Source organism: Halomonas sp. CnH100-B (assembly GCF_024124605.1).
Lineage (GTDB): Bacteria > Pseudomonadota > Gammaproteobacteria > Pseudomonadales > Halomonadaceae > Vreelandella.
In genome coordinates, this window is sequence record NZ_JAMXRX010000004.1 from 514220 (window position 1) to 563372 (window position 49153).

Annotated in this window: 45 protein-coding genes and 1 other RNA gene (1 of these 46 only partly in view); 27 read left to right on the forward strand and 19 right to left on the reverse strand. The window is 59.1% G+C overall.

Translation table 11 applies throughout. From position 1 onward, the window contains the following. Positions 1-370, reverse strand: partial view of a LuxR C-terminal-related transcriptional regulator gene (locus NH398_RS12060; RefSeq protein ID WP_253018751.1) — the 5' portion only. 323 nt of this gene lie to the left of the window's left edge; 370 of the gene's 693 nt are visible here — the first part of the coding sequence; it begins with the start codon at positions 368-370; the stop codon falls past the left edge of the window. A 283-nt stretch (positions 371-653) separates the two neighbouring features. Here NH398_RS12060 and rdgB point away from each other — a divergent pair, with 283 nt between their 5' ends. The 4 genes from rdgB to rlmJ all read left to right on the forward strand — a co-directional run bounded on the left by rdgB (position 654) and on the right by rlmJ (position 4076). Beyond that, positions 654-1262, forward strand: a complete 609-nt coding sequence (gene rdgB, locus NH398_RS12065; RefSeq protein WP_253018752.1) for an RdgB/HAM1 family non-canonical purine NTP pyrophosphatase — start codon at positions 654-656, stop codon at positions 1260-1262. Then, positions 1255-2424, forward strand: a complete 1170-nt coding sequence (hemW, locus tag NH398_RS12070; RefSeq protein WP_159343658.1) for a radical SAM family heme chaperone HemW — start codon at positions 1255-1257, stop codon at positions 2422-2424. Before rdgB ends, hemW begins: the two co-directional genes overlap by 8 nt. Positions 2425-2471: 47 nt before the next feature. Beyond that, complete coding sequence (locus NH398_RS12075) at positions 2472-3143, forward strand: OmpA family protein (RefSeq protein WP_159343659.1); 672 nt, start codon at positions 2472-2474, stop codon at positions 3141-3143. Positions 3144-3230: 87 nt separating this feature from the next. Beyond that, entirely contained in the window at positions 3231-4076 is an 846-nt protein-coding gene (gene rlmJ, locus NH398_RS12080; protein ID WP_253018753.1) for a 23S rRNA (adenine(2030)-N(6))-methyltransferase RlmJ, read from the forward strand. Between the two features lie 19 nt (positions 4077-4095). On the opposite strand, the gene mnmE is transcribed toward rlmJ, so the two are convergent. The 4 genes from mnmE to rpmH all read right to left on the reverse strand — a co-directional run bounded on the left by mnmE (position 4096) and on the right by rpmH (position 7934). Continuing rightward, complete coding sequence (gene mnmE, locus NH398_RS12085) at positions 4096-5466, reverse strand: tRNA uridine-5-carboxymethylaminomethyl(34) synthesis GTPase MnmE (RefSeq protein ID WP_253018754.1); 1371 nt, start codon at positions 5464-5466, stop codon at positions 4096-4098. A 120-nt stretch (positions 5467-5586) separates the two neighbouring features. Next, positions 5587-7269 (reverse strand): membrane protein insertase YidC, encoded by a 1683-nt coding sequence (gene yidC / locus NH398_RS12090; protein ID WP_159343662.1) that lies wholly within the window; start codon positions 7267-7269, stop codon positions 5587-5589. Between the two features lie 115 nt (positions 7270-7384). Continuing rightward, positions 7385-7786 carry a ribonuclease P protein component gene (rnpA, locus tag NH398_RS12095; protein ID WP_159343663.1) on the reverse strand — a complete coding sequence of 134 codons (402 nt, stop codon included), beginning with the start codon at positions 7784-7786 and terminating at the stop codon, positions 7385-7387. A 13-nt stretch (positions 7787-7799) separates the two neighbouring features. After that, positions 7800-7934, reverse strand: a complete 135-nt coding sequence (gene rpmH, locus NH398_RS12100) for a 50S ribosomal protein L34 (RefSeq protein ID WP_009723348.1) — start codon at positions 7932-7934, stop codon at positions 7800-7802. A 534-nt stretch (positions 7935-8468) separates the two neighbouring features. On the opposite strand from rpmH, the gene dnaA reads away from it, so the two are divergent. The 4 genes from dnaA to gyrB all read left to right on the forward strand — a co-directional run bounded on the left by dnaA (position 8469) and on the right by gyrB (position 14768). After that, a complete protein-coding gene (gene dnaA / locus NH398_RS12105) occupies positions 8469-9938 on the forward strand; it encodes a chromosomal replication initiator protein DnaA (RefSeq protein WP_159340518.1) in 1470 nt (489 codons plus the stop codon). A gap of 59 nt (positions 9939-9997) precedes the next feature. After that, the gene (gene dnaN / locus NH398_RS12110) at positions 9998-11101 is read left to right on the forward strand and encodes a DNA polymerase III subunit beta (protein WP_253018755.1); all 1104 of its coding nucleotides are present in this window, start codon (positions 9998-10000) and stop codon (positions 11099-11101) included. Between the two features lie 103 nt (positions 11102-11204). Continuing rightward, positions 11205-12308, forward strand: coding sequence for a DNA replication/repair protein RecF (recF, locus tag NH398_RS12115; RefSeq protein ID WP_253018756.1), 1104 nt, complete (start codon positions 11205-11207; stop codon positions 12306-12308). Positions 12309-12347: 39 nt separating this feature from the next. Next, positions 12348-14768 (forward strand): DNA topoisomerase (ATP-hydrolyzing) subunit B, encoded by a 2421-nt coding sequence (gene gyrB / locus NH398_RS12120; RefSeq protein ID WP_159340521.1) that lies wholly within the window; start codon positions 12348-12350, stop codon positions 14766-14768. A gap of 112 nt (positions 14769-14880) precedes the next feature. On the opposite strand, the gene gmhB is transcribed toward gyrB, so the two are convergent. From gmhB to glyQ, 3 genes are all read right to left on the reverse strand, one after another. Then, positions 14881-15441, reverse strand: coding sequence for a D-glycero-beta-D-manno-heptose 1,7-bisphosphate 7-phosphatase (gene gmhB / locus NH398_RS12125; protein WP_253018757.1), 561 nt, complete (start codon positions 15439-15441; stop codon positions 14881-14883). Between the two features lie 167 nt (positions 15442-15608). Further along, on the reverse strand, positions 15609-17675 hold the full coding sequence (gene glyS, locus NH398_RS12130; RefSeq protein ID WP_253018758.1) for a glycine--tRNA ligase subunit beta: 2067 nt from the start codon (positions 17673-17675) through the stop codon (positions 15609-15611). After that, positions 17675-18646: a glycine--tRNA ligase subunit alpha gene (gene glyQ / locus NH398_RS12135; RefSeq protein WP_159340524.1), complete on the reverse strand. Its 972-nt coding sequence runs from the start codon at positions 18644-18646 to the stop codon at positions 17675-17677. Before glyQ ends, glyS begins: the two co-directional genes overlap by 1 nt. Positions 18647-18755: 109 nt before the next feature. Between glyQ and rfaD the strand changes: the two genes are divergently transcribed. After that, positions 18756-19712, forward strand: coding sequence for an ADP-glyceromanno-heptose 6-epimerase (rfaD, locus tag NH398_RS12140; RefSeq protein ID WP_159340525.1), 957 nt, complete (start codon positions 18756-18758; stop codon positions 19710-19712). Next, on the forward strand, positions 19705-20751 hold the full coding sequence (gene waaF, locus NH398_RS12145) for a lipopolysaccharide heptosyltransferase II (RefSeq protein ID WP_253018759.1): 1047 nt from the start codon (positions 19705-19707) through the stop codon (positions 20749-20751). The genes rfaD and waaF overlap by 8 nt, the downstream gene beginning before the upstream one ends. Here waaF and NH398_RS12150 read toward each other — a convergent pair. Beyond that, positions 20741-22393 (reverse strand): sulfatase-like hydrolase/transferase, encoded by a 1653-nt coding sequence (locus tag NH398_RS12150; RefSeq protein ID WP_159340527.1) that lies wholly within the window; start codon positions 22391-22393, stop codon positions 20741-20743. The genes waaF and NH398_RS12150 overlap by 11 nt on opposite strands. Before the next feature lie 143 nt (positions 22394-22536). Here NH398_RS12150 and NH398_RS12155 point away from each other — a divergent pair, with 143 nt between their 5' ends. Continuing rightward, complete coding sequence (locus tag NH398_RS12155) at positions 22537-23298, forward strand: glycosyltransferase family 2 protein (protein ID WP_253018760.1); 762 nt, start codon at positions 22537-22539, stop codon at positions 23296-23298. On the opposite strand, the gene NH398_RS12160 is transcribed toward NH398_RS12155, so the two are convergent. Continuing rightward, the gene (locus tag NH398_RS12160; protein WP_253018761.1) at positions 23236-24303 is read right to left on the reverse strand and encodes a glycosyltransferase family 9 protein; all 1068 of its coding nucleotides are present in this window, start codon (positions 24301-24303) and stop codon (positions 23236-23238) included. The two genes, NH398_RS12155 and NH398_RS12160, sit on opposite strands and share 63 nt — an antisense overlap. 84 nt (positions 24304-24387) lie before the next feature. On the opposite strand from NH398_RS12160, the gene NH398_RS12165 reads away from it, so the two are divergent. Next, entirely contained in the window at positions 24388-25506 is a 1119-nt protein-coding gene (locus NH398_RS12165) for a glycosyltransferase family 4 protein (RefSeq protein WP_253018762.1), read from the forward strand. Here NH398_RS12165 and NH398_RS12170 read toward each other — a convergent pair. Then, positions 25488-26231 (reverse strand): 3-deoxy-D-manno-octulosonic acid kinase, encoded by a 744-nt coding sequence (locus tag NH398_RS12170; RefSeq protein ID WP_253018763.1) that lies wholly within the window; start codon positions 26229-26231, stop codon positions 25488-25490. The genes NH398_RS12165 and NH398_RS12170 overlap by 19 nt on opposite strands. Between NH398_RS12170 and NH398_RS12175 the strand changes: the two genes are divergently transcribed. From NH398_RS12175 to waaA, 3 genes are read left to right on the forward strand one after another with little or no spacing between them, the layout of a single operon-like run. Continuing rightward, positions 26230-27327: a glycosyltransferase family 9 protein gene (locus NH398_RS12175; protein ID WP_253018764.1), complete on the forward strand. Its 1098-nt coding sequence runs from the start codon at positions 26230-26232 to the stop codon at positions 27325-27327. The two genes, NH398_RS12170 and NH398_RS12175, sit on opposite strands and share 2 nt — an antisense overlap. Further along, complete coding sequence (gene hldE, locus NH398_RS12180; protein ID WP_253018765.1) at positions 27317-28747, forward strand: bifunctional D-glycero-beta-D-manno-heptose-7-phosphate kinase/D-glycero-beta-D-manno-heptose 1-phosphate adenylyltransferase HldE; 1431 nt, start codon at positions 27317-27319, stop codon at positions 28745-28747. The genes NH398_RS12175 and hldE overlap by 11 nt, the downstream gene beginning before the upstream one ends. Beyond that, the gene (gene waaA, locus NH398_RS12185) at positions 28747-30033 is read left to right on the forward strand and encodes a lipid IV(A) 3-deoxy-D-manno-octulosonic acid transferase (RefSeq protein ID WP_253018766.1); all 1287 of its coding nucleotides are present in this window, start codon (positions 28747-28749) and stop codon (positions 30031-30033) included. Before hldE ends, waaA begins: the two co-directional genes overlap by 1 nt. Here waaA and rpiA read toward each other — a convergent pair. Continuing rightward, positions 30028-30699, reverse strand: a complete 672-nt coding sequence (gene rpiA / locus NH398_RS12190) for a ribose-5-phosphate isomerase RpiA (protein WP_159340535.1) — start codon at positions 30697-30699, stop codon at positions 30028-30030. The two genes, waaA and rpiA, sit on opposite strands and share 6 nt — an antisense overlap. A gap of 157 nt (positions 30700-30856) precedes the next feature. Here rpiA and ilvA point away from each other — a divergent pair, with 157 nt between their 5' ends. Then, complete coding sequence (gene ilvA / locus NH398_RS12195; protein WP_253018767.1) at positions 30857-32371, forward strand: threonine ammonia-lyase, biosynthetic; 1515 nt, start codon at positions 30857-30859, stop codon at positions 32369-32371. Between the two features lie 408 nt (positions 32372-32779). Here the strand turns inward: ilvA and NH398_RS12200 are convergent, their stop codons facing one another. From NH398_RS12200 to NH398_RS12210, 3 genes are all read right to left on the reverse strand, one after another. Continuing rightward, positions 32780-33415 (reverse strand): 5-formyltetrahydrofolate cyclo-ligase, encoded by a 636-nt coding sequence (locus NH398_RS12200; protein ID WP_253018768.1) that lies wholly within the window; start codon positions 33413-33415, stop codon positions 32780-32782. Positions 33416-33421: 6 nt separating this feature from the next. Next, positions 33422-33604, reverse strand: a non-coding RNA gene (ssrS, locus tag NH398_RS12205) — 6S RNA. A gap of 59 nt (positions 33605-33663) precedes the next feature. Continuing rightward, positions 33664-33972 (reverse strand): cell division protein ZapA, encoded by a 309-nt coding sequence (locus NH398_RS12210; RefSeq protein ID WP_159340538.1) that lies wholly within the window; start codon positions 33970-33972, stop codon positions 33664-33666. 167 nt (positions 33973-34139) lie between these two features. Between NH398_RS12210 and NH398_RS12215 the strand changes: the two genes are divergently transcribed. From NH398_RS12215 to NH398_RS12230, 4 genes are all read left to right on the forward strand, one after another. Beyond that, positions 34140-34718: a YecA family protein gene (locus NH398_RS12215; RefSeq protein WP_159340539.1), complete on the forward strand. Its 579-nt coding sequence runs from the start codon at positions 34140-34142 to the stop codon at positions 34716-34718. 24 nt (positions 34719-34742) lie between these two features. Continuing rightward, entirely contained in the window at positions 34743-36080 is a 1338-nt protein-coding gene (gene pepP / locus NH398_RS12220; protein WP_253018769.1) for a Xaa-Pro aminopeptidase, read from the forward strand. Positions 36081-36170: 90 nt separating this feature from the next. Beyond that, positions 36171-37409 carry a 2-octaprenyl-6-methoxyphenyl hydroxylase gene (gene ubiH, locus NH398_RS12225; RefSeq protein WP_253018770.1) on the forward strand — a complete coding sequence of 413 codons (1239 nt, stop codon included), beginning with the start codon at positions 36171-36173 and terminating at the stop codon, positions 37407-37409. 43 nt (positions 37410-37452) lie between these two features. After that, positions 37453-38709, forward strand: a complete 1257-nt coding sequence (locus NH398_RS12230) for a UbiH/UbiF/VisC/COQ6 family ubiquinone biosynthesis hydroxylase (protein WP_253018771.1) — start codon at positions 37453-37455, stop codon at positions 38707-38709. Here the strand turns inward: NH398_RS12230 and NH398_RS12235 are convergent, their stop codons facing one another. From NH398_RS12235 to gpmI, 3 genes are all read right to left on the reverse strand, one after another. After that, on the reverse strand, positions 38710-40011 hold the full coding sequence (locus NH398_RS12235; protein ID WP_253018772.1) for a S41 family peptidase: 1302 nt from the start codon (positions 40009-40011) through the stop codon (positions 38710-38712). A gap of 102 nt (positions 40012-40113) precedes the next feature. Beyond that, positions 40114-41250: a peptidoglycan DD-metalloendopeptidase family protein gene (locus NH398_RS12240; protein WP_253018773.1), complete on the reverse strand. Its 1137-nt coding sequence runs from the start codon at positions 41248-41250 to the stop codon at positions 40114-40116. Positions 41251-41255: 5 nt separating this feature from the next. Next, on the reverse strand, positions 41256-42818 hold the full coding sequence (gene gpmI, locus NH398_RS12245; RefSeq protein WP_253018774.1) for a 2,3-bisphosphoglycerate-independent phosphoglycerate mutase: 1563 nt from the start codon (positions 42816-42818) through the stop codon (positions 41256-41258). A 254-nt stretch (positions 42819-43072) separates the two neighbouring features. Here gpmI and NH398_RS12250 point away from each other — a divergent pair, with 254 nt between their 5' ends. The 7 genes from NH398_RS12250 (at position 43073) to ruvX (ending at position 47809) form a co-directional block, all read left to right on the forward strand. Beyond that, complete coding sequence (locus tag NH398_RS12250; protein WP_253018775.1) at positions 43073-43495, forward strand: rhodanese-like domain-containing protein; 423 nt, start codon at positions 43073-43075, stop codon at positions 43493-43495. 64 nt (positions 43496-43559) lie between these two features. Continuing rightward, positions 43560-44069: a protein-export chaperone SecB gene (gene secB / locus NH398_RS12255; protein WP_044628537.1), complete on the forward strand. Its 510-nt coding sequence runs from the start codon at positions 43560-43562 to the stop codon at positions 44067-44069. A gap of 3 nt (positions 44070-44072) precedes the next feature. Beyond that, positions 44073-44840, forward strand: a complete 768-nt coding sequence (locus NH398_RS12260; RefSeq protein ID WP_253018776.1) for a 16S rRNA (uracil(1498)-N(3))-methyltransferase — start codon at positions 44073-44075, stop codon at positions 44838-44840. Between the two features lie 137 nt (positions 44841-44977). Then, positions 44978-45682 carry a S1-like domain-containing RNA-binding protein gene (locus NH398_RS12265; RefSeq protein WP_159340548.1) on the forward strand — a complete coding sequence of 235 codons (705 nt, stop codon included), beginning with the start codon at positions 44978-44980 and terminating at the stop codon, positions 45680-45682. Between the two features lie 69 nt (positions 45683-45751). After that, positions 45752-46708 (forward strand): glutathione synthase, encoded by a 957-nt coding sequence (gshB, locus tag NH398_RS12270; protein ID WP_253018777.1) that lies wholly within the window; start codon positions 45752-45754, stop codon positions 46706-46708. Between the two features lie 66 nt (positions 46709-46774). Beyond that, the gene (locus NH398_RS12275) at positions 46775-47332 is read left to right on the forward strand and encodes a YqgE/AlgH family protein (protein ID WP_253018778.1); all 558 of its coding nucleotides are present in this window, start codon (positions 46775-46777) and stop codon (positions 47330-47332) included. 21 nt (positions 47333-47353) lie between these two features. Further along, complete coding sequence (ruvX, locus tag NH398_RS12280; RefSeq protein ID WP_159340551.1) at positions 47354-47809, forward strand: Holliday junction resolvase RuvX; 456 nt, start codon at positions 47354-47356, stop codon at positions 47807-47809. A 12-nt stretch (positions 47810-47821) separates the two neighbouring features. Here the strand turns inward: ruvX and NH398_RS12285 are convergent, their stop codons facing one another. Further along, positions 47822-48847 carry an aspartate carbamoyltransferase gene (locus NH398_RS12285; RefSeq protein WP_253018796.1) on the reverse strand — a complete coding sequence of 342 codons (1026 nt, stop codon included), beginning with the start codon at positions 48845-48847 and terminating at the stop codon, positions 47822-47824. Positions 48848-49153 lie beyond the last annotated feature (306 nt).

Here is a 49153-nt window from a genome sequence, read left to right on the forward strand (position 1 = left end):
CCAGCAGGGCATGAATGCCTTTGCAAATGACCTCCAAGCTTTCGTTGCGATAAAAGACGCCCTTGAGCTGTGCGCAGGACAAAGCTTCCAGAGCATGATCCATATCGCGGATGTTGAAGGCGGCCAGTGAGGTTTTAGCCAAACTATCGGGAAGTTTGTCTTGCCATTCGGGCAAGGCGTCCACACCAATATGGTCGCTATCGATGAGGATCAGCAGCTTACTTGGGATGGCAGCAGGCAGTTGGTTTCTTGGTGAGTGGATGCTCACCGTACAACCCGTGTGGTCGTGTAAATAGTCGGCAAAGAGCTGCGACTGAGGGCTTTTTTCGGTGACGATGTACACCAAGCCGTGCGTTTTTTCTTGTGACATTGGGGAGGCCTCATGGGAGTAAAGCGTGAGCAGGTGACCACTAGAGTGTTGCTCATAAGCTACATTTCGTAAAGATTTGTTATTATATTAATGGTAAAAGTAATTGTTATTTTTATATTCTAATTTTGAATATGTTATTAACCTATTGTTTATTTTTGAAAATATCGATTATGCAGGGTGTTGCTCACCATGAAGCGAAAGATACATTGAGTAACAATGTGTCGCCTTTAGCTGCGTTCTTGTTAGGCGTAAACTGATCGCCTCATGTGAGGAGGTCGCCCCTATGAATGCAGCCAAAACGCTCGTTTTAGCCAGTGGAAATTCTGGAAAATTAAAAGAATTCAGTCAGTTGCTATCGCCCCTTGGGCTGGATGTACGCCCCCAGGCGGAGTTTGGTGTGCACGATGTCGAAGAGACAGGACTAACGTTCGTTGAAAATGCGCTGTTAAAAGCCCGTGAAGCGAGTCGTGTAAGCGGGTTACCGGCGCTCGCCGACGACTCAGGTCTGGAGGTCGATGCGTTGCATGGGGCACCTGGCATTTACTCCGCCCGCTATGCCGGTGAGCCGAAAAGCGACGAGCGTAACAATGAGAAACTGCTGGCAGCACTCAGTGAGTGCGCGGAAGGCCAGCGTACGGGCCGCTATTGGTGTGTCTTGGTTTATTTACGCCATGCAGAAGACCCGGTACCGGTCATCGTTCAGCGTAGCTGGGAAGGTGAGGTGCTGGCCCATCCGCGGGGTGAGGGGGGCTTTGGCTACGATCCTCTCTTTTGGCTACCTGACCAGGGCATGAGCGCGGCAGAGCTCCCCAGCGAAACGAAGAATCGCTTGAGTCATCGGGGGCGTGCACTGCATGCCTTGGTCGACATTTTGAAGGTGGCGCATGGCTGAACAGTTGCCGCCACTATCGCTTTACATTCATACGCCTTGGTGTGTGCGCAAGTGCCCCTATTGCGACTTCAATTCTCACGAACCTGGCACCAACGCACTACCCGAAGCGGCCTACTTGGCCGCGTTGCTGAGTGATTTGGACGGCGATTTGGCGCTGGCGTCTGGACGCCCCCTTCAAACCATTTTTATTGGGGGCGGTACGCCTAGTTTGCTATCGCCAACGTTTTATCGACAGTTATTCGATGGCATTCGTGAACGCCTCTCCTTTTCGCCTACGATTGAAATCACCCTGGAAGCCAATCCAGGCACGACCGAGCAGCAGCGGTTCATCGGCTATCGGGACGCTGGTATCAATCGCTTGTCGCTGGGCGTACAGAGTTTCCGGCCCACTCAACTGAGTGCATTGGGGCGAATTCATACCGGCAACGAAGCGGTGACCGCCATCGCTGAAGCCAGAGCGGCGGGATTCGATAACCTCAATATCGATCTCATGCACGGGCTTCCTCAGCAAACGCCCGAGCAAGCCATGGAAGACATCGACCAGGCACTTGCCCTCAATCCAGAGCATCTTTCCTGGTATCAGTTAACCCTGGAGCCCAATACGGCGTTTTTCTCGCATCCGCCCCCCCTGCCAGAGGAGGAGGCGCTTTGGGACATTCAGGAGGCAGGACATCAGCGACTGGAACAAGCCGGGCTAAGTCGATACGAGATATCGGCCTATGCCCGCCCAGGATGTCAGAGCCGCCATAACCTGAACTACTGGCGATTTGGCGACTACCTGGGAATCGGTGCAGGTGCTCATGGAAAGCTCTCCTACATAGACTCCCAAGGGAAATGGCAGATCGAACGGCGTTGGAAAACGCGTCAGCCCGATGCGTACTTGCGCCGTGCCAATGATCCGCGTGGCTTCGTAGCAGGCCAGCAGCTCATTGAGCCAAACGAGTTACCGCTGGAGTTTGCCATGAACGCGCTGCGCCTGACCGAGGGCGTCCCCCTAGCGGATTGGACGGCCCACACTGGCCAGCCACAGGCACGGTTACTTGCGCGTTTACAAAGTGCTCAAGAAAAAGGACTTTTAATGGAAATGCCTGAAAAGCTGCGTGCATCGCCCCAAGGTCTATTATTCTTGAACGAGTTGCTGGCCTTGATGAGCGAAGAGTGACCAGCGATGGATTTGGTACTATCTCAATCATAAACAAGGAGTGAGTGATGCGTATTTCTCGACTACTGACCCCACTGGCAGCGGCGATGTTACTGGCTGGCTGCGCGACGTCCGATCCTTACGGCGGTCAAACGCAGCGCTCTAGCACTGCCATGGGCACCGGTATTGGTGCGGCGATTGGCGCGGCGGCGGGCGCTTTATCCGGTGACGGCAGCACGAGTCGTCGCGACCGCGCGCTGATCGGTGCCGCTGTTGGCGCGGCCGCCGGTGCGGGTGTGGGTGCCTACATGGACCGTCAAGAGCAGCAGCTTCGCGATAACCTGCAAGGATCGCGTATCGAGATCGACCGCCGTGGCGACGATATCGTGCTCAACATGCCTAGCAGTGTCACGTTTGGCTTCGATTCCGCCGAACTCACCTCGGATGCGCGCAGCGCCCTGAACGAAGTGGCGAATGTCCTCACTCAGTACACCGATACCCGTGTAAACATTGCCGGCCACACGGACAGTACCGGTGATGCCAGCTACAACCAGCGCCTTTCAGAGCGCCGTGCCCAGTCGGTTGGTAGCTACCTGAGTCAGAACGGCGTGTCCTCCATGCGGTTGAACACCATGGGCTATGGTGCTAACCAGCCGGTGGCAAGCAACGATACCGAGCAGGGGCGTGCGCAAAACCGTCGCGTCGAAATCACCCTGACGCCTACCGGCAACGGCCAGTAACCTCATGCGTTAATCTCGGCATTGCCGTCCAACGCCCGCTATGCTCACATAGCGGGCTTTTTTTCGTTCAACTGCTAGCGAGCTGCCATGCTGTCGTATCAACACGCCTACCACGCCGGTAACTTTGCCGATGTTCATAAGCATTTAACGCTTTACGCAGTGAGGGATTATTTATTACGTAAAAAATCAGCGATTACATATATTGATACCCATGCAGGTAGAGGGCTCTATCCGCTGGTCACGAAAGAGACCCAGCGGCTTAAGGAGTATCGAGAAGGCGTCGCACCGCTCTGGCAGGCTCGGCAGCAGTTGAGCGATCCCTTACTTGAAAAATGGGTGGCGTCGCTGGAAAGCGTACAGCCACAGTCCACAGAGCTTTCGCACTACCCTGGTTCACCCTGGTGGCTGGCTCAGGGGCTGCGTGAGCAGGACTCACTGCGCCTATTTGAGCTGCACCCTGGTGAGCACGAACATTTGAGCGGGCAAGCGCTGCCCAAACAGGCCCGACGTATTTATGGCGATGGGTTGCTTGGCTTGAAGCAGCTGTTACCGGTGGCGACGCCACGGCTGTGCGTGTTGATAGATCCGAGTTACGAGCGCAAAGTGGAGTATCAAGAGGTCGTCGATGCGGTGGCCTACAGCCTCGAAAAAGCGCGCCACGCCGTGGTGATGATTTGGTACCCGCTGCTGCCCGCCGGGCATCATGACACGTTGCTCAGCGGCCTTGAAGCGAGCGGCATTCGCAAGATTTGGCACAGCGAGCTGCTGTTACGGGCCGCGGCGGAGAGCACGCACGGCATGTATGGAAGCGGCATGGTGGTCATCAATCCGCCCTGGGGGCTGGATGAGCAGCTAGCTGCAGCGATGTCCCAGGTGACACCGCTGCTGGGGAGCGACAGCCGCTACCGCGCCAAATGGCGAGTGGGCGAGTAGTGGTAGTGAGTGGCAGCGGCTATTTGCCGATACAGAAGCTACCAAAAATTTCGCCAAGCAGATCATCGGCGCTAAATTCACCGGTGATCTCTCCCAGCGCTTGCTGTGCGTCTCGCAGGTCTTCGGCGAGAAGCTCGCCAGCGCCGTAGCCATCCAACTGGGCGCGGCCGGTATCGAGGGCAGCCATGGCGCGGTCCAGGGCATCCAGGTGGCGGCGGCGGGCGGAGAAGCGGCCCTCCGTCGTTGCAGAGAACCCCATGACGTCTTTTAAATGCGTTTTCAAACTGTCCACACCCTCTCCGGTTTTCGCAGACAGCCGGACAATGGGCGTGGCTGTGGATAAGTCAATGCCCGGCGCTTCGGCACTGGCATCAATTTTATTACGCACCAGGGTAAGCCTGCTTTGATCGGGGAGGCGCTCCACAAACTCAGGCCAGATGCTCATTGGGTCGGTAGCCGCTGTGGTGGATGCATCCACCATGAGCAGTACTCGGTCGGCCTTTTCGATCTCTTCCCATGCCCGGGCAACACCGATTTTCTCTACCGCATCGGGCGTATCACGCAACCCGGCAGTATCGATGATATGCAGCGGCATGCCGTCTAGGTGAATGTACTCCCTCAGTACGTCACGAGTGGTGCCCGCGATATCCGTCACAATAGCCGTATCCTGCTCGGTCAGCGCGTTCAACAGGCTCGATTTGCCCGCATTGGGGCGCCCTGCGATCACCACGCTCATGCCTTCACGCAGCAGAGCGCCCTGCCCAGCGGCTTTGCGAACGCCAACCAGCGCTTGCTGAACACTCTCCAGATGCGTGGCGACATGGCCATCGGCGAGAAAGTCGATTTCCTCTTCAGGAAAATCGATGGCGGCTTCCACGTAAACGCGCAGTTCGATCAGCCGCTCCACCAGGGCGGAAACCCGCTGTGAGAACTCGCCCTGTAACGAGCGCACGGCATTTTCAGCGGCAGAGCGGGAGGTGGCATCGATCAGGTCGGCAATCGCTTCTGCCTGGGCCAGATCCAGCTTGTCGTTGAGAAAGGCACGTTCTGAGAACTCCCCAGGCCGGGCCAGGCGAGCGCCTAGCTGTAGGCAGCGCTCAAGCAGCATATCCATAATGATGGGGCCGCCGTGGCCTTGAAGCTCCAGCACGTCTTCACCGGTGAAGGAGTGGGGGCCGTTAAACAGGAGCGCGATGCCCTCGTCGATAGTGCCCTCAGCGCCGTGAAACGGACCGTAGTGGGCGTAACGGGGAGCAGGGCAATCACCCAGTATCTCAGCGGCTATCGAGCGGCAGGCGGGGCCTGACACGCGAATGATGCCCACACCGCCACGGCCAGGTGGGGTTGCCAAGGCGGTAATGGTGTCTTGGGTATAGAGTCGGTCGGCCATGACGCTTCCTAAAGACGAAAAAGGGAGAGTGTATCGCGATGGCGCTCATGATGAGCACGTTCGCCCTAAAACGCCAGACCCCCGCAAAGGCGGGGGTCTGGGTGTAGCAGAGGAGAGCGATTACTTGGTTCGCATCCCTTTGCCGACGCTTGGGTCATTCTCGATGCTGCGCGTAATGAAGTACTGCTGCGCCACCGAGATGATGTTGTTGACCACCCAGTAGATGACCAGACCTGCCGGGAACCACAGGAAGAAGAAGGTGAAGATGATCGGCAGCATCTTCATGATCTTCGCCTGCATGGGGTCTGGCGGTGTCGGGTTCAGCATTTGCTGAACGAACATCGAAATACCCATCAGAATCGGCAGGATGAAGTAGGGGTCTTTCACCGAGAGATCCTGGATCCAGAACATGAACGGCGCGTGGCGCAGCTCGACGGATTCCAGCAACATCCAGTACAGGGCGATAAATACCGGCATCTGTACCAGAATCGGCAAACAGCCACCCAGCGGGTTGATCTTCTCTTTCTGGTAGAACTTCATCATCTCTTGAGACATTTTCTGGCGGTCGTCGCCATACATCTCTTTGAGACGCTGCATCTCTGGGCCCAGTTTTCGCATACGCGCCATGGACTTGTAGGCCTTGGCAGACAGCGGGAAGAGCACCAGTTTTACCAGCACGGTCAGCAGAACGATCGACCAGCCCCAGTTACCGACGATGTCGTGGATCTTGTCCAGCAGCCAGAACAGCGGGTTGGCAATGAACCACAGCCAGCCGTAATCCACGGTGAGCTTAAGGTTCGGTGCGACTTGCTCAAGGTAGTCTTGAACCTTCGGACCCATGTAGAGCGTAGCGCTCAGCGTAGCTTCACCCTCGGCGGCGACGCTGCTGGTAGGGCCAGCAAAGGCCACTACGTTACGATCACGAGAATCGGTCGTCACGTAGTAGAGGTTCTGCTGGTTTTGAGCCGGTGCCCAAGCCGATACGAAGTAGTGCTGGATCATCGCGATCCAGCCCCCTTGGGCCTCGCGATTGTCGAAGTTACGGCTTTGAATGGTATCGAAGTCGATCTTTTCGTAGCGTGCTTCCGGCGTAGAGTAGGCCGCCCCTAGATAGGAGTTCATGCCCATGGCCACACCGCTGGACGGATCCGGGCTGTTATCGCGAGCCAATTGGCCAATGAAGCGAGCGGTAACCGGGGCTTCGGTGTTGTTGGCCAAGTAGTAGCTCACGTTCACGGCATAGCTGCCACGATCAAACGTGAGGCGCTTGATGACATCGACGCCATTCACGTCGGCCGTCAAGTCAACGCTGAGCTGCTCTTCGTCATCGCCGAGGCGATATTCGTTACGCTCGGGCGTGAAAGCGATGCGGCTTGCTTGGCCATCCAGCTGCAGGCCAGAGCGGGCGACGTAGCTGCGCGTGGCGTTGTCCGACAGCAGCACGTAGTTGCGGTCGGAATCCAGCGTCAGCTTATGCTGCGGTAAGGCCGCGTAGACGATATCGCCACCGAAGGGGTCGATACGGACATCCAGGACATCCGTGGTGACCGCAATGAAGTCACGGCTAGCGGTGTCGCTCTGCTCGTCGCCAACGCCTTCACTGATGGCGTTATCCGGTGCGGAGGTACTGGGGACGGAAAGATCGTTACTAGCGTTCTCGCTCGCAGGAGTCCCATTGCTGCTTTGGGTGATCTCTGGCGTCGAGTCGTAGGTGGTCTGCCCGTAATCCTGATTCCACTGTACAACCAAAAGGTAGGCAAGCACTGCCAGTGGAATCAGTAATAAAAGTCGTTTTACGTCCATGAGGGTTCTGCCCGATGGGTGGTGAACATGCTAATGGCGCAGTGTCATTTACTCGACCCATGACACACGAAAGCCTGCCAAGCGGCAGGCCGAGGTCGAGCGGCGAGGTGTGTCGTCAAGCGTCACGTGTTACGCCATGAGGCGGGGGAGGTGCAGACACCGCCTGTGCGTCGCGCTGAAGCCGTTTCCACATGCCGTGTAGCTGGCGGGTGAGCGTTTCGTTATCGACATCCTGTACGCCCCGTTTTGCCAATATCACGATATCCACAGAGGGTAGGTGATCCTGACGTAGGCGAACGGATTCCCGAACGAGTCGCTTGAAGCGGTTACGATCCACAGCGAGCTTCACATTTTTCTTGCTGACCACTAGTCCAACGCGGGGGTATCCCCGAGTACTCATGCGCGCTAGCGCCATCATACCTTTGCCATGAACTTTGAGGTCGGCTTGTTCAAACACGTGACTAAAGTCCCCGGCAGTTAGCAAACGTAAGCACCGGGGAAAGCCTTGAGGCGACACACGCAATCCGAGATCAGGCGCTCAGACGCTTGCGGCCTTTGGCACGGCGGCGTGCGATCACGGCGCGACCGTTTTTGGTTGCCATACGAGCACGGAAGCCATGCGCGCGCTTGCGCTTGAGAACGCTGGGTTGAAAAGTGCGTTTCATAACTCGTTATTCCCACGTGGTTTAGGACGGAAAGTGAATTCCAAAAGACCCGGTCCAGTGAGGAACTAGCCGGGGAGTTTCAATTCAAGACCGGAAATTGTAGAGACTTCCCGCGCCGGGTGCAATTTTTCCTTGCATAAAAAGCGTGAAAAAGGCAATAGCGGCGCGGCTTGACGCCCACCACTCGTTTTCATGCATCACACTACTATTACTAATGAAGTTATTTAAAACCTACTGTTATTAATAGTGGGGATACTATTTGTGGATAAGTCATTTTAATATATTTTTATCAACAGTTTGAAGGGATAAAAAATCTGTGCATAAGCATCGAATAACGCGCGAATAAACTGTGAATTTGGTGTGGCCAAGCAGAGACATCTTGCCCAAAAAGAGGCTTGTACCCATGACGTCACCGGGTTTTCCTAAGAGCTTATGGTAAGTTGTCCACAGGCGAAAAAGAGCCGCTAGCCCGTGTGGATAACCGTCTCGTTGGGCGCTACAATGGTCGGCCGTTTTCAACCGATGGTGAGATGAGTGTCACTCGCGCTTTGGCAACAGTGCCTGGACTACCTGCAGGACGAACTGAATTCACAGCAGTTCAATACCTGGATACGTCCGCTGCAGGCAGAAGAAGGAGAGACCAATGAGCTGCGCTTGTTGGCGCCGAATCGTTTTGTGCGCGACTGGGTGAGTGATAAGTACGCCAAGCGTATTAGTGAACTGATGCGCGAGCTGGCGCCCTCCAAGCCTCCCAAAGTCAGCTTGACGGTGGGTAGCCGCCGGGCCGCAGCCCCCGCCCCTCAGCCTCGCGATCTAGGCCATCCGGTGTCAGCTGCACCGGCGCAGCCAGCGTCGCCTGCAGTGCATACGCCGCCCCGGGGAGACATCGCCGACGAGCGTGAAATCGATCAACTGCGTGAAGAGAGCGCCGCCAATCGACGCGGTAATGAGCGTCAGGTTCAAGTCGAAGGCAGCTTGAAGCACAATAGCGGCCTGAATCCCAATTTCACGTTTGATACTTTCGTGGAAGGTAAATCTAACCAGCTGGCCCGTGCGGCGTCCCGCCAGGTGTCGGAAAATCCTGGCGGTGCCTATAACCCGCTGTTTTTATACGGTGGCGTCGGCTTGGGTAAAACGCACTTGATGCACGCTGTGGGCAATGCGCTGGCAGGTCGCCGGGAGAATGCTCGCGTGGTTTATCTCCACTCTGAGCGCTTCGTGGCCGACATGGTGAAGGCGCTACAGCTCAATGCGATCAACGATTTCAAGCGTTTCTACCGCAGCGTCGATGCCCTCCTGATCGATGACATTCAGTTTTTTGCCGGTAAAGAGCGCTCCCAGGAAGAGTTCTTTCATACGTTCAATGCGCTGTTAGAGGGCGGTCAGCAGATGATCCTGACCTCTGACCGCTACCCAAAAGAGATCAGCGGCGTCGAAGAGCGTCTGAAGTCGCGCTTTGGTTGGGGGCTCACCGTCGCCATCGAGCCGCCGGAGCTCGAGACCCGGGTAGCGATTTTGATGAAGAAGGCCGATCAGGCCAAAGTGGACCTGCCTCACGATGCTGCCTTCTTCATTGCCCAGAAGATTCGGTCTAACGTGCGTGAATTGGAAGGCGCGTTGAAAAAAGTCATTGCTGACTCACACTTCATGGGTAAGACCATCACCCAAGATTTTATCCGTGAGTCGTTAAAAGATCTTTTAGCGCTGCAGGATAAGCAGGTGGGGGTGGATAACATTCAGCGCACGGTGGCTGAATATTACAAAATCAAAGTGGCGGATCTGCTTTCCAAGCGGCGTTCACGCTCGGTAGCGCGCCCCCGACAAGTCGCGATGGCGCTGGCGAAAGAGCTCACCAATCATAGCTTGCCAGAAATTGGCGATGCGTTTGGTGGCCGTGATCACACCACCGTGCTGCATGCCTGCCGCAAAGTAAAAGCGTTGCAAGAAGAGAATGCGGATATTCGCGAGGATTACAAAAACCTTCTTCGTCTGCTAACCAGTTAACCTTTTTCGTTTACGCCTGCCAAGCGGCAGGCCTTTCAGGATAGAAAACCGGAGTTTCGATGAAATTTACCATTTCCCGAGAGGCGCTGCTTCGCCCGCTGACTCTGGTGGCGGGCGTAGTAGAACGGCGCCAAACGCTGCCTGTGCTCTCTAACGTACTGATTCAAGTAGAAGGCGACCAGGTCGCCCTGACCGGTACGGACCTAGAAGTTGAACTAGTAGGCCGCACGGTCGCCAGCCAAGTTGACCAAGCGGGCGCTGCTACGGTGCCGGCTAGAAAGCTGATGGATATCTGTAAGTCGCTGCCCGATCAGTCCGACATTCAACTGGCGGTCGAAGAAGGGCGTGCGGTTTTACGTAGCGGTCGTTCGCGCTTTACACTTTCTACACTTCCTGTGGCAGAGTTTCCCAATATCGAAGATGCCGACGGAAGTCAGGAGCTTAGCGTTCCCCGTGGCACGTTAAAGCATTTGATCGAGTCCACCTCCTTTGCCATGGCTCAGCAGGACGTACGTTATTACCTCAACGGCATGCTGCTAGAGATTCAGAGCAACCTGCTGCGCACGGTCGCCACCGACGGGCACCGGTTGGCGATGTGCTCGCGTCCTATCGAGGTCGCGGTCAGCCAATCCCAAAAGCTGATCGTGCCTCGTAAAGGTATTTTGGAGCTGTCCCGTCTTTTGGATGACAGTGACGAGCCGGTTAGTCTGACGCTTGGCGCTACCCATGTACGCGCCCATACGGGAGACTTCACGTTCACGTCGAAGCTGATCGACGGCAAGTTTCCGGACTACGAGCGCGTGGTGCCGCGTAATGGCGACAAAGTACTCATCGCCGAGCGTGCCGAGCTTCGTCAAGTGCTGTCGCGTACCGCCATTCTCTCCAACGAAAAGTACCGCGGGGTGCGCCTCTACTTGGAAGAAGGCAACCTCAAGGTCATGGCCAATAACCCCGAGCAGGAAGAGGCCGAAGAGAACGTCGCCGTGGAGTACAACGGTAGCGCCATGGAAGTGGGGTTCAACGTGGGCTATCTGGTCGATGTGCTCTCCGTGCTGGACGAAGAGCGGGTACAGATGACCCTAGCCGACCCCAACAGCAGTGCGCTGCTGGAAGAGCCAGGCGGTGGCGATGCGCTCTATGTCGTGATGCCGATGCGCCTGTAACGCACGGAAGGGAGTTGAAGAACGGCGCTTCTGGTTGCAGAAGCGCCGTTTTCGCATAGGGCACGTCTGGCGATTTGAACGGTCTTACAAGGTGCATTGACGGATGAGCGTGACACAACTCACTTTTCAGGGGCTGCGTAATTTAGCGCCGGTCACGCTTCATCCCTCATCGCGTATTAACGTGATCCATGGTGTGAACGGCAGCGGAAAGACCAGTCTGCTAGAGGGCATTCATATCCTCGGCATGGGGCGTTCCTTTCGCACTCGCCAGCTCAAAAACGTCATCCAAACGGACGCCCCCTATATGACGCTGCACGGCCGTTTGGCAGGGGATCCCGAGGTGACCCTTGGCGTGAGGCGTATGCGCGCTCAGCGTGAGCTGGAGCTACGCCTGAGGGGAGAGAAGGGCGTGAGGTTAGCCGAACTCGTCGAGGCCATGCCGCTGCAGCTCATCAATCCAGATGCGTTTCGTTTGCTGGAGGGGTCGCCAGCAGGGCGTCGTGAGTTTTTGGATTGGGGTGTGTTTCACGTGAAACACCACTTTCTGGATGCTTGGCGTCGGACCCGGCGTGCGGTGAAACATCGGAATGCGCTTCTCAGGCGTGGTAGAATAGTTCCCAATGAAATAGCGGTTTGGGAGCAAGAGTTAGCACTCTGGGGCGAACAAATGGATGCGCTTCGCCAAGCATGGTTCAGCGAATTTCTCCCCGTGTTCGATAAAACTCTGAAGACGCTATTGCCGCTACCGGGATTAACGTTGCGCTATGCCCGCGGCTGGGACAAGCAGCGCTCGTTGGCAGAGGTGCTGCACGATAGCCGCGATACGGACCAGCAGATGGGGTTTACCCAGCAAGGCCCTCAGCGTGCGGATTTGCGCATCCGGCTGAATAAACAGCCTGCCATTGAGGTGCTTTCCAGAGGCCAGCAGAAGCTCGTGGTGAGTGCATTGAAACTTGCTCAGGGTAGGCTTCTGGAAAGTACCGCACAGCGGCACTGTATCTATTTGATCGACGACTTACCGGCAGAGTTGGATGAGCATCACCGCCGCCAGTTCTGTACGTTACTCGAAGAGATGCAGTGCCAAGCATTTATTACCAGCGTCGAACCCACCGCGCTAAGCGACGTTTGGCAGCCTTCTACAGCCGTCGAGATGTTTCACGTGAAACACTCCGCGCAAGGGCTCAGCCAGTGCCAGCCAGATGGGTAGACGACACGGAACGAGACAGACTTCACGACGGAGTGGTCAATGAGCGAGCAGGCTTACGATTCATCAAGCATCAAGGTGCTCAAAGGGCTAGACGCAGTACGTAAGCGTCCAGGCATGTACATCGGTGACACCGACGACGGCACCGGGCTGCACCACATGGTTTTCGAGCTGGTGGATAACTCCATCGATGAAGCTTTGGCCGGTCACTGTAGCGAAATTCGCGTGGTGATCCACCCGGATGAATCGGTAACCGTGAGCGATAATGGTCGGGGGATTCCAACCGAGCTGCACGAAGGCGAGGGTGTCTCTGCGGCTGAAGTCATTATGACGGTGCTCCACGCGGGCGGTAAGTTCGACGATAACTCTTATAAAGTATCGGGCGGCTTGCACGGTGTGGGTGTATCGGTGGTGAATGCTCTCTCTGAAGAGCTGCGCCTGACGATTTGGCGCCAAGGGGAAGTGTTCGAGCAAATTTACCATCACGGCGTGCCGCAAGCGCCGCTAGGCGTCGTAGGCAAAACGGAAAAAAGCGGTACCCGCGTGCATTTTCGTCCGTCACCGGCGACGTTTGCCAATATCGAATTCCACTACGATATTCTGGCGAAACGCCTGCGCGAGCTCTCCTTCCTCAACTCGGGTGTGGCCATTCGCCTGATGGATGAGCGTAGCGGCAAAGAAGAGCTGTTCCACTATGAGGGTGGCTTGAAGGCATTCGTCGACCACCTGAATAAAAACAAGACTGTCCTCAACCCGGTCTTCCACTTTAATGCCGTGCGCGAGGATGGTGTCGAAGTAGAAGTGGCGATGCAGTGGAGCGATGCCTTTACAGAAAACATCTTCTGCTACACCAACAACATTCCTCAGCGGGATGGCGGTACCCACTTGGCAGGGTTCCGCGCTGCGCTAACGCGGACGCTCAACCACTATATCGAAGCGGAAGGCCTGCTGAAAAAAGCCAAAGTGAACACGTCAGGTGACGATGCGCGCGAAGGCTTGACGGCCATCATATCCGTCAAAGTGCCGGATCCGAAGTTCTCATCGCAAACCAAGGACAAGCTCGTCTCGTCTGAGGTGAAGACAGCGGTGGAGCAGGAGATGGGGCGCTTGTTCGCCGACTACCTGATCGAAAAACCCAACGAAGCCAAAGCCATCGTCAACAAGATGCTGGACGCCGCACGTGCTCGTGAGGCAGCGCGGAAAGCCAGAGACATGACGCGTCGCAAAGGCGCGCTAGATATCGCGGGCTTGCCGGGCAAACTGGCCGACTGCCAAGAGAAAGATCCCAGCCAATCAGAGCTTTACCTGGTGGAGGGTGATTCGGCGGGGGGAAGTGCCAAGCAGGGACGTGACCGTCGTACCCAGGCCATTTTGCCGCTAAAAGGTAAAATCCTGAACGTCGAAAAAGCGCGCTTCGACAAGATGCTCTCCTCCGCCGAAGTGGGGACACTGATTACGGCGCTGGGGTGCGGCATTGGTCGGGAAGAATTCAATCCCGATAAGCTGCGCTACCACTCGGTCATCATCATGACCGACGCCGACGTTGACGGCTCGCACATCAGAACGCTGCTGCTGACGTTCTTTTTCCGCCAGATGCCGGAGCTCATCGAGCGTGGCCACATTTTCATCGCACAGCCGCCGCTTTATAAAATCAAGCGCGGTAAGCAAGAGCTCTATCTGAAGGATGAGCAGGCGATGATCGATTACCTGACCACCACCGCACTGGATGGGGCAGGGCTGCACGTCAATGCAGACGCACCTGGCATTACCGGGTCGCAGTTAGAAGCACTGGTCAATCAGTACCGTAACGTGATGAAGCGTATCGATCGCTTGGCACGGGTGTACCCCATCGAAGTGCTCAAGCAAGCCGTCAATGCGACAGCGTTGCAGGGTGAGGGCAGCTTGAAAGATCGCGTCACCATGGAAAACTGGATTGCCGAGCTGCAAAAAGCCATGGACGACATGGTGGCCTATGAAGGCGGCCCACGCTATCAGTTCTACCTGCAAGAAGACACCGAGCGTGGCCTGCATCTACCGGCGGTATCGCTGATTGCCCACGGCGTCACCACGGAATATGTGTGGGGCCTGGACTTCTTCGAAAGCGCCGATTACCGCGCCATGGCAGGCTTAGGGGAAACCCTCAACGGCTTGCTGGATGAGGGTGCCTATATCGCCCGTGGTGAGCGCCAGAAGCCCGTTGCACACTTCTCTGAAGTGCTGACGTGGCTGATGCAGGAAGGCCAGCGTGGCCTCTCTGTGCAGCGCTATAAAGGGCTAGGTGAGATGAACCCGGATCAGCTATGGGAAACCACCATGGATCCGGATAGCCGTCGTATGCTGCGGGTTACCATCGAAGATGCGGTAGCGGCAGATATGATGTTCAACACCCTGATGGGTGACGAAGTGGAGCCGCGTCGCGACTTTATCGAAACCAACGCGCTCGTCGCTAACCTCGATATCTAAAAAGTCTCTTCAATGTGTTTCACGTGAAACATTGAAAAGTAAAAACCGCAGGCGCTTCGCCTGCGGTTTTTTTATGGGTGGTTAGGACCAGCGTGAAAATCGCATCAAAAGGTTAGTCCAAGGCCTCTGATAATAGGTCGTCTACAAAGGCAGCCAGGTCTGCGTAGACCAGTGCGTGCTCCAGTCCGTCCCCTTTGGCGAGTGTCTTTTCCCCTTTACCCGTTTTCACGAGAACGCTACGGCAGCCCATCACTTCCCCCGCCTGCAGGTCGCGAAGACTATCGCCCACCATCCAACTGCCTGTCAGATTGGAGAGCGTCAGCTTGTCACGTATTTCGGTCAACAGCCCGGGCAGCGGTTTACGGCAGCCACACTGATCGTCTGGCCCGTGAGGGCAGTAAGCGATATGTGCTATCTGTCCGCCTTGTGCCTCCACCAGAGTATGCAAACGCTCGTGCATGGCACTTAGCGTGGCGTCATCGTAGTAGCCACGGGCGATGCCGGATTGATTAGTAGCCACTGCCACGGTAAAGCCTGCCTGGGTAAGGCGGGCAATCGCGCTTATGGCAGAAGGGTAGGGGATCCATTCATCCAGTGATTTGATATAGGCATCCGAGTCGTGATTAATCACGCCATCGCGGTCCAGTATCACAAGTTGCTGCGCGGTGATCATAAGGCTCTCTTCTGCGAAAACGTCTCTGCGTAGGGTAAGCTCTGGTGTACGAATGAGCGAGTGTTTCACGTGAAACATTCATGCGTTCAATAAAAAGCCCGGCTTATCAAAAGCCGGGCTATCGGTTGCGCCTCTGGGACCGTCGGCGCTCTCAAACATTCACGGTGTTACTGGGGTAGCTGAGAGATATCGGCCACTTCCAGGAACAGCGCTTGCAGGCTGGCCAGCAGAGCAAGGCGGTTACGACGAATGGCATCGTCATCCGCCATGACCATGACCTGATCAAAGAAGGCATCGACCGGCTCACGCAGCGTGGCAAGCGCGTCTAGCGCTTGCTGGTAATCGCCTGCTGCGAACAGCGGAGCCACCTGCTGCTGGCTAGCCGTGACGGCTTCAAACAGGGCCTTTTCCGCGGCTTCTTGAAGAAGCGAGGCGTCTACCTGCGTGCTGCCGTCGTGTTCCTGTTTGCTCAAGATGTTGGAAACACGCTTGTTCGCAGCGGCTAGTGCCGCGGCTTCTTCACGCTGGGCGAAGGCTTTCACGGCGCGTAATCGGCGCGCAAAATCCAGCGGATTGGTGACCGGGCGAGCACGAACCGCGAGATACATCTCGGCAGAGATACCCTCTTCCTGACCCCAAGCGCGGAAGCGGTCGAGCATGTACGTCAACACGTCGTCTACCAGGCCATCAGCTTTAGGGAGATTCTGGTGCTGATCAGCCGCCACTTGCAGCAGTTCACGCAAGTCGAGGTTCAGCTCGCCTTTCACCAGAATGTTCAGCACGCCAATGGAGGCGCGGCGAAGGGCGAAGGGGTCTTTTGCGCCCGTGGGGCGCTGGCCGATACCGAAGATGCCCACCAGGGTATCCAAACGATCTGCTAGCGCCAGCGCCTGTCCGGCGAGGCTTTGCGGAATCGCATCGCTGGCAAAGCGGGGCAGGTATTGCTCTTCTAACGCTTGGGCAACTTCCGCAGGCTCGCCATCCTGCTCGGCGTAGTAACGACCCATGATGCCCTGCAGCTCTGGGAATTCGAGCACCATCTCAGTGACGAGGTCACATTTTGCCAGTGCCACGGCACGCTGCGCGTGGGCCACATCGCCGTGAATGCGCTCGGCGATAAAGGTTGCAATGGCCGTGCTACGGCGGGCTTTGTCCGCCAGCGTGCCCAGCTGCTGCTGGAAGACCACGCTTTCTAATTGCGGAATGCGCGAGGCCAGGGTCTGTTTACGGTCGGTATCGTAGAAGAAGGCCGCATCCGCCAAACGCGGACGAATGACCTTTTCGTTACCGGAGATCACCTGATCAGGGTCTTGGCTCTCGATATTCGAGATGGTGATGAACAACGGCTTCAGCTTGCCCTGGTCATCGAGCAGGTGGAAGTACTTCTGGTTGGCCTTCATGGAGGAGATCAGACACTCCGCGGGCACTTTCAAAAAGCGCTCGTCGAAGCTGCCGGTCAGTGCGACGGGCCACTCTACCAAGCCGCTGACCTCGACCAGCAGGTCTTCGTCGATGACGGCGTTGGCTTCTTGAACTTCGGCCTCGGCAAGCACCTGTTCACGAATACGCTCCCGGCGCTGCTGGCGGTCGGCCAGTACGTAGGCGTTTTCCAGTGCTGATAGATAGTCGTCGGCGTGTTCGAGCTGAAGGGCATCCGGCGCGTGGAAGCGATGGCCGTAAGTGGTACGGCTGGCTTGAAGCCCCAGGGCCTCGGCCGCAATCACCTCGTTGCCATACAGCGCCACCAGCCAGTGAACCGGGCGGGAGAACTCGACGCGGGACGCGCCCCAGCGCATGTTCTTGGGCACCGGCAGCGACTGGAGCGTTTTACGTACCATCTCAGGCAGCAGCGCCTGTACGCTGTCACCCTGCTGCTGTTCGCGGTAGCCAAGCCAGGTGCCTTTATCGGTTTCCAGGTGAATCAGGTCATCCACGCTGACGCCGCAGGAGCGGGCAAAGCCTTCTGCTGCTTTGGTGGGGGCGCCGTCTTTAAATGCGGCGGCCAGGGCGGGACCGCGGCGCTCTACTTCGCGGTCTGGCTGCTTGTCGGCAAGCCGGGTAACTTTCACGGCTAGGCGGCGCGGCGTGGCGTAGGCAGTCACCGCATCGAAGGGAATCTCAGCGTCTTGCAGGCCTTTTTCAATGCCAGCAGCAAACGCGTCTGAGAGCGCGTCCAGCGCGGTGGGTGGAAGCTCTTCTGCGCCCAGTTCTAATAAAAGCGTATCAAAGGCCATTATGCGTCTCCCTGCTCGGCGAGCTCTTCTTGTAACAGTTCACGGCGTAATGCTTCCGATGCCATGGGGAAGCCTGCTGCTTTACGAGACTCGAAGTAGGCGGTAGCAACATCACGCGCCATGGTGCGTACGCGCAGAATGAAGCGCTGACGCTCGGTTACGGAAATGGCGTGGCGGGCATCCAATAGGTTGAACGTATGAGACGCTTTGAGCACTTGCTCGTAAGCGGGCAGCGGCAGGCTCGCAGCCAACAGTTTGCTGCACTCTTTTTCCTGGTGATCAAACGCCGCGAAGAGCTGATCCACATCGGCGTGCTCGAAGTTATACGCCGACTGTTCGCGCTCGTTTTGCAGGTAGACATCGCCGTAGCTGACTTTGCTGCCGTCCGGCGCGATGGCCCATACCAAGTCGTAAACGCTATCGACGTTCTGCAGGTACATGGCGATACGCTCGAGCCCGTAGGTCAGCTCGCCGGTGACGGGGTAGCACTCGATGCCGCCCGCCTGCTGGAAGTAGGTGAACTGCGTCACTTCCATGCCGTTGAGCCATACTTCCCAGCCAAGGCCCCAGGCACCCAAGGTGGGGGATTCCCAGTTGTCTTCCACGAAGCGCACGTCGTGAATCAGCGGGTCGAGCCCTAAACGCTTCAACGATCCCAGGTAAAGATCCTGCAGGTTACTGGGGGAGGGCTTCATCACCACCTGAAACTGGTAGTAGTGCTGCAGGCGGTTGGGGTTTTCGCCGTAGCGGCCGTCGGTTGGGCGGCGGGAAGGCTGAACGTAGGCAGCGTTCCAGGTTTCTGGACCAATCGCCCGCAGGAAGGTGGCGGGGTGGAAGGTGCCCGCGCCGACTTCCATATCGAGGGGCTGAAGGATGACGCAGCCCTGTTCTGCCCAGTACTGTTGCAGAGCAAGGATCAAGCCTTGAAAGGTCGACACATCGGGTGTCGATTGGTTTGTCGAGACACTCATCGCGGAAAGCACCGTTGGCCATGAATTCATAAGCCGTCAAGTATACAATCACAGGCAGATGGGTTATAGGCACGTTAGCCAAAGAGCCGCTTTTGGTAAGGAGAACGAGATGATCGTTGTAACAGGCGGGGCCGGGTTCATCGGCGCCAATATTGTCAAAGCGCTAAATGCTCGTGGCCGTGATGATGTGATGGTGGTCGACGACCTGCGCGATGGCACCAAATTCGTCAATTTGGCGGACTGCACACTCGCTGACTACTTGGATAAAGATGATTTCATCGCCCGCGTGAAAGCCGCGCTGCGTGGTGAAACGGTGGATTTGCCCACCATCGATGCGATTTTCCATGAAGGTGCTTGCTCGGATACGACCGAGTGGGACGGCCACTACATGATGGAAAATAACTTCGAGTACTCCAAAGTGCTGCTCAACTACTGTGAAAAACTGGGCATTCCTTTTCTGTACGCATCGTCGGCAGCGACCTACGGCGGCAGCGAGGTGTTCAAGGAAGCGCCGGAGCATGAAAAGCCGCTCAACGTGTACGGCTACTCTAAGCTGCTGTTCGATCAGCACGTACGCTCGCGCTGGAACGAGCTGACCACCCAGGTGGTGGGCTTCCGCTACTTCAACGTTTACGGGCCGCGAGAGCAGCATAAAGGCAAGATGGCCAGCGTGGCGTACCACAACCACCTGCAGATCCGTAACGGCGAAACGCTGAAGCTGTTCGGTGCTTACGGCGGCTACGAGGCGGGCATGCAGAGCCGCGACTTCGTCTACGTGGGCGATGTGGTCGATGTAAATCTCTGGTTCCTGGATAACCCCAGTGCGTCGGGTATCTTCAATCTGGGCACTGGCCGCGCCGAGCCGTTCAAGGCCATTGGCGAGGCGGTCATCGACTTCTATGGCCAGGGCGAAATCGACTACATTCCGTTTCCTCAAGAGCTGAAAGGGCGCTACCAGAGCTACACCCGCGCTGACATTAGCAACCTGCGTGCGGCAGGCTGCGACGTGGAATTCAAAACCGTTGCCCAGGGCGTGAAAGCGTACTTGGAGTGGTTGAATGGCTAACTCTGCCAAGCGTCTGCTGGTCGTAGGGCCTTCCTGGGTCGGTGATATGGTCATGGCCCAAAGCCTATTCATGACCTTAAAAGCGCGCTACCCAGGTGCCACGCTGGGAGTAGTTGCCCCCGGCTGGTCACAGCCGATTCTCGAGCGTATGCCGCAGGTGGATGAAGTGCTGCCATTGGCAGTGAGCCACGGAGAGTTTGGACTGGCCAGCCGCCGGGAGCTGGCGGCCCGGCTACGGGGCCGTTTTGATCGTGCCATCGTGCTGCCACGCTCCTGGAAAGCAGCGCTGGTGCCGTTCATGGCGCGTATCCCCGAACGCGTGGGCTTCTTAGGCGAGCACCGCTACGGCTTGCTAAAAGAGCGTCGAAAACTCGACAAGCAGGTGCTGGATCAAACCGTCAAACGGTTTGTATCGCTGGGGCTGCCGTTGGAAGAGGCACAAAGCGGGCAGTTCACGATACCCAAGCCACGGCTCACCATCGACCGCGATAATTTGGTGAACTTGCGCCTGTCCCATGCGCTCTCCTCTCGTCCTGCCATTGGCATGATGCCTGGCGCAGAGTATGGCCCCGCCAAACAGTGGCCGTTGGCGTACTTTCACCAACTGGCTGCCAAATTGATCAAGGAAGGCTTCGAGGTTCGAGTGCTGGGCGGGGCGAAAGATCATGCGGCAGGGCAGACCATCGTCAAGGGCCTGCCGCATGCGCATAATCTGTGCGGAAAGACCCAGCTGGCCGATGCCGTGGATTTGCTCGCCGATTGTCGTCAAGTGGTCACGAACGATTCGGGCCTGATGCACGTGGCAGCGGCGGTAGGCGTGCGCATCCATGCGCTGTATGGCTCGTCATCGCCCGCTTATACGCCGCCGCTGACGAGCAACGCCGAGATCCACTATCTGGGCCTCTCCTGTTCGCCATGCTTTCAGCGCACGTGCCCGTTGGGCCATACGAACTGCTTGAACGAGTTAGACGTGGAGCGGGTATATCAGGCAATGCGAGCCGATCGCCATAACGCCAGCGGTGTCATCGTTAGCGCATGATCTCCATTTCATTGGCTTGGTCGGCAGGGGTTTCGGTGACTTGGTCAATGGCGTTCTCGTCAGGCTCGCGCCGTTGGGGCGTGAGTCCATCCCATAGGCGATGTTGCAGCGCGGTTTCCTCTCGTAGGCGCTCGTTTAGCGCTTGCAGTCCATGAATCTCGACCAGCGTAGGCTGGCTGCTGAGCAGCGAAGCGCCTAGCCCTGCGCGATGTTCCTCCAGCGGTAGCCCCATGGCGTCGAGGATCGTGGGGAAGACATCGAGCATGGTCGCGCCTCGGCGCACTCGCTGCGGGCGTATACCGTCGCCCAGCATGATGAGCGTATTGTCACGATCCAGCGCGGTGAGCTGATCCCACACCGATACGCGCATGGTGAGATGATCGCTGAGCACCACGACCAGCGTATTCTCCAATAGCCCCTCTTGTTCCAAACGCTCGATGAAGTCTCGGGCTTGGCGTGCAGAGCACTTCACCGAGTAGAGAATGTCCTGACCATCGAACGGGCCCTGGCGGTCCAGGCAGGTTTGCGAGGGAAAGCCGCTGGGCGCATGGCCCGCGATGCTTAAATTCACCACCGCCCAGGGGCCGTCGTCCTCGTCGCTCAAGCGGCGAATCTCGTCGGCGGTCACGTCGTATAGTGTGTCGTCATACAGCCCCCAGCTATTCACATACTCGGGGTCGTCGAGTTCAGGCAGCAACTCCTCTTTGCCTTTTACGGTATCGAACTGGTGACCGCGATAGAAAAGGCCCTTGCCGGCAAACTGGGTGCTGGCCCCCCCAAAAAAGCTGAGCCGATAGCCCTGTCCGGCCAGCACGTCTCCTAGGCAGTCAACGCCGGGCACCACCTGATTGAGTGGCTCGAACTGACTATCGTGTAGCAGGCCTGCGGGCATGAGCGGCACGCCGCACTGGCTAGCAATCATTCCGGCCATGGTCCAACCGGTGTTCTCCATCTGATGAATCCCCTCAAACACCAGTCCGCGCTCGCCCAGCGCGGTCAAATCCGCGTACGCGTCGCCAAACAGCTCGTTGCTGTAGGTGCGCTCCATGCTTTCCAAATACATCAGCAGCAGGTTGGGGGAATCGGGCTGGTCGCTGGTTAGAGGAGCCACGTAGCGGCGGTCGAGCCACGCGCCGTCGTCCGTGACGATGGCAGCGCTGCGCTGACCGATGCCATAAAGCAGTGGATTGGCCGCCAGCAGCGCGATGGCGAAGAAGCGCTCGGTCAATCGCCAGCGCTGGTCGTGACGCGATAGCCACGTCACCGACACGAGGACGGCCAAGACCGTCACGGTATAGGTAAGCGCCAACAGCATTTTACCCGCACCGCCGTGCTCCGCCATGCCCGCCTGCAGGTGAAAAAACACCGCACCCAGGTCGACGTTGCCAAAGCTGTCCGCTAAATAGACGTAGATGCTGAATAAGCTAAGGGGCGCCAGCGACCACGGCCACATGGGGCGGTAGCGCGCATTGAGCGGAGCGCCCCAGCGCAGCTTGATACCTATGCCAATCCATACCGCCGCTATCAAAAAAAGCGTCCACCAGGGCAGGCGCGTCAGTACGGTAACGGCATAGCCAAGGCTAAGACCCATCACGACCAGCGGCAGCCAGGGGGTAAGTTTGAGTGACCTTGAGGCGGACATCCTGTATTCCTTTTCAGAACGTGCTAAATGAGGAGGCCAGCTTATCAAAAGACGCGCCTCGTGGCCGTGTTAGCATGTCACTCAACAGGCCTGGAGCACGGATGAACCGTGTGCGCCTTAAACTGAGTGGACAAAGGTGAGACGTGTCTATTTCCGCTGTGTTAATTGTCAAAAACGAAGCGCACCACTTACGTGAGTGCCTGGAAACCCTGACCTGGGCCGACGAAATCGTGGTGCTCGATGCGGGTAGCCAGGATGAGACGTGCGCGATTGCGCGAGAGTTCACTCAGAATGTGAGCGTCAACGCCGACTGGCAAGGCTTTGGTATTCAGCGCCAGCGGGCAGAAGCCCTGGCAACGGGTGAGTGGATTTTGATGGTCGATGCCGATGAGCGCGTGACGCCTGAGCTGCGCGCCAGCATTCAGGCCGCCATTCAGCAGCCGCCCGCTGCCTACAGCGTGAGCCGCCTGTCGTGGTGCTTTGGCCGTTTCATTCGCCACTCTGGCTGGTACCCAGACCGCGTGCTGCGCCTCTACCCGAAACGCCAGGCAGGCTATAACGCTGCGCTGGTGCATGAAAAGCTGGTGGTAGAAGCCGGGCTGGCTGAAAAGCCGTTATCTGGCGACCTGCTTCACTACACCTACCGCGACCTGCGCCACTATCTTGAAAAATCGGCACATTACGCCCAGGCCTGGGCAGAGCAGCGCGCCGCCCAGGGTAAAACGGCCACGCTGTGGCAGGGCATTAGCCACGGCCTAGCCTGCTTTCTCAAAATGTATGTGCTCAAAGCGGGCTTTAAAGATGGCAAACAGGGGCTGTTGTTAGCCCTGCTGTCCGCTCACTCAACCTTCGCTAAGTACGCCGATCTCTGGGTTCGTACGCAGACCTCCGAGAAGCAGCGCTGAGATTTGTTCGGCTGCCGCGTTGAGATCGATAGCGGTCATGTCCTGTTGGTCGGCGCCTGAAGGCGGGCTAAACGCTAAGCGCTTTTCCGCCCGGTTGCAGGTTTGCCAGCGCAACGGCGTGGCGGAGCGTTTAGCCGGATAAAAACCCGCCGTGGCGATGTCCAGGCAGCCTGCGATATGTAGCGGGCCGGTTGAACCGGCAATCAGCATGTCCGCTCCGCCAAGCTGTCGGGCAAAGGCATCGACACCTGCGGTGCTGGGGAAGTGGTCTGCTGCAACGCTCTGTTTGGCAAGCTGCTCCCTCAAATCTTGTGCCTGAGGCTGCTCACTGGGGCCAGCGCTGATCAGCCAGCGTAGTGGCAGGTGCTGGCACTGCTGGTGCACTTGAGTGATCAGTGTGGCGTACTGCGCTACCGATAGATTCACAGCCGAGCCGCCGCTGCCAGGATGAACCACCACCACGTGCTCTGAAGCATCGTTGACCAACGTTTGTCGCTGTTCATAACGCTGCGCGTCATCCATCGGCCAGAAGGGTGGCGAGGGCAGGGTGGAAAGCGTTAGCGAAAGGCGAGCCAGCAGTTCACAGGCCAAATCGACGTTGTACTGGTACTCCGGCTTTGCTGATTGCGAGCGGCGCTGGCGTACCCGTACGTTATAGAACACCTGCGCCCACTTGGTCGCCGGGGCAACGCGCAGCGGAATGCCTGCTTTCATGCCTAGCCAACCAATGCGCGGCGTCGAGAACAGCGTTAGCAGTGCATCGAATTTCGATTGTTTCACGTGAAACAATAGCGCCTGCTGCGCCGCTTTATCGGCTTGGCTGCCGGGGTCGATAATGACCTTATCTACCCATGGGCACGCCTTAGCTAACGGGGCCGTATAAGCGGGTACCAGCACCGTAACGTGGGGAGCAGGCGATGCCTGTTTCAAACACGCCAAGGCTGGCCACGCCAACATAAAATCGCCGATTTTGTCGTTACGCACGACAAGCAGTCTCTGCGCCATGATTTAGGCCCCGTTAATAGCAGCCTGTATACTACAAGAGATTGTAAGGATTGTTTAACAGTGGGCGGCTAGGTAGGGCAAGCGATGGCAAATAAGGTACTGCAACTGTGTCTTTCCGATGGTAAAGGCGGAATGGAGCTATACGTAGACCGGGTGATAGAAGATCTGCTGGCAGAAGGTTGGGACGTCATCGGCATCTGCCTGAAAGACACCAAGGTAGAAACTTACATGCAGCGCAACGGAGTGCCGTATAAGGCCTTTGCGAGCAACGGGCAGGCGCTGGTCAACCTGCTGTCGATACGCCGCTGGTTGAAGGAGGAAAACATCTCCGTCATTCACTGCCATAAATCGAGTGATCTACGCCTCACTACGCTATTAAAAGCGCTGCTACCAAAGCTAAGAATAATTTATACAGATCACGTGGGCGGGCAGCGCCCTAAAAAAAGCGCCTATCACCGTGTTGCCTATGGCAGCGTTGATCGTGTGCTGTCTATTAGCCAAGCAACGTATCAGCGCAATATCCGCAATTTACCGCTTCCCCAGGAGCGGGTGATTTGCTTGCCCCACGGAGTCGATATCGATAAGTACCAGCCCAATCGTGACCCTGCCGCCATTACGGCTAAGCGTGAAGCGCTGGGTGTGCCGGCAGACGCGGTGCTCATCGGGCTGCCGGGCCGGGTGACGCCTGGCAAAGGCCAAGACGTCTGGGTAAACGCGCTGCAAGCGCTTGACCCCACGCTTCACTTTTATGCGCTCTCTATCGGTGGCACCGACTATGCGTCAGGTGGCGTGGAAGCGTTCTATGCCGAGCTGCAGCGCACCATCGCGGGCACGCCGCTGGCGGATAAAATCACCTTTCTAGGGCATCGCAGTGACCTGACCGATATTTTGCCCGTATTGGATGTGGTGTGCATTCCGTCAGAAAACGAAGCGTTTGGCCTGACCATCATCGAATCCATGGCCTGTGGGATGCCGATCATTGGCTCGAATACCGGGTCGTTGCCGGAGCTAGTGGATGCTGATTCCGGCGTGTTGGTAGGCCCGTTTGACGTGCCCGCCTGGCGCGACGCCATGGACACACTCATTCGTGATGCGGCCACACGTCAAGCGATGGGGCGTGCCGCGCGTCAACGCGTGGAGGAGCACTTCAGTAACAAGCAGCACGTGAAGCGCTTAATGGAGATTTACACGGCGTCTGCATAGCCTGCGTAAAGCGGTGCCATCAGATTTTTCACTTGGCTAGGGGCAAACTTCACCACCGAGCGCTCCAGCCGCTGCAGGTTACTTGCCTGCCACTTGCCTGGCGGGCGCAGGCGGCAGCGGTCGAGATCGATCAGCCAGGGCTTGCCTGCTTCATCCACCAGAATGTTGCGGGCGTTGAGGTCCACGTGGTCCAGGCCTGCTTGGTGAAAACGCTTAATCATTGCGCCAACGCGCTTTAGCAGCGCCTCGTCAGCTTCACCATTGGTGAGCAGTGAGGCAAGTGCCCGAGCGCCGGGAATGCGCACGGTCAGCAGCGCCGCTTCGTAAGTAAGCCCAAAGCGTGTGACACAGCAGGCCACCGGGCGGGGCACGGGCAGGCCTTGCTCATACAGCGCGGCGGTTAACCGCACTTCACGAAACGCTCGGGTGCGCTCGACCCCCAGCCATATATAGCGTTGCTGGCTAAGTTTGGCGATCAGCCCGCCGCGCTGGTAGGGCCGCAGCACCCACTGTTCGTCGTCGCGTGCTTGCAGGAACAAACTGCTACCACGGCCCGGCGCTTCGCCGACCACCAAGTGACGCGCTCGCCAATACGCCGCTTCAAACAGCGCCGTGCTCAAGGGGTGAGTAGGGGAGGACAGTTGGTGTGATGCGCAGGCGTCACTTAAACTGTCAGCATCATGTAGAATCAGCCCATTTTTCTGCTGGAGTGCCGCTAAGCGCATGAAGCCCTCTCTGCCTGCTCAACCAAACCATATTGCCATTTTGCGCCTCTCCGCGTTGGGAGACGCATGCAATCTCGTGCCCACGGTGCGAGCGCTGCAGCGTCAGTGGCCGAACGCGCGCATTACCTGGATTATCGGCAAGGGGGAGCACAGTTTACTGGCGGGGCTTTCTGGGGTCGAGTTTGTTGTGTACGACAAATCGACGGGACTCTCCGGCATGCGCGCTATCTGGCGTGAGCTGGCGGATACCCGCTTTGATGTGCTGCTGCATATGCAGCAGGCCATTCGCGCCAGCGTGCTCTCGCTGGGGCTTAAAGCCAATGTGCGCGTCGGCTATGACAAAGCCCGCGCCAAGGATGCCCAGCACTGGTTTACCCAACACCAGCTAGCGCCCCATGCCAACGCCCACGTGCTGGAGTCATTCATGGACTTCGCCCGTTTACTGGGCGTCGAAGACGACCGCCTAGAGTGGAATCTCGCCGTGCCCGCAGTGGCCTATGAGGAAGCCCGCGCTATCAGCGGCGACGCCCCTTATTTAGTGATTAACCCTTGTAGCAACGCGCGTTTGCGCAACTTCCGCAACTGGTCGGTGGAAGGCTACGCCAGCGTGATTGAACACGCTTGGGTGCATCACGGTCTGAAGAGCGTACTCACCGGCGGCGGCAGCCCGCTTGAGCGGGAAATGGGTGACCATATCGAAGCGCTCTGCCAGTCAGGAAGTGTGATCAACGCCATTGGCGGCACCTCGTTGAAGGGCGTATTGGCGCTGATCGATAACGCCCGAGCGGTGATCGCGCCGGATACTGGCCCGGCTCATATGGGCAACGCCATGGGCACGCCAACGCTCGGCCTTTACGCCACCACCAACCCTGAGCGGGCCGCCCCCTACTTGTGGCGCGATTTTGCCGTCAATGCCTACCCCGATGCGGTACGCACCTACCTGCATAAATCGGTGGACGAGGTGAGCTGGGGGCAGCGAGTACGCCATGCCGATGCCATGGACTTGATCAAGGCTGACGATGTGATTGCCAAGCTAGACGCGCTGCTGGCGCATACCGCAGCGCAGACCACAACAGGACCCTCGGATGAAAGTTGATTTAACCGCCCTGGAACATGCCCGCGTACTGGTGGTAGGCGACGTCATGCTCGACCGCTACTGGCACGGCGGCACCTCGCGGATCTCCCCAGAAGCGCCGGTGCCCGTGGTACGCGTGGAAGATGCCGACGACCGCCCCGGTGGCGCGGCCAACGTAGCGCTCAACGTGGCGTCCCTAGGCGGCCATGCGGCGCTGGCGGGGGTCGTGGGCGAGGATGAGAATGCCGAGCTGCTCACCAAGCGCTTGGCTGCATCCAATGTAAGCACTTACTTTCAGCGCAGCCCAGAAATACCAACGATTACCAAGCTGCGCGTGATGAGCCGTAACCAGCAGTTGCTGCGCCTGGACTTTGAACAGCGCCTCGACAGCGTGGATACCAGCGCTCTGTTGGCACAAGTAGAAAAGGCTCTGCCTGAGTGCGATGTGGTGATTTTGTCGGACTACGGCAAAGGCACGCTCAACCAAGTGGAGCGGCTAATCGAGATGGCTCGCCACCACGGCAAGCGGGTGCTGATCGACCCCAAGGGCCAAGACTTCACCAAGTACCGGGGAGCCAGCCTGATTACCCCCAACTTGACCGAGTTTGAAGCCGTGGCAGGCCCATGCGCCACCGACGCCATACTGGCCGAGCGAGGCGAAGCGCTGCGTGCTGAGCTGGAACTTGAAGCGCTGCTGATTACCCGCAGCGAAAAGGGCATGACGCTGATTCGTGAAGGCCATGCACCGCTGCACCTGCCCACCCGTGCCCAGGAAGTGTTCGATGTGACCGGTGCCGGTGACACCGTGATTGGCCTGATGGGGTTAGCGCTAGCCGCTGGCCACTCGCTGCCGGAAGCAATGATGCTGGCGAACCTCGGCGCGGGCCTAGTGGTGGCCAAGCCGGGTACCGCCACGCTCTCCATTGCCGAGCTCTACACCGCGCTGCACGGCGATAAGCTGGCCGAATTTGGCGTGATTACGCAGGCAGCATTGGTGGAGGCCGTGCGCGCCGCGCAGCGTCGCGGCGAGCGTGTGGTGATGACCAACGGCTGCTTCGATATTCTGCATGCGGGCCACGTGGGTTACTTAGAGCAGGCCAAGCGCCTAGGTGATCGACTGATTGTGGCGGTGAACGACGACGCCTCCATTGGTCGCTTAAAAGGGCCAAAGCGCCCCATCAACCCGCTGAACCGGCGGATGCAAGTGCTGGCCGGGCTCGGCGCGGTGGATTGGGTGGTGCCGTTTAGTGATGACACGCCCGCCGCCCTGATTGAGCAAATACTGCCGGATATCCTGGTCAAAGGCGGCGACTACCGCCGCGAGGATATCGCTGGCGGCAGCGCCGTGATTGCCAACGGTGGCGAGGTGAAAGTGCTGGGTTTTGAGGATGGCGTGTCCACCTCGGCAATGATCAGCTCGATTCTGGATCGCGAAAGTTAATGGCGCTATCCCGCTGGCCGCGATTGGCCTATTCGGCGGTGCTGTATGGGCTAGCGCCGCTGATTGGCTGGCGCATCTGGCGTGAGCAAGTACCCACTTACTCGCGGCTTCAGCGGCTGGGGATACGCCTTGAACCACTGCCGCCCGTGCCGCGCATTTGGCTGCATTGTGCCTCGGTAGGCGAGGTACGCGCTGCCCGCCCGCTGATCGAAAAGCTGCTGGCGCGGTTTCCTCACCATAGCCTGCTGCTGACCACCATGACCGCCACCGGTGCCCAGCAGGCGCTGGCGCTGATCGCAGAACAGGGCGCTACCGATCAGCCTCGTCTTGCCCACCGTTTTCTGCCGCTGGATTTCCCGGGCGCGGCCAAGCGCTTTGTGGCCCGCGTGCAGCCTGAGCTTGCCATCCTGTTTGAAACCGAGCTGTGGCCCAATCTGCTTCACGCCTGCCACCGGCAGGCGGTGCCTGTTGCAGTGGTCAACGGCCGACTATCGCCCCGCGCGTTTGCCCGCTATCAGCGTCTTCGCCCGCTGATGCACAGCGCCTTAGCCAACGTGACGTGGCTTGCCGCCAAATCGTCAGAGGATGCCGCGCGCTTTCAAGCGCTGGGGTGTGCGGCCGACGCCACCACCGTGGTGGGGTCGCTGAAGTTTGAACAAGCACTGCCTGAAAAGGCGCTGGCAGAAAGTGAGCGCTTACTTCAGGCTTGGGGGGAGCGGCCCGTCTGGGTCGCGGGCTCTACCCGCGACGGGGAAGAAGCGCTGCTGCTCACGGCCCACCGCCAACTGCTTAAACGCTTTCCAGACGCACTGCTGGTACTGGTGCCTCGCCATCCTCAGCGATTTGACGAGGTGGCGGCACTGTGCGAACGCGAGGGCTGGAAGGTCAGTCGCCGTAGTCAGCAGCAACCCGTTACACCCGCCACCCAGATTTACCTGGGCGATACATTGGGTGAGCTGGCGGCGCTGTACGGCGCGGGGAGCGTGGCTTACGTAGGAGGAAGCTTGGTGCCGCTGGGCGGGCACAACGTATTGGAGCCTGCCGCACTGGGTAAGCCCGTGCTGTGTGGGCCGTCGCTGGAGAACTTCAGTGATGTTGCCGAGCCACTGCTGGCGGCCAAGGCGCTGACCGTGGTGGATACCCCAGAAGCGTTGGCAAGCACCCTGGCAGAGTATATCGCCTACCCTCAACGTGCTCGGCAGGCGGGTGAGGCAGGGCAGGTGGTGATCGAAGCCCATCGCGGGGCGCTGTCGCGCACCCTGGATGGGCTGGGTCGCTATTTATAGCGCCGTCCGCTCTACCCCTTCTGCTTTGCCGAGCAGCAGTACGTCGGCTCCGCGTGCGGCGAACAGGCCGTTGGTAACAACGCCGACGATGCTGTTAATGCGCGCTTCCATGGCGACCGGATCATCGATCATAAAGTTAAAGCAGTCGATGATATGGTTACCGTTATCGGTCACCACGCCCTGACGATAGACGGGCTCGGCGCCTAGCTTGACCAGCTCCCGCGCCACGTAGGAGCGCGCCATGGGAATCACCTCCACCGGCAAGGGAAAGTGGCCCAGCTGTGGCACGTATTTGGAACCATCGGCGATACAGATGAAGCGCTTGGCGCAGGCGGCGACGATCTTTTCTCGAGTCAGCGCTGCACCGCCGCCTTTGATCATATGTAGGTGAGCATTCACTTCGTCTGCACCATCTATGTAGAAAGGCACGTCACCCACATGGTTCAGTTCAAATACCTCGATGCCCAGGCCTTTGAGTCGTTCGGCGCTGGCTTCCGAGCTGGCCACGGCGCCTTTGAATCGGTCACGCAGAGGGCCTAAGCGGTCGATAAACAGGTTGGCTGTCGAACCCGTGCCGATACCTAGTACCGTCTCTTTTTCCAGGTGCGGCTCAATTTCGCGAATAGCGGCATCCGCCACAGCGGCTTTTAGTTCATCTTGTGTCATGATGGTTCCAGTATCAGGGAGGCAGTCGCCCTTAGTATAACGGCCTAAACGGCGAGTGCCGATGGAAACGCCGCTAGACGTTGCCAGTCGTAATCTGCTACCAATAAAGGTTTTGTTCGCACCCGCCAGGGCCACGTCATTTTTCTGGGATGTCAGCATGCTCGAAGCAACCGTCAAAAAGATCCTCCAAGCCCGCGTTTATGAAGCCGCTTGTGAGACGCCCATTTCGCCCGCTCCCTTTTTGTCGCGTCGTTTCAACAACCAGATTTTGATTAAGCGGGAAGATTTGCAGCCGGTCTTTTCGTTCAAAATTCGCGGGGCCTACAACAAAATGGCCCAGTTGACCGATGAGCAGAAAGCCAAGGGCGTGATCGCCGCTTCCGCGGGCAACCACGCACAAGGGTTGGCCATGGCAGCCAAGCTGATGGGAGTGAAAGCGGTGATCGTCATGCCACGCATCACGCCAGACATCAAAGTACAGGCGGTGCGTGCCCGTGGGGCGAAAGTCGTGCTGAAAGGCGATGCCTTTGCCGCCGCTGCCGAACACGCCCAAGAGCTGATCAAAGAGCATGGCTACACTTATATTCCCCCGTTCGACGATATCGACGTGGTGGCCGGGCAAGGCACCATTGGCGTCGAGATTCTGCGTCAGCACAGCGGCCGTTTGGATGCAATCTTCATCCCCGTGGGCGGCGGCGGGCTGATTGCCGGGGTGGCTGCCTACGTGAAGTACCTGCGCCCGGATATCAAAATCATCGGTGTGGAAGCGGAGGATAGCGCCTGCTTGAAAGCTGCGCTGGACGCCGGTGAGCGCGTGGTGCTGGACCAGGTGGGCGTCTTTGCCGAAGGTGTGGCGGTCGCGCAAATTGGCGAGGTGCCGTTCTCGCTGGTGCGTGCTCTCATCGACGATGTGATTACCGTGAATACCGATGAAATGTGCGCCGCGGTGAAAGATATCTTCGAGGATACCCGCGCCGTCGCTGAAACCTCCGGCGCGCTGTCGTTAGCGGGCCTAAAGAAGTACGTGCAGCAAACCGGTGCAGAAGGCGAGACGCTGCTGTGTATTAACTCGGGCGCCAACACCAACTTCGACCGTTTGCAGCATATTGCCGAACGCACCGAGCTGGGCGAGCAGCGCGAAGCCATTCTGGCCGTCACCATCGCCGAAAAACCCGGCAGCTTTAAGAAGTTCTGCCGCACGCTGGGCAAACGCATGGTGACCGAATTTAGCTACCGCTATGCCGACGATAGCGAAGCGCACATTTTCGTTGGCGTACAGGTCAAGCCGGGTGGTGAAGACCGCCAAGCGGTGATCGATAAACTGCGCGAAGGCGGTTATCACGTCGAAGATTTGACCGATAACGAGTTAGCCAAGCTGCATATTCGACATTTAAGCGGCGGCCGCCCCAGCGAGCGTTTCGAAGAAGAGCTGTATCGTTTCGAGTTTCCAGAGCGTCCCGGGGCCTTGATGAATTTCTTAACCCAATTGCCACACGACTGGAATATTTCGCTGTTTCACTATCGCAATCATGGGGCCGCTTATGGGCGTGTACTCGTGGGAATGCAAGTGCCGAGCGAAGACCGGGTTCACGTGACCGAGTACTTAGATGCCATCGGTTACCGCTACTGGCAAGAGAGCGACAACCCCGCCTACCGACTCTTCATGGCGTAACGTAATGTAAGTGCCCGCTAACGGCGCAAGCTAGAACTGCTAGGCAGTTGAGGGAGTCTGAAACGTTTAATTGCGGGGCTAAAATAGTGCTTTTAGCAGTTGTCATCGAGCCCCTTATGGCCCTATAGTCGTGATCGAAATTAATGAGGTGTGTCATCTTCCCAAAATGAAAAGCTTGGTGACGCACTAAGGGCATTTGGCAACTGCGAAAGACGTTGGAGAAGAGGCATGCGGCGTAGAAAGCCTGATATGGTGATGGCATTGACAGTGGTGTTTTTGCTCGGTGTATTAGCCACTGGATATGCACAGGCGCTGTCGGGGAGTTAACCAACGGTTAATGATAGCGCGCTCAGCACTCATGCTGCACCTACTGGGTGACTAGATAACAAAACGGGCTGATCCTTGTGATCAGCCCGTTTTGTTTGGGCGCGCCACGCCGATATCGCTGGCGACCGCAGTGAGCGGAATATCCCAAGGTTCCACGGGCAGCGCTTCTACCTGCTGGCAGGCGTGGGCCACGCCAATCAGCGCAGGCGCAGGCCCCGGACGACGCATAAACGCCAAACTGCGGTCATAGAATCCGCCGCCCATACCCATCCGGTTGGCCTGCTGATCGAACCCCACCAGCGGCACGATGAGCGTATCCAGGGCCCAGGCGGGCAGCCGATGGCGGCGCTGGGCAGCAAATCGGGGGCAGGGCTCAGCAATGCCGAAACGATTGTTGATCATCGGGGTGTTGGCATCATACGCCACGAACCAGAGGCGGTTGCCGCTAAACGGGCGAAGTACGGGCAGGTAGATGGCCACACGGCGTTGGCGTAGCCAAGGAATCAGTGGCGTAGGATCGATCTCGCCATTGACCGGCAGGTAGAGGCTGATGCGCTTGGCGCGACGAATTTCAGGAAGCTGTTTCAAGCGCTGACACAGAGCCAAGGCGGCTTGCCGTTGCTGCTGGGCGGAGAGCGCACGGCGGCGGCGTTTCAAATCGCGCCGAAGGGCCTGCTTGTCGCTAGGTGAGGTAGAGGTCATCTCGCGAAAGGTCATCACAAAGTGTTCCCCAGAATGCCGCTGTCGTTCTGGCCCTGAACCTACTGGTTCAGGTGGGTGGCCGCAGCCAAACCGTCAGGCTTTCCGACGCACGGACATGCACACGGGTCTGGCTAGCATTTGGCCCCCTGGGTACTGCGCATAGGCTCGAGGGACTATAACGACTGGCGTACATCCCAGAGAACACCGCTATCCTAACAGAGCCGCTGCCAATGCCAAAGTCTCGGTTGCAGTGGGCGAGCCGCTCAAGGCTCTTTGCGCGGCCGGGCACCGGCCAATGCACGTTCGAGCCGGTCGTTCAAACGGCTAAGGTTGGCTTCACCCGCACGGTGCTCATCCAGCGCTTCCAGCAGTTCATGGGTAATATTGAGCGCGGCCATGATTGCGATGCGCTCGCTGCCCAGGACGCTGCTTTGGGCATGAATGCCGTGCATGGCGCGGTCCAAATAGCGAGCAGCGCGTTCGAGCTGGGCTTCTTCGCCGGTGTCGCAGGCAATCATATAGCTGCGACCCAGTAGGGTAATCTCTTTCGTTGGCCGCTTTGCGTGACTCATCAAAGGCTCCAGCACGGGCCAGCAAGGGGCCCGATGCGTTAACATCACTACATAGGAAGGATAGACGGCGTTCACTATAAGAGAGCCGCTCATGCGGGGTCAACGCGCAGGCACCCCGCCCTATCCCTGTGGTCATACCTTCATCTTTGGTAAAGCGAGCAAGAATCATGTCATTGATTGACGAGCGCCAGGATTTTTCTGACGTAGCGGATGTATTTTTACTCCACGGCAGCATGCAGTCCCCAGCCTTTCTGGATGGACGACTGTGCGGCTTGTTGGCGCTGCGCGATGTCACCGCCGACGCATGGCTGGAAGAAGTGTGCCTCAGTCTAGGGGTAGAGCAACCCCGTGACCCGGCCAGCGCCGAGCGCCTGTTAGGCTGGCGGCGCCAGACGTTGGAAGCATTGAGCGCGAGCGATATGAACTACGCGCCGCTGCTGCCCGACGAGCTGTTCTCTCTTGCCGAGCAGGCACAGGGGCTGAAAGAGTGGACATTGGGTTTCATGGAAGTGATCGAGGACGTCGCCGACGACACCCTGCGGGAGCGCTGGTCGCAAACCCTAAAAGAAGCGATCGATGACCTGGAAGGCCTCGGTCAGATCGAGACCGACATCGACGATAGCCCCGAGAACGAGAACGATCTGTTTGCCCTGACCGAACACGCTCGGATGGCGGCCATGCTGCTTTATACCGAACAGCATCCGGGGCAGCCCCAGGTAGAGCAAACCGACGCCCCCGTTCATTGAGCCACCACGCCTAAAGGAGCCGTTATGCCCACGCAACTGCCTCGCCCCGCTGCCATTCAGCCTGAGGAGTACCGCCAGCGTCGAGAGAGGCTCATGGCCAAGCTGCCGAGCCATGCTGCGCTGCTGGTGCCTGGGGCGTCTTTGGTGACCCGCTCCCACGACAGCGAGTACCCCTTCCGCCAGCAGAGCGATTTTTACTACTTGACCGGCCTTCAGGAGCCGGAGGCGCTACTGCTGCTGTTGCCGGGCCGTGCCGAAGGGCAAAGCGTGGTGTTCTGCCAAGACCGCGACCCCACCCTGGAAGCCTGGACCGGCCGCCGTTTAGGGGCGCAGGGCGTTGTCAGCCAGCATGGCCTCGACCAAGCGTTCGAAAATGCCGAGCGTGACGCTCTGCTGCCCACGCTGCTCGATGGCCGTGAGCTGCTTTATGTGCCGCTGGATAATCCCGACGCGCTGAGCATTGCCGAAGACGCGTTGGCCTACTCGCAGGCGGGCATGCGCCGTGGCAAGCCCGCGCTAAAAGGCTGGTTGGATAGTCGCCCGCTGATTCACGAGATGCGCTTGATCAAAAGCCCCGCCGAAATTGCACTGCTGCGCCATGCGGCGGCGATTTCCGCTCAGGCCCACGTGCGCGCCATGCGCACCTGCCAAGCTGGGCTGAGCGAATATCAGCTCCAGGCCGAGCTGGAGCACACCTTTGTTTGGCACGGCGCTAGCGGGCCTGCTTACAGCACGATCGTCGGCGGCGGGGCCAATGCCTGTGTGCTGCACTATATTGAAAACAGCGATGTGCTGGAGGAAGACACGCTGGTACTGATCGATGCTGGGGCAGAGTTCGATCTCTACGCAGGTGACATCACGCGCACCTTTCCGGTCAGCGGTCGCTTCAATGACGCTCAGCGGGCGCTCTACCAAGTGGTGCTCGATGCTCAAGTGCGCGCGGTGAATGCCATCGCCCCCGGCGCGACGTTAGCGGAGATCCATCAAGGAGTCGTGGCGGATCTCACCGCTGGCCTCATCGAGCTAGGCCTGCTGTCGGGCGACGTGCAAGCGCGTATCGATGACGAGAGCTATCGGCGCTTCTATCTTCACTCTACCTCGCACTGGTTAGGGCTGGATGTCCACGACGTGGGTACCTATCGCCTCGACGAGGCCACTCCACGGCCGCTGGAACCTGGCATGGTGCTGACCGTCGAGCCCGGCCTTTACATTCCCAGCGACGACGATATTCCCGATGCTTATCGCGGTATCGGTATTCGTATCGAGGATAACGTGGTGGTCACCGACCAGGGCCATGACATCTTGACCGCGGACGTACCGAAACAGGTGGCCGATATCGAGCAGTTAATGGCGAATAAATAACCAGCTGCATCACGCGGCTAATTGATTATGTAAGCTACGTTACGAAATTACGAATCGCAGTGATCGTGTGATATGAACGAGGAGAGGCCAATGCATGGGGCTGAGCAGGGACCACGTCCACAAGCGCCGTCGCCCACCCATGACATCGTGATCGTGGGCGGAGGGCTGGTGGGGGCCAGTTTGGGCTGTGCATTGGCACCGCTCATCGAGCGCCACGGTTGGCGGGTCGCCATCATCGAAGCCAATGCGCTACCGCAGAGCACTGAGGACACGACGTGGCAGCCGAGCTTCGATGCCCGGGCAAGCGCCATTGCCGAAGGCTCGGCGCAGCGCTTTCGCCAGCTAGGCGTGTGGGAAGCGATGCAGGTCGAGGCCACACCGATCCATCGTATTCATATTAGCGAGCGGGGCCGTTTGGGCGCGACGCGCCTTAATGCACAAGAGCTAGGCGTCGCTGCCTTGGGGCACGTGATTCCCAACGCCTGGATGGGGCGCGTGCTGCATCAAAAGCTGCAGCAACTGCCTATCGAGTGGTACTGCCCGGCCACGGTGGCACGGCTAACGCCCACGGCCAGCGGCCACCATTTGCGGCTTTCCGATGGAAGCGAGCTAACGGCGGCGTTGACCATTTTGGCCGATGGCGGCCGCTCGGGGCTGAAGGAGCAGCTCGGAATCGCCAGCCGCCGTCACTCCTATGAGCAAACGGCGGTCATTGCCCATGTGGGCATTAGCCAGCCCCATCAAGGGGTTGCTTACGAGCGCTTTACCTCTGAGGGGCCCATCGCGCTGCTGCCACTGCCGGGGCAGGCCATGGAGCTGGTCTGGACCCACGCCAGCGGCAGTGAAGGCACTCGAATGGCGCTGCCGGATGCAGCGTTCTTACGCCAGCTTCAGCAGGCGTTCGGTGACCGCGTCGGGCGCTTTACCCGCGTTGGCCAGCGGTTTAGCTATCCGCTGTCGCTAGTGACGGCAGAAGAGCCCGTTCGCCCCGGCTTAGCCGTGTTGGGCAATGCGGCCCATGCGCTGCACCCGGTGGCTGGCCAGGGCTTCAATTTAGCGCTGCGCTCGGTGATGGATTTAGTGGAAGCGCTCTCCCAAGGTGCTCAGCAGCAGCGCTCCTTGGGAGATATGAACACGTTGCAGGCGTTTGAGCGCCGCCGCGCCCAAGACCGCGCCAACGTGATCCGTTTTAGTGACGGCTTAGTGCGGCTGTTTGGTTACTCGTGGCCGCTGCTGCCCCACGCCCGTGGCGCTGGGTTGATCGGCCTTAATTTGATTGGCCCGCTGCGCCGTGGCTTGGCACGCCGCGCGATGGGCCTGGAGCGCTGACGCTCTCATCCAGCGCCCTCAATGACCCAAGCCAAGGAGTGTTATGACAACGCAATCACAAGCAGCTAAGCCGCCCGTCACGCGTTTCGATGCGGTAATTGTTGGCGCGGGTATGGTGGGCGCTGTGCTGGCCGTGCTATTGGCAGAAGCGGGAATGCAGGTGGCGCTGGTGGAAGCCAAGGTATCGACGCTGCACCTGGATGACGTCGCTGGCGAGATTCCCGCCCCCCGCGTCAGCGCGCTGACCCCGGTGTCCCAGCGACTGCTCACCCATTTGGGTGCCTGGCCCGCCATGCAGACGGCACGCGTCACGCCGTACCGTTACATGGAGGTATGGGATGCCGAAGGCAGTGGTCATATTCGCTTCTCGGCAGACGAAGCGGGGACCGCCGTGTTGGGTCATATCGTCGAGAATGACGTGACGCTGGCCGCGTTGAACGAGCAGGTCGCCAAGCAGCCGACCCTGACGCGCTTGAATGGCGTGCGGGTAGAGGCGCTGCAAACCACGGCGCGTGGCCGCTGGCTGGTGCTCGACGATGGCCGACAGCTGCAAACGCCGCTGCTTGTCGCGGCCGATGGTGCGCGCTCTGCCTTGCGCGCGCTAGCGGGCATCTCGGTAGCGGAGGAGCCCATGGCGCAAGAGGCCGTCGTCACCACGGTGCGCTGCGCACAGCCCCATGGGGCCACCGCACGGCAAGCCTTTATCGCGGGTCGTCCACTGGCGTTCTTACCCCTCACCGTCGACGAGGATGATCGCTACTGCTCCATTGTCTGGTCCACCACGCCTGAACATGCCCAAGCGCTGACGGCGTGCTCGGCAGAGGCGCTGGGGCAGGCGCTGGGCGAGGCGTTTGATCATCGTCTGGGTGATGTCATGCCCGTGGATAGCGCCTATCGGTTTCCGCTGGTGCAACGCCACGCCCAGCATTATGTGCAGCCCAACTTCGCGTTAGTCGGCGATGCCGCCCACAGCCTGCATCCGCTGGCCGGGCAGGGCGTCAATTTAGGATTGATGGACGCGGCAGTGTTAGCGGAAGAAGTGGTCTTAGCTTGGCGGCGCGGCGCGCCGTGGGGCAGTGTGGCCACGCTGCGTCGCTACGAGCGTCGTCGACGCTTCGATAACAGCGCTATGCTGGGCTTGATGAAGGGGTTCAAGGGGCTGTTTGGCAGCCAGCATCCGGTGTTTACGCTGGCGCGCAACGTGGGTATGAGCGGTATGAACCAGCTCGTGCCGCTTAAACGCTTGGTAATGCGGCAGGCGACCGGAGAGCGAGGCCGCCTGCCGCTATCGTGCCGCTAGCTAGCCGCGACGACGATCCACCACGTTCAGCGCTTTCAACAGGTTCAGCGCTTCGCTGAGCTGGTAATCCTCGCGCAGCCGCTGAGACATGGCGGCGCGCTCGGTTGGCATATCGCTTTGGCTGCCTAGATGGCCGTCTAAATCCGATTCGCGGATTTCGCGACGCCCTTCCGCCACTTCCAGGCGGCCGCGCACCACTTCGACGTCCGGCTCGATGCCTTGCGCCTGGATCGAGCGGCCATTCGGGGTGTAGTAAAGGGCGGTCGTCAGCTTCAAGCCTTCTCCATTGCCCAGCGGCATGATTTGTTGCACCGAGCCCTTACCGAAGCTCTCGGTCCCCATGATGACGCCCCGGCGCTGATCTTGCAGCGCGCCCGCGACGATTTCCGCCGCCGACGCGCTGCCGCTGTTGATGAGGACCACGAGCGGGATGTCGCCCGCTGGTGTATCCGGAGACGCCGAAAACGACATTTCGGTATCCGAGAGTCGCCCTTCGGTATACACGATCAGCCCATCATCGAGGAACAGATCGGCGACGCCCACCGCTGCCTGGAGGACGCCACCGGGGTTATTGCGCAGATCCAGAATCAAACCTTCCAAGGGCTGCTCTCGGGCCATACGCTCGAGAGCACGGCGAGCCTGTTCGGGCGTGCGGGACTGAAATTGGCTAATGCGCAAATAGCCGTAGCCGGGCTCCAGCACCTCTTGCTTGACGCTCTCACTGCGGATCACTTCACGGGTGAGGGTGAACTCCCGCGGTGACTCTTCGCCGGAGCGCAGAATCGTCAAACGCAGTGGCGTGCCGGGTTCGCCACGCATCAAGTTGACGGCTTCCTGCAGTGAGAGGCTATCGGTGGGGGTGCCATCGATGGCCACGATGATGTCCTGAGACAGCAGGCCTGCCCGGGAGGCGGGCGTGTCATCGATGGGAGTGACAACCATCAGTTGGCCATTTTGGGTGCCGACTTCGATACCGATGCCGCCAAACTCGCCCTGCGTGGATTCCCGCAGGCTTTGGTACTCCTCTTCATCCAGGTAGGCCGAGTGGGGGTCGAGCTCGCTGAGCATGCCCCGCATGGCGTTGCGCAGCAGCGTGCGGTCGTCGACCTCTTCGACGTAACCGCGTTTGATACGCTCGAAGACCTCGGCGAAGGTTTGAATCTCCTCCAACGGCAGGTCATCGGCGACGCTGTTCGCCGGCTGGGCGGCCAAGGGGAGCGGGGCAGCCAGCAGCGCGAGCGGAAGCAGGGTGGCCAAGAAACGCTTGGCAGGGGCCGATACCTCGGTAACAGATAGCGTCATGCGGACTCCGCTAGGCGAAAGGCAGCGCCAGTGGCACTGCGCGGGTTGTGAGGGTCATGGTCAAGAGAGTAACTATAAAGAGAGTAGCATCAGCTTATCCCGTCAACGGCGCGCAATCCAACGTTGCGGATTAATGGGTTCCCCGCCTCGCCGCACTTCGAAGTAGAGCGCTGGCCGGGGCTGCCCGCCGCTGTTGCCCACCCGGCCAATAGCGTCGCCACGATTCACCTGCTGTCCGGGGCGGGCGCTGAACTGCTGCAGGTGCGCATAAAGCGTCATGATCTGGTCGCCATGGTCGATGATCAATAAGTTGCCGAACCCTCGCATCCAATCGGCGAAGACCACGCGACCCGAGTGGACCGCCGTGACCGCCGTGCCTTCGCTGGCCTGAATCACGATACCGTTGTAGTGCACCCCATCCCGCCGCTGAAAGCTGGCGGTGATGCTGCCCTGCACGGGCCAGGGCAGATCCCCTTGCGTGCGGGTGATGTGCGTAGTGGGCGTGGGCTCTGCCAGGCGTGCCAATTCGGCTTGAATCGCGCGGAGCTGCTGCTCTGCCTGCTCGCGGCTCTGGTTCAGGTCGGCCAAGCGTTCCGCCTCGCTCCCGTAGCGATCATCGAGCGTATTGACGACGCCCCGGCGCGCTTCGGTGCGCTCGGCGAGTAGGGCGCTTTGGGTCTCCAGCTCGTCCGCCAAGGTATCCAAACGCGTTTGGCGCTCTGCCAGTGCTTGTTCGGTATCGGCAAGTGCCGTGTCCAGCCGCGCAATATCGGCCAGGCGCTGCTGGCGCGCCTGTGTCAGCCGGTTCAAATAGGCCTGCATACGGTCCAGCTCGGCAGGGTCGCGTTGGTTGAGCAACAGCTTGAGCTGGGGCGTAGGCCCTAGCCGATAGAGCGCGGCGAGTTGCTGCCCGAGCGCTTGATACTGAGCTTCCCGTTCGCTCTGCAAGCGTTCGCGGTGCTGACGTAATTGGGTGGTCTCGTCATTGAGCTGGCGCCGCTCCGCCTGAAGCTGGTCCAGCCGCTGGTGGGTCTGGGCGAGCTCGGTTTCCACCGCCTTTAGCTCGCGTTGAGCGCTATCGCGAGCTTGGCCGGTCGCGCTGAGCCGCTCGGCCATGGCGTCGATCTCCTGCCCGAGCGCATCGAGCTGCTCACGAGCAGCGCGTTCGTCCGGCTGCGCCAAGGCGGGCTGCTGGCCCAAGGCCAGCAGCAGAGTGGCAAGGGCGAGTGGTCGCCACATGGGCATTACGTGAAGCGCAGCAGCGGCGTGCCGGTCATCGCCTCAGGCTGTGGTTGATTCATCATGGTCAGCAGCGTGGGGGCCAGGTCGCACAGGCGGCCGTCGTCGAGTTCTGCCGCCCGCTCTCCCACGTACACCAGCGGCACCACAAACGTGGTGTGAGCGGTTTGCGGGGCGCCGGTTTCCGGGTGGACCATCTGTTCGGCATTGCCGTGGTCGGCGGTAATCAGGCAGGCTCCACCCGCGCGCTCGATTGCTTCCACCACGCGGCCAACGCAAATGTCGACGGTCTCGATCGCTTTCACGGCAGCGTCGAAATCCCCGGTGTGGCCGACCATGTCGCCATTGGCGTAGTTGCACACCATGAGATCGAAACGGCCGCTATCGATGGCCTCCACAAGCTTGTCGGTAATCTCGAACGCGCTCATTTCCGGCTTTTCGTCGTAGGTTTTCACGTCGCGGGGGGAAGGCACCAAGATGCGCTCTTCGCCTTCGTATTCGGCTTCGTTACCGCCGGAGAAGAAGAATGTCACGTGGGGGTACTTCTCTGTTTCGGCAATGCGCAGCTGGGTGAGGCCACGCTTGGCCACCACTTCGCCTAGGGTGTCGGTGAGGTCGGTAGGCGGAAACGCCGCAGGGGCATCGATGTCGGCGGCGTATTGGGTCATCATCACCAACCCATCGCCCGCCAGCGTTGGGCGCACCTGACGCTCGAAGCCGTCGAAGTCTGCCTCGGTGAAGGCGCGAGTGAGTTCGCGGGCGCGGTCGGAGCGGAAGTTCAGGAACAAGGCGGCGTCGCCATCCTGTAACGTCACGGCGTTACCGTTGCCCGGTACGCGCGTGGCGGCGACGAACTCATCGGTTTCGCCGCGTTCGTAGGCGTCACGCAGGCCGCTTTCCGCGCTGGTGGCGGTGTACTCCGCGTGGCCGTCGGTGAGCAGGCGGTAGGCTTGCTCGACGCGTTCCCAGCGGTTGTCGCGGTCCATGGCGAAGAAGCGGCCAATGATGGACGCGACAAAGCCGTTATCGGCACCGACCAGTTCTGCTAGACGGGCGTTGGCGCGCTCGATAGACGCCAGCGCGCTTTGCGGCGGCATGTCCCGGCCATCTAGAAAGGCGTGTACATAAATGCGCTGGGCACCGCGTCGCGCCGCCAGCTCGGCCATGGCGATAAAGTGGTCTTCGTGGCTGTGCACGCCGCCGGGTGAGAGCAGGCCGAGCAGATGCACGGCACGGCCATTGGCGACCGCGTCGTCGATGGGCTTGGTGAGCACCTCGTTGGTGTCCAGGTCACCCTCTTCGATGGCTTTGGTGATGCGCGTGAAGTCCTGGTAAACGATACGCCCGGCACCCAGGTTCATATGGCCGACTTCGGAGTTGCCCATCTGGCCGTCGGGTAGCCCCACATGACGGCCATCGGTATGCACGAAGGCGTGGGGGCGGTTGGCCCATAGCGCGTCCATCACCGGCGTATTGGCCGCTGCCACGGCGTTGTGAGCACTATCGGGGTTGTGGCCGTAGCCGTCTAGGATGATCAGCGCCACGGGGCGCGGTGCAGGTGATGCCATGAAAGAATCCCTCGTTTGTGGGTCAGCCAAGCGACGTGAGGTACTGTTTGAAACGCTGGTGAGGCCAGCTCCGCCAGTTTTCAGACAACACCTGATAATCGGGGTCGCGACAGGCGCGCGCTTGGGGCATCATAACGCAGGCAGCCGTCGGGCGTCATGGCCTGCGCGGTATGCCCTGTGACGTGTATACTTGTCGCGTTTCTGAGGGCGGTGACGCCGCTTTTTTCTGCATAGACCAAGAGATTGTGTTCGCGATGATCGATCAGCTGTTCGAATTCGTAATGAACCACCCCCTTCTCGTAGGGGTATTTTTGCTGGTGCTCATAGCGTGGATCGTTTACGAAACGCGCAGCGCCTCCTCGAATGCGGTGTCCTCTACCCAGGCCACGCAGCTCATCAACCGCGAAGACGCGGTGGTGCTGGACATCCGTGAGAGCAAAGACTTCAAAGCCGGCCACATCGCAGGCGCTCGTAACATTCCCCAAAGCAGCCTGGATAGCCGCATGAACGAGCTGGAGAAAGTGAAGAGCCAGCCGATCATCGTGGTGTGCAAGCATGGCCAAAGTTCTGGCGCTGCCCAGGCAAAGCTTGCCAAAGCCGGGTTTGAGCGGGCAATGAAGCTGCGCGGCGGCATGATGCAGTGGCAGGCGGATGGCCTTCCGGTGGTCAAGAAGTAAACGAGAGCATACGTCGCGGTAACGCCGCACCCCTTTTTAATGGATGAACAATCAGGAGTATCCCATGGCGGAAGATAACAACACCCCGCAGGCAGGCGCCGCAGAAGGCGAAAAGCCTCAGCTGAAATTCTCGTTACAGCGTATTTACGTGAAAGACATTTCTTTCGAAGCGCCGAACTCTCCATCCGTGTTCAAGCAAGCGTTCAAGCCGAAGGTCAACCTGGACCTCAATACCACCAGCCAGAAAGTGGCCGACGACCAGTATGAAGTCGTGGTGAAAGTGACCGCACAGGTCAACGACAGCGAAACCGGCACTACCTCGTTCTTGGCGGAAGTCGAGCAGGCGGGCCTGTTCCGTATTTCGGGCATCGAAGGCGCACAGCTCGAGCAAACCTTGGGTGCATTCTGCCCCAACCTGCTGTTCCCGTACGCCCGTGAGTGCGTTGATAACCTCGTCAACCGTGGTGGCTTCCCGCCGCTGATGCTGGCGCCGGTCAACTTCGAAGCCATGTACGCTCAGCGCAAGCAGCGCGAAGCGCAGCAGGCCAGCCAAGCGGCTGAGAACACGCACTAACCCATGTCGGACACGCTGACCGCCGCCGACTGGCAGGCCCAACACGGTAAAATGCCCCGCCTGTATGTGCCTGCCGAGTTAGCCGCGGGCACGACGCTGTCACTCCCTGACGGCCCGGCCAAGCACGTGACCCGCGTACTGCGCATGGGTGAAGGCGCGCCGCTGATCGTATTCGATGGTAGTGGGCACGAGGCGGGCGTGCGGTTAGCCGAGGTGAGCCGCAAGCAGACGACCGTGACCGTGGAAGCGGTATGGGCGGGTAGCGGCGAGTCACCGCTGGCGGTGCATCTTGGGCAAGCGATTTCCAAGGGCGATCGCATGGATTACGCCATTCAAAAAGCCGTCGAACTCGGAGTGGCGGCGATTACCCCGCTCTATACCGAGCGGGGCGATGTGCGTTTGAAAGGCGACCGTGAAGAAAAGAAGCTGGCGCATTGGCAGGCCGTGGCGGCCAGCGCCTGCGAGCAGAGCGGCCGGGCAGTAGTGCCGCCTGTTCACCCCCCGCAGACGTTAGGCGAGTGGCTGGCCGAGCGCCAAGAGCCGCTGCGCTTGATGTTGCATCTAGCGACGGGTAACGGCTTTGCTCAGTCAGAGCGGCCTACGTCCGCCGCGCTGCTGATCGGTCCGGAAGGCGGGCTGAGCGACACGGATATTCAGGCTGCGACGGCCAGCCACTTCACGCCTCTCACCCTGGGGCCGCGAGTTCTGCGCACCGAAACCGCTCCCGTTGTTGCGCTCACGCTCTTGCAGCACCACTTCGGCGATTTGTAAGCGCTCACTATCGAACCGCTGCCGTCTTTGCTGCGGCAGCGGTTTTTTGTATCCGGCGCTCGCGTCACTCGACGCCGCTTTGCCTTGCTTTGGCAAGGTACCATAATGAAGATCTACTTCCTGTAAGGACGGCACCCATGGTCCGTGAATCACACGCCACCCCTCGATCTGTCAGCGATGCGTCTGCCCAACTGGGCGATGTGGCCTATTTAACCGTGACGGCGGTGAACAGCACCGGGGCGTTTTTGCGTTGGGGGCAGCCCAAAGACGTGCTGCTCCCTTATAGCGAGCAGCGCTTTCGCCCCGACCCCGGCAAGCGGGTGCTGGTGATGCTGTATAGCGACGACCAGGGGCGACCGGTTGCTACCATGCGACTCGACCGTTTCCTAACGGACGACGCCTGGGCGTTAGAGAAAGGCGACGAAGTCGATGTGGTGGTGGCCGACCGCACGGATTTAGGCATGAAAGTGGTGGTCAATCACCGCTACTGGGGGCTGATCTACCAAGACGACATCACTCAGCCGTTGCGCCGTGGGCAGTCGCTAAAAGGCTTTGTGAAACAGCGCCGCGAGGATGGCCGCGTGGATATTTCGCTGCTACCGCCCGGCGCCGCACGTCTGGACGTGGTGGGTGACAAAGTGCTAAAGGCGCTGCGCGAAAGCGGTGGCTATTTACCGCTAGGCGATAAAAGTTCGGCGCACGATATCAAAACGCGACTAGGGGTGAGCAAAAGCGCCTATAAACAGGCGATTGGCCGACTCTATAAACAGCAGTTGATCACCCTGGCGCCGGATGCGATCCGCCTGGTACCCGGTGCGCTCTCCGATACGTCGGATACCTAGCCGCGGTTGGAGCCGTGCCTGCAGTGCGGCATACTGATGACCTATTGATCCTGCATGGACTGTATTTCGATGAGCCAATCAACGTTGCATCTCGGTGTGGTGATGGATCCCATCAGCGACATCGCGTACAAGAAAGACACCACCTTAGCCATGCTCTGGGCCGCCCAAGAGCGCGGCTATACGCTCCACTACATGGAGCAGGACGATCTTTTCTTGCAGGCGGGTAAGGCCTATGCGCAGATGCGTCCTCTCACCGTGCACCGCAACCCTGAACACTGGTACGACCTAGGCGAAGCGACTCAACGCCCGTTGGCCGAGCTGGACGTAGTGCTGATGCGAAAAGACCCGCCGGTGGATGCCGAATTCATCAACGCGGTACACCTGCTGGGCTTTGCCGAGCGTGAGGGCGTGCTGGTGGTGAACCCCACCGCCGCGCTGCTGCAGTGTAACGAAAAGCTCTTTGCTCAGCAGTTTCCCCAGTGCTGCGCGCCGACGGTCGTCGCCAGCCGCGATGACGTGCTACGCGCCTTTCATGCCGAGCATGGCGATGTGATCTTCAAGCCGCTCGACGGCATGGGCGGCACGGGGATTTTTCATATTGGCCCCGAGGGCCGCAACATTGGCGCGGTGATCGAACAATTGACCCTACGCGGTCAGCGCCAAATCATGGCCCAGCGCTACCTGCCGGACATCAAGGATGGCGACACGCGGATTCTCTTGGTCGATGGCGAGCCGGTGCCCTACGGGCTGGCGCGCATCCCATCGGCGGGCGAAACCCGTGGCAACCTGGCCGCAGGCGGGCGCGGCGTGAGCCGTGAACTGACCGAACGCGACCACTGGCTGATTCAACAGGTGCAGCCGATGATTCGTGAGAAAGGCCTGATGTTCGTCGGCCTGGACGTGATTGGCGACTACATCACGGAAATCAACGTGACGAGCCCTACCTGCGTTCGTGAAATCGACGATCAGCGTGGCACCGACATTTCCGGAATGCTGCTGGACGCGATCGAGCGTCGTCTGGCTTAACCGGTCACGGCGCACCCGCCCTATGACGCGAGGCTTGCCGAACCATCGGCAAGCCATAGGAGACGCATGCAAAGTTTAAAGCACCATTTTTTGATGGCGATGCCCCATTTGGAAGACCCCAACTTCGCGGGCAGCCTGATCTATCTATGTGATCACGACCACAACGGTTGCATGGGCGTGATTGCCAACCGCCCAATGGACATCACGCTAGATGCGCTGTTCGAGCAGCTTTCACTAGGAGGCGACGATAGCCCGCATCGCAATGCGCCCGTCTACTACGGCGGCCCGATGCATAAGGATCGTGGCTTCATCCTCCACATGGGAGATAGCCAAGCGTGGGATTCCAGCATCCAGGTGGAGGACGGTATCGCGCTGACGACCTCCATGGATATTCTGCAAGCCTTGGCAGACGGTACCGGCCCCGAACACTTCCTGGTCTGTTTAGGCTGCGCGGGGTGGGACGTGGGGCAGTTGGAAGAGGAACTCAAAGAGAACGCTTGGCTGACCGTCGAAGGCCAGGGCAGCGTGCTGTTCGATACGCCTCCTGCAGAGCGGCTAGCGGCAGCGGCCGGTATTTTGGGTGTCGATCTCAATTTGATGACGCGCAACGCGGGTCATGCATGACCTGTGTGGAGAAGACCTAGCATGGCAGAGCAAGGGCAGCGTCTCATCTTGGCCTTCGATTTCGGTACGCGCCGTATTGGGGTCGCCGTGGGTAACGAGTTGCTCCACAGTGCCCGTGAGTTGCCGCCGCTGACGGCGCGGGATGGTATACCCGATTGGCATTTGGTCACGCGTCTCATCGAAGAGTGGCAGCCAGACCTATTCGTCGTCGGCTTGCCGCTCAATATGGACGGCACCGAGTCATTGATGAGCACCCGCGCCCGCAAATTTGGCAATCGCTTGCACGGCCGTTATGGGAAGCCCTGTGAAATGGTCGATGAGCGGGGCTCGACGCGCGAGGCCAAGCAGATTGCGCGTGCGGCGGGCCACCGAGGCAACTACCGAGAAGAGAGCGTGGATGGCATCGCCGCTGTACTGATTTTGGAAGGTTGGTTTGCCCACCAGGAAGGCCTTCCCGGTGGGCGCAGCGCGTACTGATCCAGCACAGTATTAACGATCGAGCGTGCCGGTTTGAGTGGGCACGAACCAGCGGACAGGTCGGAGGTCTTTCTCGATCAGGTCATCCACCTTGAGCAGCGTGGCAAAAATCGCCATCCGCATGGGGATGCCATTATCGGTTTGGCGGAAAATCGCCAACCGCGGGTCGCCGTTCAAATCGACGTTCAAATCATTGGCGCCAGGGCGGCTATCGCGGGGCAGCGGGTGCATTACGATCGTGCTTTGACTGCAGCGCTGGTCAAGAAAATCGCGGTTGACCATAAAGTCATCGGAAAGCCCCTGGAAGCTCTCGTTCATTTCATCTGTAAAGCGCTCTTTCTGAATGCGGGTGGTGTACACCACATCTAAATCGGCAAAGTCACTGGCCAATGAGTCGCGTTGCTCAATGCGATGCCCGCGAGAAGCCACTAGATCAATTAAGTAGGAAGGCATCTCCAACCCTGGTGGCGACACCAGCGTAATGCGCAGCGGGTCATAGAGTGACAGCAGCTTAATCAGCGAATGCACCGTACGCCCATATTTCAAATCACCGGTTAGCAGAATGTGCGCCCCACTCAAGCGCTTACCCAGCCGCTGGAACTCCTTGTCGATGGTATAAAGATCCAGCAGTGCCTGGCTGGGGTGTTCGCCTGGGCCATCGCCACCGTTAATGACGGGGACATGGGTGGCGGCGGCGAATTCGGCTACCGAACCTTGGTCTGGGTGACGCATCACGATCGCATCGCAGTAGCCGCTCATGACACGGCTGGTGTCGTAAAGCGACTCGCCCTTGGCCATGGACGAGAAGGTAAAGCCTGTGGTGTCGCACACGCTTCCCCCCAGTCGGCAGAACGCGGCATTAAAGCTCACCCGTGTGCGAGTGCTCGCTTCAAAAAACAGGTTGCCCAGCACGGCCCCTTCCAACACCCTCGTCACCTGGCGGCGACTAGCAATCGGCTCCATGCGTGCCGCCACGCGTAATAAGTGATCAACGCTCTCGCGGTTTAATGAATCGACGGTTAATAGGTGCTGGCTCATCATGGACCTCATCATAAGTGGGCGTGGGTGAAGGTGGCCGCTGTATTAAGGCGCTAAGTGTAACCGCCAATCCAGACGTGCCGAAGCGGTTTCCGCTATCCAATATAAGTGGGCAGATGTTCTGGCCGAGACTTTTTTCGACTATTTGATAATTAGCTCTTGCCAACCCGGCTTTGAACCCGTAAAGTACGCATCCGCTGCCGGGGACGCCAAGCGTTACCAGCGGTGAATGAGGTTAAAAACCTCTGGTTTGTCAGGAAGTTAGCACCGTCTCGTTATTGATTGGATCGCTCGCTTCACTCGCTG

What these genes read in the sequence shown, in the direction of transcription:
- rdgB (WP_253018752.1), top strand. Translation starts at nt 654, where the DNA reads ATGAATGCAGCCAAAACGCTCGTTTTAGCCAGTGGAAATTCTGGAAAA.
- hemW (WP_159343658.1), top strand. Translation starts at nt 1,255, where the DNA reads ATGGCTGAACAGTTGCCGCCACTATCGCTTTACATTCATACGCCTTGG.
- NH398_RS12075 (WP_159343659.1), top strand. Translation starts at nt 2,472, where the DNA reads ATGCGTATTTCTCGACTACTGACCCCACTGGCAGCGGCGATGTTACTG.
- rlmJ (WP_253018753.1), top strand. Translation starts at nt 3,231, where the DNA reads ATGCTGTCGTATCAACACGCCTACCACGCCGGTAACTTTGCCGATGTT.
- mnmE (WP_253018754.1), bottom strand. Translation starts at nt 5,466, where the DNA reads ATGGCCGACCGACTCTATACCCAAGACACCATTACCGCCTTGGCAACC.
- yidC (WP_159343662.1), bottom strand. Translation starts at nt 7,269, where the DNA reads ATGGACGTAAAACGACTTTTATTACTGATTCCACTGGCAGTGCTTGCC.
- rpmH (WP_009723348.1), bottom strand. Translation starts at nt 7,934, where the DNA reads ATGAAACGCACTTTTCAACCCAGCGTTCTCAAGCGCAAGCGCGCGCAT.
- dnaN (WP_253018755.1), top strand. Translation starts at nt 9,998, where the DNA reads ATGAAATTTACCATTTCCCGAGAGGCGCTGCTTCGCCCGCTGACTCTG.
- recF (WP_253018756.1), top strand. Translation starts at nt 11,205, where the DNA reads ATGAGCGTGACACAACTCACTTTTCAGGGGCTGCGTAATTTAGCGCCG.
- gyrB (WP_159340521.1), top strand. Translation starts at nt 12,348, where the DNA reads ATGAGCGAGCAGGCTTACGATTCATCAAGCATCAAGGTGCTCAAAGGG.
- gmhB (WP_253018757.1), bottom strand. Translation starts at nt 15,441, where the DNA reads ATGATCACCGCGCAGCAACTTGTGATACTGGACCGCGATGGCGTGATT.
- glyS (WP_253018758.1), bottom strand. Translation starts at nt 17,675, where the DNA reads ATGGCCTTTGATACGCTTTTATTAGAACTGGGCGCAGAAGAGCTTCCA.
- glyQ (WP_159340524.1), bottom strand. Translation starts at nt 18,646, where the DNA reads ATGAGTGTCTCGACAAACCAATCGACACCCGATGTGTCGACCTTTCAA.
- rfaD (WP_159340525.1), top strand. Translation starts at nt 18,756, where the DNA reads ATGATCGTTGTAACAGGCGGGGCCGGGTTCATCGGCGCCAATATTGTC.
- waaF (WP_253018759.1), top strand. Translation starts at nt 19,705, where the DNA reads ATGGCTAACTCTGCCAAGCGTCTGCTGGTCGTAGGGCCTTCCTGGGTC.
- NH398_RS12150 (WP_159340527.1), bottom strand. Translation starts at nt 22,393, where the DNA reads ATGTCCGCCTCAAGGTCACTCAAACTTACCCCCTGGCTGCCGCTGGTC.
- NH398_RS12160 (WP_253018761.1), bottom strand. Translation starts at nt 24,303, where the DNA reads ATGGCGCAGAGACTGCTTGTCGTGCGTAACGACAAAATCGGCGATTTT.
- NH398_RS12165 (WP_253018762.1), top strand. Translation starts at nt 24,388, where the DNA reads ATGGCAAATAAGGTACTGCAACTGTGTCTTTCCGATGGTAAAGGCGGA.
- NH398_RS12175 (WP_253018764.1), top strand. Translation starts at nt 26,230, where the DNA reads ATGAAGCCCTCTCTGCCTGCTCAACCAAACCATATTGCCATTTTGCGC.
- NH398_RS12170 (WP_253018763.1), bottom strand. Translation starts at nt 26,231, where the DNA reads ATGCGCTTAGCGGCACTCCAGCAGAAAAATGGGCTGATTCTACATGAT.
- hldE (WP_253018765.1), top strand. Translation starts at nt 27,317, where the DNA reads ATGAAAGTTGATTTAACCGCCCTGGAACATGCCCGCGTACTGGTGGTA.
- waaA (WP_253018766.1), top strand. Translation starts at nt 28,747, where the DNA reads ATGGCGCTATCCCGCTGGCCGCGATTGGCCTATTCGGCGGTGCTGTAT.
- rpiA (WP_159340535.1), bottom strand. Translation starts at nt 30,699, where the DNA reads ATGACACAAGATGAACTAAAAGCCGCTGTGGCGGATGCCGCTATTCGC.
- ilvA (WP_253018767.1), top strand. Translation starts at nt 30,857, where the DNA reads ATGCTCGAAGCAACCGTCAAAAAGATCCTCCAAGCCCGCGTTTATGAA.
- NH398_RS12200 (WP_253018768.1), bottom strand. Translation starts at nt 33,415, where the DNA reads ATGACCTTTCGCGAGATGACCTCTACCTCACCTAGCGACAAGCAGGCC.
- NH398_RS12210 (WP_159340538.1), bottom strand. Translation starts at nt 33,972, where the DNA reads ATGAGTCACGCAAAGCGGCCAACGAAAGAGATTACCCTACTGGGTCGC.
- NH398_RS12215 (WP_159340539.1), top strand. Translation starts at nt 34,140, where the DNA reads ATGTCATTGATTGACGAGCGCCAGGATTTTTCTGACGTAGCGGATGTA.
- pepP (WP_253018769.1), top strand. Translation starts at nt 34,743, where the DNA reads ATGCCCACGCAACTGCCTCGCCCCGCTGCCATTCAGCCTGAGGAGTAC.
- ubiH (WP_253018770.1), top strand. Translation starts at nt 36,171, where the DNA reads ATGCATGGGGCTGAGCAGGGACCACGTCCACAAGCGCCGTCGCCCACC.
- NH398_RS12230 (WP_253018771.1), top strand. Translation starts at nt 37,453, where the DNA reads ATGACAACGCAATCACAAGCAGCTAAGCCGCCCGTCACGCGTTTCGAT.
- NH398_RS12235 (WP_253018772.1), bottom strand. Translation starts at nt 40,011, where the DNA reads ATGACGCTATCTGTTACCGAGGTATCGGCCCCTGCCAAGCGTTTCTTG.
- NH398_RS12240 (WP_253018773.1), bottom strand. Translation starts at nt 41,250, where the DNA reads ATGTGGCGACCACTCGCCCTTGCCACTCTGCTGCTGGCCTTGGGCCAG.
- gpmI (WP_253018774.1), bottom strand. Translation starts at nt 42,818, where the DNA reads ATGGCATCACCTGCACCGCGCCCCGTGGCGCTGATCATCCTAGACGGC.
- NH398_RS12250 (WP_253018775.1), top strand. Translation starts at nt 43,073, where the DNA reads ATGATCGATCAGCTGTTCGAATTCGTAATGAACCACCCCCTTCTCGTA.
- secB (WP_044628537.1), top strand. Translation starts at nt 43,560, where the DNA reads ATGGCGGAAGATAACAACACCCCGCAGGCAGGCGCCGCAGAAGGCGAA.
- NH398_RS12260 (WP_253018776.1), top strand. Translation starts at nt 44,073, where the DNA reads ATGTCGGACACGCTGACCGCCGCCGACTGGCAGGCCCAACACGGTAAA.
- NH398_RS12265 (WP_159340548.1), top strand. Translation starts at nt 44,978, where the DNA reads ATGGTCCGTGAATCACACGCCACCCCTCGATCTGTCAGCGATGCGTCT.
- gshB (WP_253018777.1), top strand. Translation starts at nt 45,752, where the DNA reads ATGAGCCAATCAACGTTGCATCTCGGTGTGGTGATGGATCCCATCAGC.
- NH398_RS12275 (WP_253018778.1), top strand. Translation starts at nt 46,775, where the DNA reads ATGCAAAGTTTAAAGCACCATTTTTTGATGGCGATGCCCCATTTGGAA.
- ruvX (WP_159340551.1), top strand. Translation starts at nt 47,354, where the DNA reads ATGGCAGAGCAAGGGCAGCGTCTCATCTTGGCCTTCGATTTCGGTACG.
- NH398_RS12285 (WP_253018796.1), bottom strand. Translation starts at nt 48,847, where the DNA reads ATGAGCCAGCACCTATTAACCGTCGATTCATTAAACCGCGAGAGCGTT.